This window comes from Mesorhizobium sp. WSM4809 (assembly GCF_055811655.1).
This window is the reverse complement of sequence record NZ_JBVVQW010000024.1, coordinates 1-55,316: the sequence shown is the minus strand read 5'-3', so window position 1 is coordinate 55,316 and position 55,316 is coordinate 1. Positions and strand designations below refer to the sequence as shown.

Sequence of the window (55,316 nt, the reverse complement as noted above, 5' to 3'; positions counted from 1 at the left end):
GCCGATGACGGCAAGCGGATCGGTGGCATGGCTTTCGCCGCCGCCACCGCCGATGCGAAAATCATCCTGCTGAACCAGCTCTACGTCCATCCGGACTGCCAAAGGCGCGGGATCGGGCAAGCACTGCTCGACGAGGTCGAGGCCAGTTTCCCGGAAGCGCGAACGCTGCGCGTCGAGGTCGAGGTCGAGGAGGCCAATGGCGGCGCCATCGCCTTCTATCGGTCGAAAGGGTTCTTGCCTGTCAGTGCCGCGGAGGAGTCCCGTGATACCTCAAGGCCGACGACGCTGAGTTTCGAGAAGTCGCTCGGATAGATTGACACCGGATGAATAGAGCGATCCGGCCATGCGTCATCGCGGCGTTTGCTGTGCCGGCTCACGACGGATATGCAAGGGCATGACCAAACTGTCCCGCATTACAGCGCTGGCGCTGCTCGCCATCATCATTTTCGCGACCTTGTCGCCGATCCAGATGCGGCCGCACCTCGCTGAAGCGAATGTCGAGCGTGCCTTGGCTTATGTCCTGCTGGGCTTCGCCCTGGCGATCGGCTTCCCCAACCGACTGTATCAGGTCGTCATCTTCGTGGCTGTGACCGCCGGCATGCTGGAACTGCTTCAGCTCATTGATCCCGGTCGCCATGCACGCCTCATCGATGCATTGGTGAAAGCCCTTGCCGGGGTGGTTGGGATCGTCGCGGGACACCTGATCGTCAGGGCCGGCCGACAAAAGAGCGAGAGCTAGGCGCGGCAGCAATCCGCCGCGGAGGATCGAGCCTTCGCGCTAGGCAGCGGGAACCCCCACATTGTCGATCAGCCTGGTCTTGCCGAGCCATGCTGCCGCGAGAAGACGCCCTTCGCGGTTTCGGCGCCATGGCGCAAGCGTCAGGCTTTGGCGTACCTCGACATAGTCGACCTTCTGAAAGCCGGCGGCGATGAGGGCGCGGCTGGCCTCTTCGGTTGCGTCGCTCTGCCCGGCGCCTGCCGCCAGCGCCGCAGCCGTATTGCGCAATGTGACGTTGAGTTGGCGGGCGATCTTCAGTTCGGCCTCATCGAGATAGGCGTTGCGTGACGACATGGCGAGACCATGCGCGTCGCGGATCGTCGGTGCGCCGATGATCTCGACAGGCAGGTCCAGGTCGCGGCAGAGCTGCCTCACCACGCAAAGCTGCTGGTAGTCCTTCTCGCCGAAGACCGCACAGTCGGGCGTTGCCTGCAGGAGGAGCTTTGCCACCACGGTGGCGACGCCGTCGAAAAAGGTCGGCCGAAAGTCCGATTCGAGCCCGGCTGAGGGGCCGCCGACCGAGATTTTCGTGGCGAAGCCGGCGGGATACATCTCGCCAACCGTCGGTGTGAAGGCAAGGTCGGCGTTTGCCGCGCCCAGTTGGTCGAGGTCGCGGGCGAGTTGGCGCGGGTACTTGTCGAGGTCTTCGCTCGGCGCGAACTGCGTCGGATTGACGAAGATCGACACGACGCAGCGCTCGGCTTTTTGGAGCGCGATCCTGACCAGCGAGATGTGTCCGTCATGCAAAGCACCCATGGTCGGCACCATGGCGACACGAAGGCCGTCGCGCCGCCAGTCCCGGATTTGCGCGCGCAGTGCGGCTACGCTGTCGACGACGACGGGTTGGCTCATGTGTCGTCCCTGCTGTTTGTCGCCGAAAAGACATGGCCGGGGCCGGGGAATGTCCGGCCCCGCACCTCGGCTGCATAGGATTCCGCTGCATGCGAGATCACGCTGCGCAGGTCGGCGTATTCCTTGACGAATTTCGGCACGCGATCGACGGTCAGCCCGACCATGTCGTCGATGACCAGGATCTGGCCGTCGCATTCACCGCTGGCACCGATGCCGATGGTCGGAATGGCGAGACGGCGGCTGATATCGGCGGCGACCCTCTCGACCGTGCCTTCGATGACCACCGAGAAAGCGCCGGCATTCTCGACGGCGAGCGCATCGCGAAGCAATGCCGCAACAGCCTCCTCGGTGCGGCCCTTGATCTTGTAGCCGACGTCCTTCTCGACCGATTGCGGCTGCAGGCCGATATGTCCCATCACCGGAATGCCGGCGGCGACGATGGCCTCGATCTGGCTGATCATGTCGACGCCGCCTTCGAGCTTCACCGCCTGGCAGCCGGTTTCGTCGACGACCCGCCGCGCCGAGGCGACGGCTTGCGCTGCCGTTGCCTCATAGGTGCCGGCCGGCAGGTCGACGACGACGCAGGCCCTGGCCGAGCCGCGCATCACGGCCTGCCCATGTGCGATCATCATCTCCAGCGAGGCGCCCAGAGTCGTCTTGTGGCCATGCAGGACCATGGCGACACTGTCGCCGACCAGAAGCAGGTCAACATGGTGATCGAGCAGACGGGCGATGGGATAGGTATAGGCGGTCAGGCAAACGATCGGCGTGCCGCCCTTGCGGTGGCGAATCGCCTCGGCGCTGATGCGAATGTCGGTGGTCGGCAATTCCGTGGCCAATCGTCACCTCCTTGGCCTCAAGCCGGGCTGGATGCAGGCATGGGCGCGCAGAGCTTTAGAAATACCGCAAAGGCTTGGCAAGCGTGCATGCAGCGACCGGCAGGATCACAGGCTTGTGTCGGGCTTTAGGCAAGCCATTTGCGCGCACGCCGTGGCAAAAGCCTTGCCTTCGGCAAGGCCTGACGCCATAAGCAGGAAAACGGGCGCTGCCGGCGCGAGGGTTTTGAAATGAAGACTTTCCTTACGCAGTTTTTCACCTGGTGGAACAGCCAGACGATAGGAACCCGCCTGCATACCTGGCGGTACGGCAAGAAGGTCGGCCAGGACGAGACCGGCAATTTCTATTACGAAGGCGGCATCGATTCGGAAGGCCGCACGCGCCGCTGGGTCATCTACCGCAATTATTCGGAAGCTTCGGCGATACCGCCCGGCTGGCACGGCTGGATGCACCACCGTGTCGACGTCGCGCCGTCCAGCGAGGACTACAAGCCGCGCGACTGGCAAAAGCCGCATCAGCCCAATCTGACCGGCAGCCCGGCGGCCTATCGCCCGAAGGGCTCGGTGCTGACCAATCAGCACCGCCCGCAGGTCACCGGCGACTACGATGCCTGGACACCCGGGTCGTAGCGACAGGGTGCAAGCCGGTCCTTTATCGCCACAATTGGTGTTTAGCTGCTTGCTGATCAGAAAACGGCGACTAGCCTTGGCGATCGACAGAATCACCCGGGCGCGAACCACCGGTATCTTTGCATGAGCTTTTCTTACTCAATATCGGCTAGTCTGGCGTTAGCCGCCGGTCTTGCCGTCAGCACCGTGGCCTTCGCCGCTTCGCCTGAGCCCGCGGCACCCGCGCCGGCGCCGCCCGCGGGAGCGGACCGGGTCACCAATGCCGTTGCCGAGTTTGCCGGGATCGACAAGATCACCGGCCGCATCATCACCTTCGATGTCTATATCGACGAGACGGTGCAGTTCGGTGCTTTGCAGGTGACGCCGCGCGTCTGCTATTCGCGGCCACAGACCGAAGAGCCGAAGACAGATTCCTTCGTCGAGGTCGACGAGATCACGCTGGACCGCAAGATCCGCCGCATCTTCACCGGCTGGATGTTTGCCGAAAGCCCCGGCCTCAATGCCGTCGAGCATGCCGTCTATGACGTCTGGCTGAAGGCTTGCAAGCAGAAGTCGGATGTGCCGGCGCCCGATGGCGCCAAGGCAGACTCGACCAAAGCCGAGGCGCCCAAGCCCGCCGCGGCCAAACCGAAAGCCGCGATTGCTCCGGACGTGACAGAGCCTGGCGTGACGGAGCCGGACGCTTCGGACCCCGATACGACCGACACCAACTGATCCTCCGGAACCGTCCCTGCCACCATACGTTGGGGCACGGATGAGCGCGCATTTATGCGCAGGGAGGATTTTCCGATGTCAGACAGCAAGCGGATCACGGCCGGCAAGGCAGAGTTGCTGGAACTTGAAAAGGGATTCTGGACGGGCGACGCGGCCTACTATGCGGCCAATGTCGACACCGAATGCCTGGTGGCGTTTCCGCAGATGGCACAGGCGATGGACAATGCGGATCTCGCCAAGACCGCAACCAAGCCCAACCGCTGGCGCGACCTGAAAATCGACCTCAAGGGTATTATCGAGCCGGGCAGCGACATCATCATGCTGACCTACGAGGCACATGCGACACGCGAGAACGGCGAACCTTACGCCGCGCTGGTCAGCACCGGCTATGTCCATCGCGTCAATGGCTGGAAGATGATGTTCCATTCGCAGACGCCATTGGAAGCCGCCACTGGGAAGTAGGCTCAATCTTCAGGGATAGAATACGGCCTCGCCCTTCAGCGCGTCGGCCAGCAACTTTTCATATTTGCCGCGCGGCACGTCGACGGCGCCGAAGCGCTTGAGGTGCTCGGTGGTGAACTGCGTATCGAGCAGCGCGAAGCCGCGTGCCTTCAAGCGCTCGACGAGATAGAAAAGGCAGGTCTTGGAAGCGTCCGTCTCCCTGGCGAACATGCTCTCGCCAAAAAACACCCGGCCGAGCGACACGCCATAGAGGCCACCGACCAGTCGGTCCTCGCGCCACGCCTCGACCGAATGACAATGGCCTATCCGATGCAACTCGACATAGGCTTCGCGGATCGGCGCATTGATCCAGGTCGAGCGCCGTTCCACGCGCTTTTCGGCGCAGCCGTCGATGGTCGCTTCGAAATCGAAATCGAAACGGATGTCGAAGGGGTTCTTCTTGATCGTTTTCCTGAGGCTTTTCGGCGCGTGAAAACCATCGAGCGGAATGATGCCGCGCGTCTCCGGCCGCACCCAGAACACCTCCGGGTCGCCGGCACTTTCGGCCATCGGGAAGACGCCCGAGGCGTAGGCCTTGAGCAGAAGGTCGGTGGGGATGCGATAGCCGGGCGCGTAGGGGCGGGTCATCGCGTCTCCGCGCTACTCTTCCTTGGCCAGGTATTTTTCCAGCCAGTGGATGTCATAATCGCCATTGGCGATGTCGGCATTGCCGACGAGATCGCGAAACAGCGGCAACGTCGTCTTGATGCCGTCGACGACGAACTCGTCCAGGGCGCGGCGCAAGCGCATCATGCACTCGACGCGATTACGCCCATGCACGATCAGCTTGCCGATCAGGCTGTCGTAATAGGGCGGGATCTTGTAGCCGGAATAGACGCCGGAATCGACGCGGATGCCGAGACCACCCGGTGTGTGGAAATGGGTGATCGTACCGGGCGAGGGGGTGAAGGTGCGCGGGTCCTCGGCGTTGATGCGGCATTCGATGGCGTGGCCGTTGAACTTGATGTCCTCCTGCTTCACCGAGAGGCCGCCACCGGAGGCGACGCGGATCTGCTCGTGGACGAGATCGATGCCGGTGATCGCTTCCGTCACCGGATGCTCGACCTGCAGGCGCGTGTTCATCTCGATGAAGTAGAACTCGCCATTCTCGTAGAGGAACTCGATCGTGCCGGCGCCGGAATAGCCGAGGTCGGCGATCGCCTTGGCGCAGATGCCGCCGATGCGGGCGCGCTCTTCGGCATTGAGGGCGGGCGAGGGCGCCTCTTCCCAGACCTTCTGGTGGCGGCGCTGCAAGGAACAGTCGCGCTCGCCGAAATGCACGCCGCGGCCAAAGCCGTCACCAAACACCTGGACTTCGATATGGCGCGGCTTTTCCAGGTATTTTTCGATATAAACGGCATCGTCGCCGAACGCCGCACCGGCTTCCGTGCTCGCCGTCTGCAGGGCGACCTCCAGGTCAGCCTCGGTGAGGGCGACCTTCATGCCGCGTCCGCCACCGCCGGCCGATGCCTTGATGATCACGGGATAGCCGATCTCGGCGGCAATGCGCCTGGCTTCCTTCTGATCGGTGACAGCGCCGTCCGAACCGGGCACAACCGGAATGCCGAGGCGCTTGGCGGTTCGCTTGGCCTCGATCTTGTCGCCCATGATGCGGATATGGTCGCCGGACGGACCGATGAAGGTGATGTTGTGCGCGGCCAGTATGTCGGCGAACTTGGCGTTCTCCGACAGGAAGCCGTAACCCGGATGCACGGCGTCGGCGCCGGTGATTTCGCAGGCCGCAACGATCTGATGGATGTTGAGATAGCTGTCGCGCGATGGCGGCGGACCGATGCAGACGCTCTCGTCCGCGAGCCGCACATGCATGGCGTCGGCATCGGCGGTCGAATGCACCACCACCGTCTGGATGCCGAGTTCCTTGCAGGCGCGCAGCACCCGGAGGGCGATTTCGCCGCGATTGGCGATGAGGATCTTCTGAAACATCAGGCCCGCTCTATTCGATCACGACGAGCGGCATGCCATATTCGACCGGCTGCGAATCCTCGAAAAGGATCGCGGTCACCGTGCCGGCGCGTGGCGAGGGGATCTGGTTCATCGTCTTCATTGCTTCGATGATCAGCAAAGTCTGGCCTTCCTTGACCTTCTGGCCGACTTCGATGAATGCCTTGGCGTCCGGCGACGGCGCCAGGTAGGCGGTGCCGACCATCGGCGAGGTGACTGCGTTCTTGGAAATATCTGCCACAACGGGCAGAGCTACGGAGGCAGCTTGCGCTGCTGCCGGCGCATAGGCTTGCTGCGGCGCCGCGATTGCATGAACAGCCGGCGCCTGCCGCGAGACGCGCACCTTCAGGTCGCCCAGTTCAACCTCGATCTCGGTGAGGTTGGTGTCGTTCAGTATGCCCGCCAGATCGCGGATCAGTTGCTGGTCAACACCGGTCTTCTTTATCGACATTTTCGAGCCTTCTGTTTGTTGGCCGGTCATAGGCGTGCGGCCAGCGCCTGTAGCGCCAGCGTATAGCCGAGCGGCCCAAAGCCACAGATCATGCCGACGGCGACCGGCGCGACCATGGAGACGTGGCGGAATGGTTCCCGCGCATGGATGTTGGAAAGATGAACTTCGGCCACCGGCAACGGTGCGACGGCGCGAATGGCGTCGTGGATGGCAATCGAGGTGTGGCTGTAGGCGCCCGGATTGATGACGATGCCGACAGCCTTGTCGCCAGCTTCCTGAATCCAGTCGACAAGGTCGCCCTCATGGTTCGACTGGCGGAAATCGATCTCGAACCCCAGCGCCGTGCCTGCCTGCTTGCAGTCGTCGGCGATCGCGGCAAGCGTCTTGCCGCCATAGATGCCCGGCTCGCGCTTGCCGAGCGCGTTTAGATTGGGACCGTTCAGGACGAAAACCGTTTTCAAAAAGCCGACCTTTCCCGGCGCCGTCATCAAGCCGGCGCGCTGGGCCCTCTATAATGGGCATAGCCGCCCGCGGAAAGAGCGCAAGTGCGTTCTTTCACTGTCCACAACAGGCGGAAATGTGCCCGTGAGAAATAGCTGGCGAGCAAGATCAGAGCGCGGCTTTCGCCGCCTCGATCTTTTCTGCCAGCACTTCCTGCCCGAGTGCTCCGAACACCACCTCGTTGCCGACGACATAGGACGGCGTTCCGGTGATCGCCAGCTTGTTGGCAAGATCGTAGGTCTTGGCGAGGGCCTCGTTGATTGTCGGGTCCTTCATCTTCTCGCGCAGCGCCGCTTCGTCGGCGCCGAGCGACAGCGCGACCTTGATGGCCGCCGCCTCGGTGGCGCGTCCCTGGCCGCCGAGCAACGCATTGTGGAACTCGCCGTACTTTTCCGGGTGCATCAGGTGGAACGCCATCGAGACCACGCTCGCCTTCTGCGAATCCGGTCCGAGGATGGGGAATTCCTTGAGCACGAAACGCAGGTCCGGATCGGTCTTGGTCAACGCCTGCATGTCGTCGATGGCGCGTTTGCAGAAGCCGCAATTATAGTCGTAGAACTCGACGATGGTGACCTTGCCGTTCGGATTGCCGACGACGCCGTCAAAGGCGGAGTTGAAGATCTGGTCCTTGGCATTCTTGATCACGCCGAGATGAGCGATGCGCTGCTCTTCCTTCTGCTTGGCCTCAAGCGCATCCTGGACCTCCAGGAGGACTTCCGGGTTTTTCAACAAATAGTCGCGGATGATGCCTTCGACCTCGGTGCGGTCGATCTTGGTATCGGCCGCCGTGGTCTCGACCGGCTGTGCGGTGCCGGCCTTGGCGATCTGCGGGTTTCCGGCAACGAATCCGAAAGCCAGCATGGCCAGTGCGACCGCAACCCCCGTGGTGCCCAGCAGCAGTGCCTTTTTCATCGTTCCTGTTCCTTCTACCTGTTTTCCGGTCTGGCTATGTCGTGGCGCGCGGCCGGAAGGTTCACTTGATCTTGGTTGACGGCTTGTAGTTTATGATATCCTGGGCGCGAAGCCAGCGAGGCTCGCCGCGTTTCATCTGCTGCTGCGCCCGCATGGCGAAAATCTTCGCATCCTTGTAGTTGCCGGAATAGAAATGGCTTTCGGCGGTGGCAAGTTCAGCGCCCGGTATGTCACCTAACTCACCGTAGGCCTGTGCCAGATAGCGATACCCGGCTGGATTTTCCTTGTCGCGCCCGAGGCCGTTGTTGATCTGCACGACGGCTTTTTTGAGGGAGTCGGGCTTGCCGACGGCCATCAGCGCCTGGCCCATGGACACCGGCAGCAGACCGGACCGCGCCGAATCGAGGCTGACCGCCTTGGCGTAGGCGTCCGCGGCTTCCTTGGGTTTGTTTGCCTTCATCAGGATGTCGCCGCGCAGTTCCTGGAAGTAAGCGTTCTTGGGCTGCGCCTTGATCAGTGCATTGGTCTTGGCGAGCGCGGCGGCGATGTTGCCGAACAGGTAGGTCGACTGGGCGTCGCCATATAGCGCGGCGAGGGTCCCTTGCATCTTTCGCATCAGCCGCGACGCAGCCGCCTGGCCTTCCATGTAGACGGCGATCTTCACCCGCACCATGTCATGGCGCTGCTGCAGCGCGGGCGGGTCCGGCCTGTCGACATTGGGGCTCTGTTTCACCAGCACTTCGAGATTGGAGATACGATCCCGCGGCATCGGATGGCTGATCCGGTAGGGATCGACTTGCGCGCCCGAGAGCGACAGCGCAGTCTGGAAGCGGTGAAACGTCTTCAGCATGCCCATGCCGGACTGGCCGGTGGCGTTGAGATAGGTGATCGCCGAGCGGTCGGCCGTCATCTCCTCGGTGCGCTGGTAGGCGAGGATGCTGCGCTGTGCCATCTCGCCGCCGCCGGCGGCCACCCCCACGCCCGCACCGGCAAGGCCGCGGCTATTGGTTGTCGCGCCGGCGACCATGGCACCGGCACCCAGCAGCGTCGCGATGATGGCCATCGTCTTGGCTCGTTCGAGCTGGTCGCGCAGCTTCTGCTGGTGGCCGCCGGCGATATGACCGGCTTCGTGCGCGATGACGCCGATGATCTCGTTGGGCGTTTCAGCCGTCATCAGCGCGCCGGTGTTGATGAACAGCCGGCGCCCGGTCACGAAGGCGTTGAAACTCTGGTCATTGACCAGAACGATGTCGATGCCGTCATTCGCCAGGCCAGCCGCCCTGAAGATCGGCCGCGCGTAATCGCGAACCAGCGCCTCGATCTCGGCGTCGCGCACCACCGGCACGTTCTGGGCAAAGGCGCTGACCGAACTCGCCATTGCAACGGCAACGCCAAGCGAAAGCGTCGCGAAGACGCGCGCTGCCTGGGCAATCGTCGATCTGGGTCGGCTCAACATGATGGCTCCACTGGTAGACGAGCGGGCGAAAGATGAAAAGTCGGCGCCGGAAACTTCCTCAACTTGTGATCCTCACATCAATCGGGCATTTGTGCGGCACATGCGCCAGTGCCTGGCGCCGTCAGTCATCGGGAATACTGGTTAAATGGTCGTTTCGCTCTCACGTCGTGGCAATGTCGAGCCCTTCCATGCGATGGACATTCTGGCAGAGGCAAACCGGCTGAAGTCCCAGGGCGTGCCGGTTGTTTCGATGGCCGTCGGCCAGCCCTCCGATCCCGCACCGGTTCTGGTTCGCGCCGCAGCCGCCAAGGCGCTGCAGGACGGACGCATCGGCTACACCGACGCGCTGGGACTGGCAGGTTTGCGCAAGGCGATCGCCGGACACTACGCCGATCACTACGGGCTTGATATCGAGCCCGGCCGGATCGCGGTGACCACTGGATCGTCGGCCGCCTTCAACCTCGCCTTCCTGGCGATGTTCGACCCGGGTGACCGCGTCGCCATCGCGGCACCCGGCTATCCCGCCTATCGCAACATCATGGCCGCGCTCGGCATCGAGGTGGTCGAGATCGAGCTGGGCGACGCCGCCTACGTGCATGCCGGCCATCTCGAGACCGCGCATCGTGAAAAGCCGCTGAAAGGCGTTCTCTTCGCCAGTCCCGCCAATCCAACCGGCGCGGTCATACCGGCCGATGAACTGGCGGCCCTGGTGAGGACGGCACAAGACCTCGGCATCGCCGTCATCTCCGACGAAATCTATCACCGGCTCGCCTATGCCGCCCCCGACACCACGGCGCTTGCCTATGGAGGCGACGTGACCGTGATCAACTCCTTCTCCAAATATTACTGCATGACCGGCTGGCGCATCGGCTGGATGGTGCTGCCGCAAGAACTGGTGCGGCCGGTCGAGCGCGTCGCCCAGAGCCTCTACATCTCGCCGCCGGAACTGTCGCAGATCGCGGCGATCGAAGCGTTCAGGGCGACCGAGGAACTGGAAGCGGTCAAGGGTCGCTATGCCTGGAATCGCGAACTCTTGATGAAACGCCTCCCGGAACTCGGCTTTCCGCTGGCGGCGCCCATGGACGGCGCCTTTTATGCCTTTTGTGACGTCACCAGGCATAGCAATGACAGCATGGCCTTCGCGCGAAAGATGCTGGCCGAGGCGCATGTCGCGGCAACACCCGGCCAAGACTTCGACACTCAGGCCGGGCACCGGACGATGCGTTTCTCCTACGCCGGCAGCCACGACGACATGGTTGAGGCAATGGCGCGCATCGAACGCTGGTTGAGGTAGCACCATGCCGGAACTCGAACAGGCCCCCAAACTTGATCAGGCCCACAAACTTGATCAGGCCTCCAAACTTGATCAGGCATTGGCCGAAGTCGCTGCCGAAATGGCCGATCGCACCGATCGCGGTGACGTCGCTTCCTACATTCCGCAGTTGGGTAAGGTCAATCCGAAGAAATTCGGCATCGCAGCGGTTACCAATGACGGGCGCGTGCTGACGGCGGGGGACGCCGACCAGGCCTTTTCCATCCAGAGCATCTCGAAAGTGTTCACCCTGACACTGGCGCTCGGCAATGTCGGCGACGCGCTGTGGCAGCGGGTCGGCCGCGAACCGTCAGGCAATCCGTTCAACTCGATCGTGCAGCTCGAGCATGAGAACGGCATTCCGCGCAACCCGTTCATCAATGCCGGCGCCATCGTCATTTCCGACATCCTGCTTGCCGGCCACCAGCCACGCGAGGCGATCGGCGAGATCCTGCGCTTCATCCAGTTCCTCGCCGACGACGAGACGATCATCATCGATCGCGAGGTGGCGGCGTCCGAGCGCGCCACCGGCTACCGCAACTTCGCGCTTGCCAACTACATGAAATCCTTCGGCAATCTCCACCATGCGCCGGAACTGGCGCTGGGCGTCTACTTCCACCATTGCGCCATCGCCATGAGTTGCCGGCAACTGGCGCTCGCCGGCCGCTTCCTCGCCAATGGCGGCAAGAACCCGGCGACCGGGCATTCCGTGGTGTCGGCCGAACGGGCACGCCGCATCGGCGCCATGATGCTGACCTGCGGCCATTATGACGGCTCCGGCGATTTCGCCTTCCGCGTCGGCATCCCCGGCAAGAGCGGCGTCGGCGGCGGAATATTGGGCATCGTGCCGGGCGTGGCGTCGCTTGCCGTCTGGTCGCCAGGTCTCAATGCCAACGGCAACTCCAAGCTGGGGTCGATCGCGCTGGAAAAGCTTGCCAGGATGATGAACTGGTCGATCTTCGCGCCGTAGCCTTCGCGATCCGCCATAGCGCCAGATAAGAAAATCCCGCGCCGGCGTGGAGCCGGCGCGGGATTTTTTTGTCAAAGAACTAGCTCATGCGATTGAAAGGCTTAGAAAAAGCCCTTCCGCTGCCACCAGCCGCCGCGCTTCGGCTTGTCCTCGGTCTTGTCCTCGGCCTTGGCCGCGGGCTCTTCCGCGACGATCGAAGACACGACCGGCTCGACCGGCGCATTCGCCGCCGCCGGCTTGCGCCGCGACGAGCGGGCCTTCGGTGCCTCCTCGACAGAAGCGATGGCTGCCTCGTCGGATGCGGTGACCGGCGTGTCGACCGGTGCTTCCACCTCCGCAGCCGGCTCATCGGCGACAATTTCGGCCGCGGCCTTCTTTGGCTTGGCGGCACGGCGTGGCTTCTTCGGCTTCTCCGTGCTCGGCGCGTCGTCATTGGCCGGGGCAAGCGCCACCGGCTCTTCGGCTGGTGCAGCAACGACCGGCTCGCCGGCGATCACCTCGGTTGCCCGGACTTCGCCTTCAGGCGCGTCTGCTGTTTCGCCAGCACTTGCCTCAGCCTCGCCTTCACCGTCTTCGCGACGGTTGCGCTTGCCGCCGCGCTTGCCGCGCCGGCGCTTTTTGCCCTGGCCTTCGTCCGAAGCTTCAGCTGTCTCAGACGTTTCGGCAACACCGACAGGAGCATTGTCGTCCGTTTCCGTGTCGCCATCGCTGGCGGCCGAGTCCGGGTCCGAAAACTCACCGGCCGGAGCCGAGACGGAAGCACCGTCCGCAGGGGCGCCATGTTCGCGATCGCGATCCTTGCCGCCGCGCCGGCGCCGACGCTTGCGGCGCTTGCGGTCGCGGCCGTCGCCTTCCTCGCCACCGGCAGCGGGCCGGGGCTGTTGTTGCTGCGGCTGCTGGCGTGGCTGTTCGGCCTGCACCGGCGCCTCGTCATCTTCCTCGACGACGACAATCTCGTCCTCGGGCTCTTCCGGCTCGACATAGGCCGGGAAGCTGCGCGCCTCGACGAAGCCTTCCGGCTTTTCAGCCAGCGCGCCGCGGAAGATCGCATAGTGCTGCGAACCCACCGAATCGTCGGCCTCGACGGTGATCGTCAGCCCGAAGCGGCTTTCGAGTTCGACCAGCGTGCCGCGCTTGTGATTGAGCACGTAGAGTGCGGTCGCCGCCGGCGTCCGCACCGTGATGTGGCTGCGGGAATCCTTGAGCAGGAATTCCTCAATCGCCCGCACCACCATCAGCGCGACCGACGAATCGGAGCGCACATGGCCGGTGCCGCCGCAATGCGGGCAAGGCTTCATTGTCGATTCCAGCACGCTGGCGCGGATGCGCTGGCGGGACATCTCCATCAGGCCGAAATGCGAGATACGGCCGACCTGGATGCGCGCACGATCGTTCTTGAGGTGATCCTTCAACCGCTTCTCGACGGAGCGGTTGTTGCGGTTCTCCTCCATGTCGATGAAGTCGATGACGATCAAGCCGGCGAGATCGCGCAGCCTGAGCTGACGCGCGACTTCCTCGGCCGCTTCCAGATTGGTGTGGAGTGCGGTGTCCTCGATCGAGTGCTCCTTGGTGGAGCGGCCCGAATTCACATCGATGGCAACCAGCGCCTCGGTCTGGTTGATGATGATGTAGCCGCCGCTCTTCAGCGTCACCTGCGGCTGCAGCATGCGGTCGAGCTGTGCCTCGATGCCGTTGCGCACGAAGATCGGCGTCGTGTCGCGGAACGGCTGAACCACCTTGGCGTGGCTCGGCATCAGCATGCGCATGAAGTCCTTGGCCTCGCGATAGCCTTCCTCGCCGGAGACAAGAATCTCGTCGATATCCTTGTTATAGAGGTCGCGCACCGAGCGCTTGATCAGGCTGCCTTCCTCGTAGACCAGGGCAGGGGCCGTGGACTGCAAGGTGAGATTGCGGACATTTTCCCAAAGCCGCATCAGATATTCGTAATCGCGCTTGATCTCGGCCTTGGTGCGGCTCTCGCCGGCGGTGCGCAGGATCACGCCCATGCCCTGCGGCACTTCGAGATCGGCAACGACCTCCTTCAGGCGCTTGCGGTCGACCGCGCTGGTGATCTTGCGCGAAATGCCGCCGCCACGCGCCGTGTTCGGCATCAGCACCGAATAGCGGCCGGCAAGCGACAGATAGGTGGTCAGTGCCGCACCCTTGTTGCCGCGCTCTTCCTTGACGACCTGCACCAAGAGGATCTGCCGGCGCTTGATCACTTCCTGGATCTTGTACTGGCGGCGCACCGGCTTGCGGCGGTTGCGCACTTCTTCCAGCGCGTCCTCGGCGCCGACCGATTCGACCTCGTGATCGTCCGGATGCGAGGACTGCACTTCTTCCAGCATGCCGCGATCATTGTCGCCGGAGGTCGCCTCGCTGCCTTGTTCGGCCTGCGGAACGGCTTCGGAAATCACATCGGCCTCGACCGAGGCGGCGATCGACGTCGGACCGCCTTCGCGGGTTTCGCCTTCGTCCTGCTCGGCGGAATCCTGGCCATGTTCGGACGCATCGGCATGTTCGGACGCATCGGCCGCATGTTCGATGATCTCGGACGTGTGCGAGATCTCCTCGAAACCAGCGTCGGCGCCCTCTTCCGCCTCGTCGGCAGTGTCGCTTGCCTCGCTGGAATCGGCTGCATCGCGCTTGTGCTCACCCCGGTCGCGGGGCTTGCCGCCGCGCCGGCGGCCGCGCCGTCCGCGATCGCGGCTCTGGCGATCATCGCCGTCGCCGTCCTCGTTCTCTTCGTCCTCAGCCTCCTGCGCTTCCGCGCGCAGCAGTGCCTGACGATCGGCGACCGGAATCTGGTAGTAGTCGGGGTGAATTTCACTGAAGGCGAGAAAACCGTGACGGTTGCCGCCATATTCGACAAAGGCTGCCTGAAGGGAGGGCTCTACGCGCGTTACGCGGGCTAGGTAGATGTTTCCTTTGAGCTGCTTCTTGTCCTGGGATTCAAAGTCGAATTCTTCAATACGGTTACCGCGTACGACGACGACGCGTGTTTCCTCCGGGTGGGAGGCGTCTATCAGCATTTTGTTGGGCATTATTTCGTTTCCCCCCGGCAGCCGTCAGCCGCAGCTTGCGAGGCAAAGCCTGCTGCTGCGTGCCTGGGATGTGGGTGCCGGATATTTGATCGTCCGTCGGCCGCCGCTTGAGCGCCATGGCGGTGCCGCCCGCAGCCATAATGGCGCGGTTTGATGCGGACCTTTCCATGATTGCGCTTGAAGCCATCGTCACCAACAGAACCTTTTGAACCAAAGCCCGGATGAACCGGACCAGCTTGTTTGCTCCTACAGAGCCGGCGCGGGAACAAACCCGGCCGTTTTCCTCACGCAGGCGATTCCCCCGCCACGGGAGCACGCCTGCGAAATTCGTCGCGATCACCTGAACCCTTTTCGCCTAAAGCGAAAGGAGCCGCCTTTACGTCTGACCCTGTAGCAAGAAGCTGCGGAGGAGGGCGGTTCCAGGATTGCAGTGATCCACCATCGCTTTTATGATTTGGCGGGGTGGAAGGCAACCCCGATTTCCGATGCCGGCAAAAAGCCGTTCCGTAGCGTAAGCCAGCTTGCCGCCCTTGCATGAAAAGGCTTGGTTAACCTTCTCTGGATACCAATCGTTAATCGAGTTCGCGGCCTAACCGGCATTTCGACGAAACGACCCGGCGCCGGGCGCCAAACCGGGAGCGACTGGAAGAGAGATGGGATTGGCGGACTTCACAGACAAGGGATGTCGTGTCGGCGGCCGGATCCTGGCCGCTTTCTGCCTCTTGCTGCTGCTGGCGGTCTCATCTGCCTTGTCCTCAAAAGCCAATGCCGCCGACGCTCCGCTCGTGGCAAAAGGTTACAAGATGGCTGGCGATGCCACCAAGATGCGCATCGTCATGGACTTCGATCGCGAACCCGATATCAAATGGTTCCTGCTGCGCGGTCCCAACCGCCTTGTCATCGATCTCGCGAATACGAGATTCGCCGTTGATGCCAAGGACTTGAAGGCGCGGGGCCTGGTCAAGGGCGTGCGCCTGGGCGCGCTCGGCGAGGGCGTTTCGCGGCTGATCCTCACCGGCAAGGGACCGTTCGCCGTCGACAAGCTCGACGTGCTCAAGAACGAGGACGGAACCGGCTACCGCATTGCCATCGACATGTCGGCGGCATCCGAGCGCGAGTTCGACGTGGCGCTGGCCAACCAGGCGCTGACCACCGGATCGACCGTTTCGACCGACAAGGGAGGGCGGGTCGGCACCGGACCGGTTTCCAATCCGGGTCATCGGTTCACCGTCGTCATCGATCCCGGCCATGGCGGCATCGACGGCGGTGCCGAGGGCCTGAACGGCACCATCGAGAAGAATGTCACGCTGGCCTTCGCCACGGAGCTGCGCGACAAACTCGCAGCCGTTGGCAATTATGATGTGTTCATGACGCGCGACACAGACGAATTCCTGCGTCTTGATGACCGCGTGCGCATCGCCCGTCAGCATGAGGCCGACCTGCTTATTTCGATCCATGCCGACACGATCAGCGTCAAGGGCATTCGCGGCGCCACCGTCTACACCGTCTCCGACAAGGCTTCGGACCCCGAGGCGCAGGCGCTTGCCGACCGAGAAAACCTCTCCGATCAGTTCGCCGGCATGGAAATCAAGAACGACAACAAGGAAGTCACCGACATCCTGATCGACCTGATCCGCCGCGAAACGCACAATTTCTCGATGAGTTTCGCCCACACGCTGGTTGGCCAGTTGTCGACCAGCGTCGGCCTCATCAACAATCCGCAGCGTTCGGCGGGCTTCAAGGTGCTCAAGGCACCCGACGTGCCGTCGGTGCTGGTCGAACTCGGTTATCTCTCGAACGCCAAGGACGAGGCGCAGTTGCTCAACGCCGACTGGCGCGGCAAGGCGGCCCAGAGTATAACCAACGCCGTCGCGCTGTTCGCGTCGGCCAAGGCCGGACCGGGAACCGGAGGTTGACATGACCGGCGGCGCCTGCAACCAGAGGCGGCGTTGCGCGACGACAACACCCAATGCTTTTTATTTCCGGCTCGCGACCGCGAAATCAGGCATTGCCGTATTTTGTCCACATGGCGGCGACAAGGGTTTTCGATTACGGATTGGGACCGGCTCGAAAGCTTGCGCGAAAGGCGGCTTCGTTTAGGAAATTCCCGAACCAAGGACTGGAGCGGGTATGATTCGTCTCATTGGCTATTTTTTCGGCATCGGCACGACGCTGGCCCTTTTGGTCGCGGCGGGCGTTGCGATCTACATCGGCCATTTGTCGAAAGATCTGCCCGACTACGAGGTGCTGGCCAAATACGAGCCGCCGGTGACCACCCGCATCCATGCGTCGGACGGCGCGCTGATGGCCGAATACGCGCGCGAACGGCGCCTGTATTTGCCGATCCAGGCCATACCGGACCGCGTCAAGGCGGCCTTCCTGTCGGCCGAAGACAAGAATTTCTACAATCACCCAGGCATCGATGTGACCGGCCTCGGCCGCGCCATCATCGTCAACCTGCAGAATCTCGGCTCGGGCCGGCGTCAGGTCGGCGCCTCGACGATCACCCAGCAGGTGGCGAAGAACTTCCTGTTGTCCTCGGACCAGACCTACGAGCGCAAGATCAAGGAGATGATCCTCGCCTTCCGCATCGAGCAGGCCTATCCCAAGGATCGCATTCTCGAGCTCTACCTCAACGAAATCTTCTTCGGCTTCGGCGCCTATGGCGTCGCCGGTGCGGCGCTGACCTATTTCGACAAGTCGGTCAACGAACTGTCCGTGGCCGAGGCCGCCTACCTGGCCTCGCTGCCCAAGGGGCCGAACAACTACCACCCTTTCAAGCATGCCGATCGCGCGATCGAGCGCCGCAACTGGGTCATCGACCAGATGGTCGAGAACGGCTACGTCACGCGTGAGGAAGGCAACAAGGCCAAGGCCGAGCCGTTGGGCGTGACGCCGCGCCGCAGCGGCACCTATCTGTTCGCCGGCGAGTACTTCACCGAAGAGGTGCGCCGCCAGATCATCGCCCGCTACGGCGAGAACGCGCTTTACGAAGGCGGCCTCTCCGTCCGCACCACGCTCGATCCGAAGATCCAGCTCATTGCCCGCAAATCGATGCAGAACGGGTTGATGAAATACGACACGTTGCGCGGTTATCGCGGGCCGGTAACATCGATCGACGTGTCGGGCGACTGGGGCGTGCCGCTTGGCGCCGTCAAGGGGCTGGAGGATGTTCCCGAATGGTCGCTCGCCGTCGTGCTCGACAGTTCGGCGACCGGGCTGACGATCGGCCTGCAGCCCGCACGGCAGGCGTCGGGCGAGATCGTCAAGGAGCGCGTCGAAGGCACCATCAGCAAGGAGGACATGGGTTTTGCCATGCGCCATGTGGTTGCCGGCAAGACCGTCAAGGCCAAGTCGCCGGCGGAGGTGCTGAAGCCGGGCGACGTCGTCTTCGTGCAGAAAAACGATGGTGCCGATGGCGCCTACAGCCTGCGCCAGGTGCCCGAAGTGGAAGGCGGCCTGATCGCCATGGACCCGCACACCGGCCGGGTGCTGGCCATGGTCGGCGGCTTCTCCTATGCGCAGTCCGAATTCAACCGTGCCACGCAAGCCATGCGCCAGCCGGGCTCCTCGTTCAAGCCGATCGTCTATTCGGCCGCACTCGACAATGGCTATACGCCGGCCTCGGTGATCATGGACGGGCCGATCACGATCCAGAGCGGCAACACGAGCTGGACGCCCAAGAACTATGACGGCACCGTCGCCGGTCCGGCGACCCTGCGCTCCGGCATCGAGAAGTCGCGCAACCTGATGACGGTGCGGCTTGCCAATGACATGGGGATGAAGTTGGTCGTCGAATATGCCGAGCGCTTCGGTGTCTACGACCATCTGGCACCCTATCTACCGATGGCGCTGGGTTCCGGCGAAACCACCGTGATGCGCATGGTGTCGGCCTATTCGATCATGGCCAATGGCGGCAAGTCGATCAAACCGTCGCTCATCGACCGCATCCAGGACCGCTACGGCAAGACGGTGTTCAAGCAGGACGAACGTGGCTGCCAGGGCTGCAATGCGCCCGAATGGCAGAACCAGCCGGAGCCGGAACTCGTCGACAATTCCGAGCAGGTGCTCGATCCGATGACGGCCTACCAGATCACCTCGATGATGGAAGGTGTCGTGCAGCGCGGCACCGGCGCCACCATCAGTGAACTCGGCCGTCACATCGCCGGCAAGACCGGAACGACCAACGACGAAAAGGACGCCTGGTTCATCGGTTACACGCCCAACCTCGTCGTCGGCCTCTACATGGGCTACGACACGCCGCGCGGCCTCGGCCATGGCGCCACCGGTGGTGGCCTCGCGGCCCCGATCTTCAAGGACTTCATGCGGGTGGCGCTGGACGGCACGCCCAATGTCGACTTCAAGGTGCCCGAAGGCATGAACCTTGTCGCCATCAACCGCAAGACCGGCATGCGTGCCGCATCGGGCGATCCGGGCACCATCATCGAAGCCTTCAAGCCGGGTACCGGTCCCGCCGACAGCTATTGGGTCATCGGCATGGGCGCCGACGGCTCCAATGCCACCGGTGGCGCGTTGTCACCGCAGGCCAACCAGGCCATCCAGTCCGGCGGCGGCGGCCTCTACTGACGATTTTCATGAGCGGATGGGCTGGCCTTGGCGCCAGCCCATTTTGCTTTACAGCCGGCGGCGGCCTGCCTATGTATCGCGCCGACCGACTTCAGCAAACAGGACAGAACAGCCAGCCATGCGCGCGGAAACGCAGAATATTGTCGACGAGATCAGGCAGGCGATAACCCTGCTGAGGAGGCATCTTTGACTGGGATCAGGCCATAAAGCGGCTTGAATACCTCAATGTGCGCGCCGAGGACGCCAGCCTCTGGAACGAGCCGCTGGAAGCGCAGAAGCTGATGCGCGAGCGCCAGGGCCTCGAAGAGGGCATCGCCTCGGTGAAAGGTCTGACGCAGGCGCTGGAAGACAATATCGGCCTGATCGAGCTCGGCGAGGAAGAGCGCGACGAGGGGGTCATTGCCGAGGCCGAAGCCGCGATCCGCTCGATGCAAGGCGAAGCGAAGGCCCGCCAGGTCGAGACGTTGCTGTCGGGTGAAGCAGATTCCAACGACACCTATCTCGAAATCCATGCCGGTGCCGGCGGCACCGAAAGCCAGGACTGGGCCTCGATGCTGCTGCGCATGTACACGCGCTGGGCCGAGCGTCGTCGCTTCAAGGTCGAAGTGCTGGAAATGCATGACGGCGAAGAGGCCGGCATCAAGTCGGCCACGTTGATGATCAAAGGCCACAATGCCTATGGCTGGATGAAGACGGAATCGGGCGTTCATCGCCTGGTGCGTATTTCGCCCTATGACAGCAATGCGCGCCGGCATACGTCCTTCGCCAGCGTCTGGGTCTATCCGGTCATCGACGACACGATCGAGATCGACGTCTCCGAATCCGATGTCCGCATCGATACTTATCGCTCGTCCGGCTCGGGCGGCCAGCACGTCAACACCACCGATTCGGCCGTGCGCATCACGCATCTGGCCACCGGCATTGCGGTTGCCTGCCAGGCCGAACGTTCGCAGCACAAGAACAAGGCCAAGGCCTGGGAGATGCTGCGCTCGCGCCTTTATGAGGAAGAGCTGAAGAAGCGCGAGGCGGTTGCAAACGCCACCGAAGCGTCGAAGAGCGATATAGGCTGGGGTCACCAGATACGCTCCTATGTGCTGCAGCCCTACCAGCTGGTGAAGGATCTCCGCACCGGCGTCGAGAGCACCAGCCCGTCGAGCGTGCTCGATGGCGACCTCGACGATTTTATGGAAGCCTCGTTGTCGCAGCGCATCGAAGGCGGTGCGGGCGAAGCCGTAGCAGACCTGGATTAGGATACGTCCATGTTCAGGTGAGGCTAGCCTGACCTCAATCTGAACATACCCCTGCGCACCACAGCGACGGAGGAGAGGATTGGCGAGCAAGCTCACCGGAAAGTGCTTTTGCGGCGCGGTTCACTACGAGGTCGCCGACGAATTCCTCTATGCCGCGAATTGCCATTGTTCGGACTGCCGGCGCACCACCGGTTCGGCCTTCAAGTCTTTCGCCGGTATCGAGCGTGAAAAGCTTGTCCTCACCGAAGGCGAGGACAAGCTTCTGATCTTCGGCGACGAAAGCGGCCATAACGCGCATTGCGGCCGGTGCGGCTCCTTGCTTTATTCGCTGGTGCGCGACGGCGCCTACGTCCATGTCGCCATGGGAACGCTCGTCGACGACCCGTCCATCCGTCCAACGGAGCACATCTTCGTCGGTTCGAAGGCGGGCTGGTTCACCATCACCGATAACCTGCCGCAGTATCAAGAGCACGTGATTGCCGGCTCTGACCAGCAATAGGCTGGAACCACAGCGGGCCAATTCCGTTTATTCGACGCCCGTTTGCCGGGAATTGACCTTGGCCTCATCTCGTCGGCGGTAGCGGATACCTGACGTCCATAGAACGATGTCGGGAATGCATCTTCTTGCGCCGACCAAGGAATCAGCCCAGCATCCAAACGCTGGGAGAGAAAAAGCATTTATGGCCGGACGCGGCATATCTGCGACCCGACGATCCGGCCACTGGGAAGATACGTTCCGGGAACGGGCAAGCGAAACGCTTGAGCTCGTTTGAAAGGAACGCGTCATGTCTGCTGCCACACTCAGATCGGCCAATGCCGTTCAACCGGCTGGCCGACTTTTGTTTTCCCTGTTCGCGATCGGCGCTATGGCAATGCTGACGGCACCTGCCTTCGCGCATGACGCCACACCCACGGCGGCAAAGCCACAGGGCTGGAGTTATCCGTTCGCATGCTGCGCCAACTATGATTGTCGCACGACCCATACAGGCGAAGTGCTGGAGAAACCCGAGGGCTATGTCATCGCCGGAACGGGTGAGATCGTTCCAATGACCGACAAGCGTGTCAAGGACAGCCCGGACGGCGAGTTCCATTGGTGTGCGCACCAAGCGGGCCTCGACGCCGGCAAGACAATCTGCCTGTTCGTGCCGCCGCGCTCTTATTGACGACAGGACGGCGGTCGGACGTCCGCGGTCGCGTGTGACCGGGGCCGCAGGCCGGGTTTGCGCGGTTCGGGTGATGCCTGCTGACAGACAGTTGTCAGGAGCACCTCTTTATGCTGCCTTTGCCGCACAGGGTGGCGGGCGACAGGACGAGTTCGTTGATGACCATCAAGGCAAGCTGTCATTGCAAGGCGACGACATTCGAGGTTTCGCAGGCACCGCAGACGGTGACGCAATGCACCTGTTCTTTCTGCTCGAAACGCGGCTCGCTCGGGGCCTACTACGTGCCTTCGCAATTCAAGCTCACCAGCCCCGATGGAGAGCGTCTCTTTCTACCGCTGGGGATCGAAAACCGTAAAGCACGGTTTTTGCGCCGCCTGCGGCTGCGGCACCTTTACCGAAACGCCGGACTGGTCGACCGGCGAGCCGGATTTCGACAATCCCAAGATCAGCGTCAACTCGCGACTGTTCGACGATTTCGATCTCGACAAGGTCGAAGTGGTGGTCATAGACGGCAAGAACCTCTGGTAGCCTGATCCGAACGATTGCGGCCCGGCGATGCGGCGCTATCACCGTGTATCGGTCCCTCGGGAAAAGCCGTGAGCGGCGCTTTTGCCGTTCCGCTTTTCGCCGCAATTCGTGGTACAAGTCGCGGGAAGGGCTGATTTGGCGCCACCGCAAGGCGTGACTTGGAGAGGGACGATCCTATGAAAAAGACTGTGCTCGTCGTCGTGGCGACGGCTGTGCTCGTGAGCGCCTGCACCACCACCGATCCGTATACGGGCGACCAGAAGATTTCCAACACGGCGGCCGGCGCCGGCCTTGGTGCTCTGGCGGGTGCAAGCCTTGGCCTGCTTGCCGGCGGCAATGACCGCCGCAACGCACTGATCGGCGCCGGCATCGGCGCGCTGGCCGGCGGCGCCATCGGCGCCACCATGGACCAGAACGAGGCCGAACTGCGCCGGCAACTCGAGGGCACCGGTGTCAGTGTCACCCGCAGCGGCGACCAGATCATCCTCAACATGCCGTCCGACATCACCTTCAACTCGGATCAGGATGCGGTGAAGCCCGGCTTCTACCAGGTCCTGAACTCTGTCGCGCTGGTGCTGAAGAAGTTCAAGCAGACCACGGTCGACGTGTTCGGCCACACCGATTCGACCGGTGGCGACCAGCACAATTTCGATCTGTCGCAGCGCCGTGCTTTGGCGGTGGCGAACTATCTGTCCGGTCAGGGCGTGGATCAGCGGCGCTTCGCAGTCACCGGCTTCGGCAAGACACGCCCGGTCGCATCCAATGCCACGGCCGAAGGTCGCGCCCAGAACCGCCGCGTCGAGATCCAGCTTTCGCCGCTCACCTGATTTGTACGGCAAACCAATGCGAAACGGCTCCCATGGGGGGCCGTTTTTGTTTGAGCGGATATTGGTGTTATTCAATTAGTTATTGCTAAAATACATCTTTCCCGCAGCTATGGAAAGGAATAGCATCATCGCTGTTCCTGAGGGGATGAGGCGGTGTCACTGGCCGCGCAATCAGCATTTTTCCGCCTCGGTCTTGCACGGCCAGATCAGAAATCTGGGAGGAATGCATGACAAGAACAGCCAGCCTTGGGCGCTGCGGCGTCCTCGTTTTGACAGGTTTGGTAGGCGCGTGGCTGAACGTTGCTTCGGCTCGCGCCGAGGACGCCAACAAGGCCGACATCGAAGCCTTGAAGAAGTCGCTCGCCAAATATGAGGATTACACCGCTGCCGTCCGCGACCTCTATCTGTCGACGGTCGGCTGCGTCCACTACAGCGGAGAAAAGATACCGGGCGCGATGGACTACCCGAAGGGCGCCATGGGCATCCACTTCGTCAATGTCCTGAGTGTCGGCCAGAAGCTCGATCCGATGAGGCCGAACGTGCTGATCTACGAGCCGACCAGGAAAGGCCTGAAGTTGGTCGGAGTGGAATGGCTGGTGCCGCTGACGCCGGACACCAAGGAGCCGCCCAAGCTGTTTGGCCAAACCTTCATGGGGCCTATGGAGGGGCACTACCCTCTCATCCCGAAGGAGTTCGTCCACTATGATCTTCACGCCTGGCTCGGGGACAACCCGAACGGCATGTTCAGTCCGACGAACCCGAACGTGAAATGCAGCAAGGCCGAGTTTCCGATGCTGGAGAAACCGACCAAGATGATGCCCGGGCCGATGTAACGGGCGAGCCAGGCTGAAAGAGCGTTGCCGAGAAGGCAAGCCCGATGGCTTGCTTGCTTTCGAAGCGGTCGGGATCAGACCTTGGCGATGATCCGCATGAAGGCCGGCATGTCGTCGCCGAAGCCAACGGTGGAATCATTGTCTTCCTGGTGGCGTTGGCGGGCAGGGCGGCTGTTGTCGCGCTGCGGCCGGGTGTCGCCGCGTTCGGGTGCGCGCTGTTCATTGCGATCGGATGGTTTGCGCTCGGTGTTTTCCGAACGGATCGCTTCCTTGCGCGAACGCCGTTCGCCGATGTCGGCGGCTGCGGCCTCGGCCACCGGCTGATCCTCGCGGACTGTTTCCGGTGCGGCATCTTCGCTGCGCTTGGCGTGGCGTTCGCGCGGTTTGCGCTCGCCGCTCTTTTCCCTGCCGCGGTCGTCGTCCTTGCGTCCGGCACGGCGCGGCGCGCCCTTGCCACGGCGCGGAGCATCGTCCTCGCCTTCGCTGGCAACCACCGTCGACAAGTCGCCGTCATGCCACTCGATCTTGTTGCCGATCAGACGTTCGATGGCATCGATGTATTTGGTGTCAGATTTGGTCGCGATGGTGAAGGATTTTCCGGAGCGTCCGGCGCGCCCGGTGCGGCCGATACGGTGGACATAGTCCTCGGCGTGGATCGGCACGTCATAGTTGAAGACATGGCTGACATCGGGGATGTCGAGGCCGCGCGCGGCAACGTCGGAAGCGACGAGGTAGCGCAGCTTGCCGTCGCGGAAATTGGCCAGCATCTGCATGCGCGCGCGCTGGTCCATGTCGCCATGCAGCGCACCGGCGTCGAAATCATGCTTCAGCAGCGAGCGGAACAGCTCCGACACTTCGACCTTGCGGTTGCAGAAGATGATGGCGTTCTTCAGTTCTGCGTCTTCGGCCTTGATCAAATTGCGCAGCGTCTCGCGCTTGTCCCACGGCTTGGAGCCTGATTTGACCAGCCGCTGGATGATGTTGGTGGCGGCGGATGCTGCCTTCGAAACCTCGACGCGGACCGGCGCGTGCAGGAACTTTTCGGTGAGCTTGGTGATTTCGGGCGGCATCGTCGCCGAAAAGAACAGCGTCTGCCTGGTGAACGGGATCATTTCGCAGATGCGCTCGATGTCGGGAATGAAGCCCATGTCGAGCATGCGGTCCGCTTCGTCGATGACGAGGATCTCGACGCCGTTGAGCAACAGCTTGCCGCGCTCGCGGTGATCGAGCAGACGGCCGGGCGTCGCGATCAGCACGTCGGCGCCACGCTCCAGCTTCTTGTCCTGTTCGTCGAACGACACGCCGCCGATCAGAAGCGCGATGTTGAGCTTATGGTTCTTGCCGTATTTGACGAAGTTTTCCTCGACCTGAGCGGCGAGCTCGCGCGTCGGCTCCAGAATGAGCGTGCGCGGCATGCGAGCGCGGGCGCGGCCCTTTTCCAGCCTTGTGAGCATCGGCAACACGAAGGAGGCCGTCTTGCCGGTGCCGGTCTGGGCAATGCCCAGCACGTCCTTGCCCAGCAGGGCATGCGGAATGGCGCCCGCCTGGATCGGCGTCGGCTCGGTGTAGCCGGCGTCGGTGACTGCGGAAAGGACCTTCGGCGACAGGCCGAGGTCTGAAAAGGTCAACGCTTCTGGAGCGGTCGTGGTGTCTGAGGACAAGTGTTGTTGTCTTTGGCTGGTTCGGGGAAGCGCAACGGCGTCTAATGGCGTCTGTCGCGGCAAGCGCCACGCGCCTGCAAGATTGGTATTGCAATTAGGAGCAAGCCCTCGATTTGTCAACAGAAACGGGCAGCAATGGCACGATTGTGAAGTTGTAACCTTAATCGGGATGCTTAATCGACCTGTCGGTCGCAGCGCCGGCTCAATAGCGGAACTGTTCGGCGAGAATACGCTCGTTCCAGGAATGATTGGGATCGAACAGCAACGTTGCTGTCGCCGTTGGTGATTCTCGCACCGTCACCGAGGTCACGGCCTTGACCTCGGTATGGTCGGCGGCGGCGTTTACCGGCCGCTTTTCCGGCTCGCGGATGTCGAAGCGGACGGTCGCCTTGTTGGAGAGCAGCGCGCCGCGCCAGCGGCGCGGGCGAAACGGGCTGACCGGGGTCAGCGCCAGCAGCGGCGCGTCGAGCGGCAGGATCGGTCCATGCGCCGAAAGATTGTAGGCGGTGGACCCGGCCGGGGTTGCGATCATGACGCCGTCGCAGTTCAGTTCCTCAAGCCGGACCTGTTCGTCGACGGTGATGCGGATCTTGGCCGTCTGGTACGACTGGCGCCATAGCGCCACCTCGTTGATCGCCAGTGCTGAAATCGTTTCGCCTTCCGAGGTCACGGCCAGCATCTCCAGCGGGCGGATCGTTTCGGCGACGGCGGCCTCGAGACGCTCGGTGAGGCCACCGGAACGATACTCGTTCATCAGGAAGCCGATGGTGCCACGGTTCATGCCGTAGACCTTCTTGCCGGTCCCCATCGTGTCGCGCAGGGTCTGCAGCAGGAAGCCGTCACCCCCAAGCGCAACGACGATCCCGGCCTCCTCGACGGAAGACTGGCCATAGCGCGCCGACAGGCTTTCCAGCGCCGTCTTGGCGTCGGCGGTGTCGGACGAGACGAAGGCGATGCGGCTGGCGGCTTTGCTCATGGCTCCCCGATGACGACCGATTGGCAGCGGCCGGTTGCTGGGCCGCGCCAGCGCCGGGGTAGCATGGGCGGGGTACGTCTGCAAAGGGAGGTGCCATCCCGGATGGCAACGCCATCCCGGATGGTACGGCCATGCCGATCGGCGGATGCGGGCATGCCGTTCGCGGATCATGTCAAAGGCTACGCGAATGTGATGGTTAAGACGGGCCTTAAAGTCTCGTAAAGCCGGATCGGTCATGTTAGCCGGCAGTGGATGGGTGGCGTGGGGGCTAGCCAGTCGAGGCCGACATATTGCCGGTAACACGCCTGATCATCGTCTTCCTGATGCTGGGAAGCTTCGCGCTGCTCTTTGCCGAACTGGTGCGCCAGTCCGAAGAGACGAGCTTCCGGCCGCAGCCCACGGCGTCGCGCTGTGGTGATGCAGCCGGGGCGCCATGCCCGCAAAGGGCGCTGTAGCCCTGAAATGTCCTGATCATCCTCGCGATGACGGGCAGCATCGGCGGTCGCTTCGATGCGCGACATCGCGCGGCAGTTTCTCTGCTTAACAGCAGAGGCCGGTCGGCCGCCGCACGTTCCACTTGTGAAGGCTTGCTGTTTGCACTCGCGGCGCTTGGCGGTGTAGATGGGTGCATCGATTGGCGGAAAGGCTTTTGGGTAGCTCGCATCCGCTGTTGTTGGGAAACAAGCCCTGGGCTCGTTGACTGGCCGGTGTCTGGAGCGGGGGTTTTCCATGTCACGCAGCGTGTTGATCTCTGGCGGCTGCGGTTTCCTGGGCTCGCATCTGGTCGACCGTCTGTTGCGGCGAAGCGATGTGGAAAAGCTGGTCGTCGTCGACAATCTTTGGACCGGGACGCGAGACAACATCGCGCATGTCGCCGATCCGCGTTTCGATCTGCAGATTGCCGACGCCGAAAGCTTTTCATCCCTTCAGCGCTTCGATGAGATCATCCATCTCGCCTCGCCGGCGTCGCCGCTTTGGTACATGCGCGAGCCGGTACGCACGATCAAGGCCAATATCGGCGGCGCGCTCAATCTCCTGACGCTGCTCAAGTCCGGCGGTCGCTTCTGCTTCGCCTCGACCTCGGAAGTCTACGGCGACCCCCTGGTTTCACCGCAACCCGAGAGTTACAGGGGATCGGTGGACTGCACCGGTCCCAGGGCTTCCTATGATGAAAGCAAGCGCTGCACAGAGGCATTGCTGTTCGAGCAGCAGCGGGTCGGCGGGCTCGACATTCGCGTCGTCAGGATATTCAACACATATGGGCCACGAACCCGCATCGACGACGGACGCGCCGTCTCGAATTTTGCCATCCAGGCACTGACAACCGGGGTTCTGACGGTTTATGGCGACGGCTCTCAATCGCGCAGTTGGGGTTATGTCGACGACACCGTCGAGGGGCTGGAACGTTACTTCTGGCGCGACGGCGTCTCGCATCGCGGTCCTCTGAACATTGGCAACGACCACGAGGTTTCGGTCCTGCGCATCGCGGAATTCGTAAGATCGCTTGTCCCCGGCAGCCGCATCGAGCACCACCCTCCAGCTCCCCAGGATCCGACAAATCGGTGTCCGGACCTGACTTTGGCGAGGCATGTCCTTCCTGGCTGGGAAGCGAGGACGAGCTATCAGGAAGGCATCGGGCGCACCTTCGATTGGTTCCGCCAGCGAATTGCGGCCGCGAGCATTTCGGCCTCCACGGCCTGACGCGTCCGGTATCGCGGCTAAACCTCTTTCTGCCTGCTCACTCAGTCACCATCTCATCGGGCGCATCGTCAATCGCCGAGCAATGGCCGTACCCGCGGAAAGATATTGACTGTATGTTTAGTCATAGTTACTCCTGAGGTCGCGAATTGAGTTGGACAGCCGGCGCCAGCCGGTGAATGGCCACAATGAAGAGGGAAATATCTCGACCACGATGCGGCTTGCCGTTGCCGGCGCGCCGCATGCCGCAACTGCGATGTCGACGGCCGGGCTCGAGCCGGTCGGCATTGCCGCGGCCATCTTTTCGTCAGCAGGAAACGGACCTGGGGCCGTAGTGCCGCCGGTCCCAACAATGGGAGCAAGCAGCATGAACTGGAAACTGACCGCGACGGCCATCGGCCTGTCGCTGCTGACTGTCACGGGCGTGGCCCGTGCCGACGGCGAGCTCAACATCTACAATTGGGGCAACTACACCAGCCCCGACCTGATCAAGAAGTTCGAGGAGACCTACAAGGTCAAGGTCACCGTCACCGACTATGACTCCAACGATACCGCCTTGGCCAAGGTCCGGCAGGGCGCCTCCGGCTATGACATCGTCGTGCCTTCGGCGAGCGTCGTGCCGGTCTGGATCAGCGAAGGTCTGCTCTTGGAGACCGATCCCAACAAGATGGAAAACTTCAAGAACGTCGATCCCAGGTGGGTCGATGTTCCATTCGATCCAGGCCGTAAATACACCGTTCCATGGCAGTGGGGCACGACCGGCATTTCGGTGAACAAGTCGGTCTATGCCGGCGATCCGAACACATCGGCGATCTTCCTCGACCCACCTCCCGAACTCGTCGGCAAGATCAATGTCGTACCCGAAATGGGTGACATCATGTTCCTCGCCATCGCCTACGAGGGTGGCAAATATTGCAGCAGCGACATGCAGATGCTGAAGAAGGTGCATGACAGGCTGGTGGAGGCGAAGGCGAAATGGCTTTCGCTCGACTATGCGGCCGTCGATGGCTTGGGCAGGGGCGACATCGCCGCGGGCGTCAACTGGAACGGCATATCGCTGCGCGAACGGCTTGAGAACGACAAGATCGTCTATGGCTATCCCAAGGAAGGCTATCCGATCTGGATGGACAATGTCGCTGTCCTCAAGGACGCCAAGAATGTCGACAACGCCAAGCTGTTCCAGAACTTCATCATGAATCCGCAGAATGCGGCACTGATCTCAGCCTTTGCGCGTTATTCGAACGGCATCAAGGGCTCGGAAGCCTTCATGCCCGACGACATGAAGACCGCGCCGGAAGTCAACATTCCCGCCGAGTTCGCCGCCAAGGGCCAGTTCATGCTGGCCTGCCCGCCCGATGTGCAGGCGCTCTACACGAAGATCTGGACCGACCTGCAGAAATGACCTGACCAGGCTTTCCCGCGCCGCCGCACGCGGCGCGGTCATCTTCCGTCCATGCCAAACGCGATGCGCAGATCGCAGGAGACTTCCCATGACCGATCTCGACCTTTGCTACATGCCGGCCAGCGAGGCGCTGCGGCTGTTCAAGGCGAAGAAGCTTTCGCCCGTCGAACTGATGCAGGCCACCATCCGCCGCGCCGAAGCCACCAAGGCGACGATCAACTGCCTCACCTTCACGCATTTCGACGAGGCGATGGACCTGGCCAGGAAAGCCGAGGCGAAATACGCCAGCGGTGCCAAGACCGGGGCGCTCGAGGGCCTGCCGATCGGCATCAAGGACGAGAGCTACATCAAGGGCAAGCCGACCTCGCACGGCTCGCTGCTGTCCGGGGATGCTATCGGTGGCCATACCTCGACGATGAACGAGCGCATCATCAAGGCCGGAGGCATTGTCCATGCCCGCACGGCGACGCCTGAATTCAGCTGCGCCGGCTACACCTGGTCGAAACGCTGGGGCGTGACGCGCAATCCGTGGAACCCGGATTTCACGCCCGGCGGTTCGTCGGGAGGCTCCGCGGCGACGCTGGCATCCGGCACGTCGTCGATCGCCACCGGTTCGGACATTGCCGGATCGATCCGCATTCCCGCGTCGGCCTGCGGTCTTGTCGGCTTCAAGCCGCCTTACGGGCGCAATCCGGACGAGCCGCCATTCAACCTCGACTTCTACTGCCACACCGGACCGCTGGCGCGAAACGTCGGGGATGCGATCCTGCTGCAGAATGTGATGGCCGGACCAAGCCCGCTCGACATCGCCACGCTGCGCCCGAAACTGCGCCTGCCGCTCGACTACAAGCCGATCAAGGGCTGGAAGATTACTTTCTCGATGGACCTTGGTTCTTTCGAAGTCGACCCGGACGTGCGCAAGAACACGCTTGCCGCCTGCGATGTGTTCCGTTCGCTCGGCGCCACGGTCGAGCAAGTCGATCTGGGCTGGGGCGACGAAGTGCTCAGGGCGGGCATGGCCTATCTCGAGCATCTGTTCGGCGCATCGCTGTCGCAGTTGCTCAAGAAGCACGGCAAGGACATGACGAGCTATGCCAGGCAGTTCGCCGAGGACGGGCAAAAGTCGAAGGCGACGGACTTTGTCGGAACACTCGACGTGGCGGCCAGGATGTACCAGACGCTGGGGCCGCTGCTGGAGACCTACGATGTGCTGATCTGCCCGACCAACGCGCTTCCTTCCGTGCCGGCGGAGTTCGATCAGACCACGGGTACGGTCGAGATCAACGGTAAGCAGGTGAACCCGTCGTTGGGATGGGTGATGACGACGCCGTTCAACATGATGAGCCGTTGTCCGGTTCTGTCCATCCCTTCGGGTCGGGCGGCAAGCGGCGTGCCGACAGGCATCCAGATCGTCGGCCGCACCTATTGCGATGCCGATGTTTTCCGAGCGGCCATGGCCTATGAGACGGCCAACGGGCAGTGGTACACAAACGCCGAAACGCGTCCGTCGCTATAACAGGGCGATGCGGCTCTTGCCGCGGTTGGAGAGCCGACGCCGGACACCTCGAATAGACGAATCTGTGGTGGCGCCGGTGATCGCGCCAGAAGGTCCGAAAGGAGCTGGACGAAGATGGCGCAACAAAAGGCTGCGGCGGCAAAACGCAAAGGCGCAACGGCGAAGAATGGGCGTGCGGCAAACGATGCCGCGCCGCCCAAGGACCGTCGGCGCGAGCGCGGCGAAGCCAGCGTACAGCGGATCATCGACGCCACCATCGAGCTGATCGCGGAGGAGGGGCTGGCAAGCGTCACCATGCAGCGCATCGCCGAACATGTCGGCTCGTCCAATGCCCTGGTCGTCTTCCATTTCCGCAGCAAGGAGAACCTGTTTCGCGCCGTCCTGCAGTATCTCAGCGATCGATACGATGAGCTGTGGGTGACGTTGGTGCGGGCGCCCGGCCTGTCGCCGGTTGAGCGGGCTCTGGGCGCGGTCGATTGCGCGCAACGTTTCGCCCGCCAGCACCCGAAATGGGTTTCAGTTTTTGTCGTGTTCTCCAGCGACCGCAAGAGCATGCAGATCTACAACGAAATCGGCCTGCCGAGCGACCTTGCCTACACCGCCGAGGCGCGCGAGCTGCTGATCGAGATTTCGCGCAGTGGCGGTTATACCGGCGTCGACATCGATACGCTGTCGGAGAGCCTGAATTATCTGGTTCATGGCGCCTGGTATTGGGATCATCTCAATCCGTCCAGCCGTGACACCAATGTGCTGCGCAAGACCATGCTGCTCCTGCTCCACCAAGCGTTCCCCCGGCATTTCGAACTGATGCGCTAACTGCTTCAGGGCTGCCGCAGATGGCAGCCGGCCTGCCGCTTCTGCGCCAGATACTCGTCGACAAGCTGGCGGTAGCGCACCTTGCCGAAGCTGGGAAAATGGCCGCCATGCACGACCGAGACATCGAGGTCGCGCAGGCGCATCAGCGTCGCCATGTAGTCGGGAATGTCTGAGTGGTAGACATCGTCGATCAGCGGGCCGTCATAGATGATATCGCCGGATAACAGGATGCCCGTCCTGTTTTCGTAGAGCGCGATGCCGCCGGGCGAATGGCCGGGCGTGTGGATCACCTCGAAGGCACGGTCGCCGAGATCGACGACATCGCCCTGGTCGAGCAAACGGCCGGCGGGCGCAGGCAAAATGCCGTAGCGCGCCGTGTCCCAGCCTTGCGGCATGCGATCGAACATCTCGTCGGTCGCATAGGTGCCGGCTGCCGTCCATTCATTGCGCGGATCGGCGAGGATGCCGGCCTCGGCGGCGTGCACGCATCGCTCGGGAAATTCGTGGTGGCAACCGATATGGTCGAAATGCGTGTGGCTGGCGACGCAAATCAGCTTGCGCTCGCTCACCAGCGGCACGTGACGCCGGAGGCTGAAATGGCCGAGGCCGGTGTCGAAGAGGAGATCGCGATCGCGACCGCGCACATGCCACATATTGCAGCGGAAGAACGGTTTTATCCACGGCTCGTGGATCAAGGTCACGCCATCGCTCATGCGGATGGTGTCGTACCAGTCGGGTGCCTCGATGAGCGGAAGTGTTGCCATGTTCAATCCGTCAGAAAAGCTCAGTCCGTCAGCAGAATAATCTGGTCGGTATTGCAGGAAATCGCGACCGTGTCGTCCGGCTGGACGGCCGCCGTCGCGGGCAATTTGGCGATGAAGTGAAGCGAGGGGTCCTCGATGGAAACCGCAAGCACGCGCTTGAAGCTGCCCTGGAAGACGACATCGCTCACCTCAGCCGTGCCGAGCCTGACACCGCCGCTGGCCTCGCCGAGGACAAGATGCTCCGGCCGTATGGCCAGCGCAACGGCGGAGCCCACCGGCAGCGCGCCGGGCAGCGAGACCGGCCCGACGGGCGTGGCGACGGTGCTTGTCCTCTCCTTCGCCTCTGTGACTGTGCCGGCAAGGATCGAGCTTTCGCCCATGAAGGTGGCGGAAAAGCGCGTCGCCGGCCTGTGATAGACGCGCTCGGGCGGGCCTTCGTCCTCGATGCGCCCGTCATTCATCACCACACAATGGTTGGCCAGCGCCATCGCTTCTTCCTGGTCGTGGGTGACGTGGATGAAGGCGGTGCCGACGCGCTTCTGGATCGCTTTCAACTCGTCCTGCATCTGCCTGCGTAATTTGAGATCGAGCGCGCCGAGCGGCTCGTCGAGCAGAAGCACCGCCGGCTCGATCACCAGCGCCCGCGCCAGCGCCACGCGCTGCCGCTGGCCGCCGGAGAGCTGGTGCGGCTTCTTGTCGAAGGCGACAGCCAATCCGACCAGCGCCAACGCCTCACGCGCCTTTGCAGCGCGCGTCGTACCGTCGACGCCCTGCATGCGCAGGCCGAAGCCGACATTGCTGCCGACGCTCATATGCGGGAACAGCGCATAGTCCTGGAACACCGTCGTCGTCGGCCGCTTGGCCGGCGGCACCGAGGTGCAGTCCTCGCCACGGATGAACACCTTGCCTTCGCTGGGGGTGACGAAGCCGCCCAGAATGGAGAGCAGCGTCGTCTTGCCGGAGCCGGACGGCCCGAGCAGGATCGTGTAGCTGCCGGGCTCGATCTGCAGCGAAACGTCTTTCAGCACGGTGTGCTGGCCGAAGCGATGCGAGACGGAGCGAATATCGACCAAAGGCGCAGTCATGCCTTTCTCCTGCGCAGCAATGTCAATTCGAACAGCACGACTAGCACGATGGAAACCGCGAAGACCAGCGAGCCGACGGCGTTGGTCTTGGGGTTGAGGCCGGAGCGCAGGAGGTTCCAGATTTCGACCGGCAGCGTGGTGTCGAAGCGGGTGAGCAGGAAGGAGATCACGAACTCGTCCCAGGAGAAGGTCATCGACAGGAAGAAGCCGGCGAAGATGGCGGGCGCCATGACCGGCACGGTTATCAGCAGCAGCACCTTCCATTCCGGCGCGCCGAGGTCGCGCGCGGCACGCTCGATGTTGATCTGGTGGTCGCCCATCTGGCTGTAGATGATGGCAAAGCACAGCGGCAGGTTGATCACGACATGGCCGATGCCGGCGGCAAGCAGCGATTTCGGCACGCCGGCCCAGTTGAACAGCACCAGCAGCCCCATCCCGATGATGAGATAGCTGACCGTCAGCGGCAGGGTGATCAGCCCGCGCAGCAGGCCGGAGCCAGGCAGGACGAAGCGGGCAAAGCCCCAGGCGGAGAGAAAGCCGAGCGTGACGGCTGCGAGCGAGGAGATGGATGCCACCAGCAGCGAGTTGACCAGCGCCGAAGTCAGCCGCGTGTCCGAAAGAACCGCATCGTACCAGCGCAGCGACGGGCCGGTGAAGGGCGGGATCGGGAACGACGTCGCCTGCAGCGAAAACAGCACCAGCACGACGACCGGCAGGAAGATGAAGCCGTAGACGGCGAGCGCGTAGAGCCAGGAGGCGATGCGGACAATCCGGCGCATCTCAGGCCCGCTCGATCTTCAGCCAGCGCGCGCAGGCGAGATAGGCTGATGTGACCACCGCCATCAGGATGATGGACAGTGCGGAGGCCAGCGGAAAATCGCCGCGCCTGCCGATCTGCATCATCACCAGCTGCGGCATCAGCAGCTCGTTGTTGCCGCCCAAGATCTGCGGCGTGATGTAATCGCCGATGCACAGCACGAAGGTCAGGAAGGCTCCGACCATGATGCCAGGCAAGGTCAGCGGCAGCACGACATGCAGGAAGGTGCGCACCGGCCCGGCGCCGAGATCGGCGGCCGCCTTGCGGTAGCTCGGGCTCAACTGCTTGAGGTTGGCAAAGATGGTCAGCGTCAACAGCATGACGAAGAAGTGCACGAAGCCGGTGACGGTGGCGAACCGCGTGTTGGCGAGCTGCAGCGGCTCACTGATGAGGCCGGAGCCGGTCAGCGCCCGGTTGACGACGCCGTTCTGCGCCAGCACCAGCAGCCAGGAGTAGGAGCGCACGACATAGGAGGTCCAGAACGGCAGCACGGCCAGCATCAGTGCCAGCCGCTGCCAGCGTTCCGGAACCTGTTCGGCGAGGATCCAGGCAAAGGGATAGGCGAGCAGCACCGAAATTACGGTGACGATCGCGGTCACCTGCAGCGAGTTCACCATCGCCTGCCAGTAGGACGGGTTGTTGAAGAACTGGCTGTAGTTGGACGCCGTGAAGCCGCCGCCCTCATGCGCCGTCAGGCTGGAAAACCCCATGGCGATGAAGGGCAGCACGAAGAACAGCAGCGTCCAGCCGAGCGCCGGCGTGACCAGCGCCCAGGGCAGGGCAGAGCCCGCCCGGGGCAGGGCCGCCCGGGGCAGAGCAGAGCCCGCCCGGGGCAGGGCACGTCCGTTGTTTGCCGAGCTGCTCATGAGCGCTATCGGCTCATTTCGCCTGCAGCATTTCGGTCCACATATCCTGCATCTTCTTGTCGAGATCGGCGTTCGGCGCCGGATAGGCCTGGGCGCGCGCCAGGAAGCCCGGCTGCTCGTCGAAGCGCAGGGCCTTCTTCTGGTCGTCGGTGAGTGCGGCCTTGGTGTTGGCCGGCATGCCCCAATAGCAGGAGGAGGTGGCAAGGCGCGCCTGGCCTTCCGGGCTCATAATGTACTGGATGAACTTCAGCGCCATGTCCTTGTTCTTGGAATCCTTGAACATGGCCAGCGACTGCGACCAGAGAATCGCACCCTCCTTGGGGACCGAGAAGTCCAGCGCCGGGTTTTCCTTGGCCAGGCCCGCCGTCACCCATTCGCCGCCGCCGACCAATATGTCGACCTCGCCGGTCGCAAGCGCCGTCTGGCTGGCGGTCACTTCGCCGACCAGCTTGGCATTGGCCTTCATCTTCAAGAGCTCGTCCTTGAGGGCGGGCAGGTCGGCTTCGGTGAGATCGGCCGTCTTCTTGCCGATCGCCAGTGCGGCCATGCCGATGACCGGCAGGTAGTAGTCGTAAATGGCGACCTTGCCCTTGTACTTGTCGCCGGTGAGTGCCGCCATCGACTGCATGTCGGCCGGATCGACCTTGGTCTTGTTGTAGCCGATCGTGTTGTAGCCGAACTTTTCGGTGATGCCGTAGCGCTTGCCGCCGGCCACGGTGGAGCTGTCCATCTTCACCTGCGGAAACAGATCGGCCAGCGGTAGTTTGTCTTCCGGCAATGGCTCGAACAGTCCCTTCTCGACGCCGCGCGGCACGTCGATGCTGTCGATCACCATCACGTCCCAGTCGCCCGGCTGCGACTGCTCCACGATGGCGAGGCCGGCGCCGGTGCCCTCGAATTCCTTGACGTTGACCTTGACGCCATTGGCCTCCTCGAAAGGCTGCAGCAAGGCCGGATCGGCATGATCGCACCAGATCAGCGCGTTGAGATCGGCGGCCTGCGCGCTCGTCGAAAGCAGCAGCGCCGCGGCTGCGGCAGCTGTGCGCAAACGGGTCTTCAGGATGGAAAGCGGATTGCTGGCTGTGTGTGACATCGAGTGTTCTCCCTTGCCTTTGTGGCTTCTTGCAAAAAATTGAACCAATTCTAAAATTGAGTCAATTCTGTTTTGTGGCAAGAGGCTGGGAATGAGCGGATTGCGGGCTAGGCAAAAGGCGGACCGGCACCGGCGTATCATCGAGGCGGCGGCCGAACTGTTTCGCGAGGCCGGCTACGAAGGCGCCAAGATCGAGGCGATCGCCGCGCAGGCCGAGGTCTCTGTCGGGACGATCTACAACTACTACGAGAACAAGGGCGACATCCTCGGCGCCATCGTCTCGCTGGAGGTCAACGAGGTGCTGAATGCCGGGCAAGGCGTCGTCGCCAAGCCGCCGGCCAATGTCGGCGACGCGCTGGACACGCTGGTCGGCATCTATATCGAGCACTCGCTGCACTATCTCAGCAAGGAGATGTGGCGGCAGGCGATGGCGATCTCGACGCAACTGCCCGACAGCCCGTTCGGCCAGGCCTACACCGCGCTCGACCGCGCCCTGACCGAACAGATCCGCGCCCTGATCGCCCGGCTGCAGGAGATTGGCCTGGTGCGCCAGGACATCGACGGTGCAGCGCTCGGCGAACTGATCTTCAACAACATGAACATGATGTTCATCGAATTCGTGAAGCGTGACGCGGCGAAGATACCGGAACTGCGCGCGGCGATACGGAGGCAGAATAGGATATTGGTGGCGGCGATTGGGGTGTGACACGTCAGGAGCAGGCAGGAGAAAGCGTCGCTTCCGCACAAGACCTGGTTTCAGACGCGGGTCGCCTCTTGAGTTGAGTTTGAAATCTGGTACAACCTAGGAGGGCATAATAGGGGGAGGGGTAAATGGGGACGTTTTCAGTCTGGCATTGGGCGATCTTGCTGCTGTTGATCGGCGTGCCTGTTTTCCTTGCCGTTCGATCAGCCGCGAAGCCGTCACAGAATCCTGAGGCTCTTGTGGGCTTCGGCGGCTGGCTGATGCTGCTGGCTATCGGTCAGGCAGTGTCACCATTGCGGACGCTTGCCGACTTCGCCAATTCGACCGACGGCTACCAGCAACTCATGACCCTCTCGAATGGGCCGCTGGCGGTGTATGGCGAGGTTGCCCTCAATCTGGCATTTCTGGCGCTTCAGCTGATTGTGCTCGTTTCGATGCTGCGGCGTAGCCGCCGCTTTCCGCAATTGTTTCTGCTCCAGTGGCTGGCGATTCCCGTCGTGTTTATCCTGGACACGATCTGGGTTGCGTCAGTTCTGGGCGTTCCGGTGAGCCTGGTGCTCGCAGGCGATGCGCTGGTGGCCCCCATAGTCTCGTTTGTGGTGACAGGGCTCTGGGTCGCCTACGTCAACAAGTCTGTCAGGGTGCGGAACACGTTCACCAGGATTGGGGCATCCGCCCAGGTTGCGAGCGCGTCATAGAAGGCAGCCAAATTGGGATATTTTGGAGCATAGATACCCGGAGCTGCGCGCGGCGATCCGCAGGCAGAACCGGATTTTGGCGGCGGCGATCAGGGTGTGACCTCGTGCACCACTATGTCGTCATCGAACCTGGAACGGCCAAATCCCGAGCCGAATGACCGCAACTGTTGTCCGTGACGGCTGCGAGCTTTTGGAAGGTCTTTATTTCGGCTTCGTTTATAGGTGCTGCCCGCGCTTTCGCCTGGAGATCAGCCAGGCGCGCCACGAGCGCTTGCGACGTCTCGACTTCAGGGCTCATCATTTTCATTTGTCCGATTTCAGCGGCGGTTTGACGAGCACACCCCGCCGCCATCCCTGCCGGCGGGCGTGGCCGGTTCGAAGTTTCAGTCGTAGACTTTCACAATCTTGCGTGTGCTCGGGTCCACCAGAACCGTTCGGTTGTCGACCAGCGGTATTTGACGTTGGGGACCTCGTGGAGCTCGACCGTGTCTGGTAGAGCCGTGCCGACGTTCAACTCCATCCCCGGAAGCTTCACAGAAGCCAAGGGTTGCTTCTTCACGTATTCGCGCACGACGGTGTCCTGTTCCTGTGTGACAACCACATCCTGTGCCGCAACTGCGCCGACGCTGGCCAACAGCAAGAGCGCCGCAGCGGCGCTGCTTAGGTGCATCCTCATAGTTTTTCTCCTCTGGTAACTGGCGGCAGCACGATCGGCTGGCCACCCGAACACGTCGCCAGGCCAAACGTTCCTCATACGGGCTTCTGGCTGAACCTGGCGCAGGACCAAAGTCTGATTGGCAAACGCAATGGTCTTACCCGTTGGGAGTAGGCGGAACGGCTTAGGCCTGAAGGTTGTTGTCTCTGCAAACGCGGAGAGAAACAGTGGAAAAAAGTGTCGGCCAGGCGCGATGGTTGCTCGCACCGATTTTGGCAACAGCCATCACCTTCCTGGTGATGGGGATAGTCCTTGGCTGACATGACGTGGATCGGCGCGGTACGTCCCTTCCTGCGCTGATAGGACCCGTGAGCCGCTTCGGCGGCTGGCGGGTCCTGTATTTCACCGTGCGCTGGGCTGCTCATTCGGCAGCGCGCTCTTTTTAGCTCAGGTACCTTGGGAGGTTTATTATGGATCGGCGATCCTTCTTGACTGCAATGTTTGGTGTTGCCGGGGCAGCGGCCCTTGCAAGCGCTGTCCGCCCAATCGACGCAGTGGCGGGTGTTCCAGGAGCCGGACGCGGCATCCTCGATGAACTTGAGACGCCACAAACAGCGACCTTTGACGAAGATGCACAGGCAGAAGTGCAGCAAGTCTACCATCGGGACTGGCACCACCGTCCCCACCGCCGCCGCCGGCGAGGCTGGAGACGGGTTTGCCGCAGTTACTGGCGGCATGGCCGCCGTCGCGTCCGGTGCTACCGCCGACGGGGACCTTCGGTCGTCCTTCGATTTTAACTAGTTTTCCGCCTTGGCCCGTTCCGGCTCGCGCGCCGAGAACGGGCCGGTTGGGATTTTTTTTGGTGAACGATAACAATGACATTGGTCCAAAGATTGAATGCGAGTGGCAGCGCAAACCAACCGGGAAATGACGACGACCATGCCGCGGGGTTTGCGGACGCCGTCTCGTTGCCGGACGAGGAAAACATTGCCGACCTTGTCAGGCGAACAGAGCGCATGGCCATTTTGGTGTTTCTAGGAATGGGCGGCTGGTTGATGTTAGTGCCCGCTATTTACCTTGTACTGACCCACGGGATATGAACGACTTTCGGTGTCGCGGTAGCTGACTGCAGCATGTCAGCGGAAGCTAACGCAACATCCATGCGCGTCCAAAGTTGAATTGCGGGAGCATCGCATCGCGGCTTCCGCACCCCGTTTCCTGTATCGGCAATATGGGGACGGGCTGTTTTGCTGGCGCGAGGCACAAGTGTCTGGAACCACCTATTATAGTGGTCCACGTCCGGCATGCTGGGAAGGCGCTCTCATCCAACCAGCCGCGCATACTCGGCCTCCGGTTTGCCGTAGGTGCCGTTTGCGCAAGCCGCAAGGCCGCTGCGGTCCCTGATATGCACTTCGCCTCGTCGAGAATAGATGAAACCGCGCCCTTCCAGCACTTGCAGTCCAACGGTAACCCCTGGGCGTCTTGCTCCAAGCATGATGGCGAGAAACTCGTGGGTGATCGCAAGGCGTTCGCCGTGGACCCGATCGTCACACATTAGAAGCCAGCGCGCCAACCGCTCTTCAAGGTTTGATTTTGCGTTGATCAGGGCCGTATAGCTGGTCTGGATGTGGAAGTAGTGGACATAGCGCAACAGGAACAGGCGCAACGTTGGGCTGTTCGCAAGAGCCTCCTTGAAGGGCTCGGCTCCGATCCTGAAAGCGCTGCCGGGCGACTGAATGTAACATTGATGCGCCGCATAGTCAGCGCCCATCACGAGCGCGGCACCGGTCATTCCCTCAAAGCCGACAAGACCTACCTCGGCCTCCTTACCTGAAGCCGCCGCGACCACAGAGGCAATGCCGTCTTCCAGGAAGTAAACCGTTTCGATCTCCGAATCGGCTTTCTCCAAGGTCATTTTCAGCTCGAGGTCACACAGTTCAAGGTGTGGCTGCAAAAGCCCCAGGTCACCAGGGTTAAGCCGACGCAACAATTGGTTTTTATAGGAATCGTTCTCTTGATTGGTCATAGCTCAATCCCGCTTGGGGCAAGAGCTTTCCAATCTCCCTGCCGTCTGCGCCCGTAAACACGTGCAGCCGATCTAGAGAAGATACGCTCTCTGGCGCGCGATTGACAGTGAAATGCGACCTGATGCACGGCGTCCCCTCAGCCGCCGAATTACAAAACAGGGGTGTACAAAGTTAAAGGGTTGGAATCGTACAGAACTCTGCTTCGTACGAATCCGACAATTTGTGATCGCGGCCAACGCCGGCATGATGTGCATGGTTATCGATGTCGAGGTAGAGCGACGAGAAGGCGACTGGCAGGACCGACAGGCAAGGCGAAGGCTGTGCTCCATAACGGGTCAAACAATTTGGCATCTAAATTGCTTTGACAGGTATGGGGTGGGCGAGAGCCCGTCGCTTCGCAAATGGAGCGGCGGGTCTACTCTACCTGCGACTGTCGAATGGCCACAGCAGCAGGATGTACCCGCTTTTCAGCAGAAGCTAACGGAACATCCGTGCGCGTCCAAAGTTGGATTGCAGGAAGCACCGCATGCCGGCTTCCGCAGCCCGTTTCGTGTCACCGGCAATGTGGGCGGAACGGGCTGTTTTGCGTCGGTACGCGATTTATCCAAGCGGTGACCACTTGTGGGTAATCCAGTCCAACAAGCCTGCGTCAACCTGCTCGCACCCGACATATTCGCGGACCAAGCTTTCAGCCAGGTGGCGCCATTCACACTCGGGAACGCCTGTTTCCCGGACCAGGTTTCGAAATGCAGAGCGGAGAATGTCGGCATCGAAGGCCGAGACGGCAACAGGATCTGGGTCCGGATCTTCCCAACCTCGGGCCAGGTCATCGCAGTGACGTTGGCGAAGGCGCTTGAGCAGTTCGCGCGAGGCCTCGATTGCCAGTCGGGAGTGGTCCATGCCGTGGCGGAATGAGGCGGTTCCGGCCAGGGAATGGTGCCGCAACCGAAAGCTGGTTTCTATAGCCGCGCGTGCGACGTCTATATGCGTTTCAACCATCGCGGCCTCCCTTCCTGCGAAGGGATTTATTTACTCTCTTTTCGCGCGCGACCCAAGAAGGATTCAACGTACGGTTTGATACGCAAGGGCGGCGTGCAGAGGGCTGCGGATCGTGGACGTCTCTAACGAGCATTCGGGCGTGAGCAAGCTGTTCGAGCAAGACCAGCATTTGCTGCTCGCTCATAGGCAAGGTCGGCACGCAAGATTCTCGCCAATACAATCTCGTCAAGCGCGCTGACCCCAGTTTTGGATCAGGGTCTAATGTGGCGGAAATACAACGGCACATATCGGCGCGCTCTGCTACGAGAGGGTGGGTTACAGGGGATCACCTATGAAGAAGCTGCTTCTTGGTTTGTCGTTGTCTCTGCTGGCTTCGTCGGCGTTCGCTGCCGATGCCATGGTCGAAGAAGTCGCCCCGGTTTTCAGCTGGACAGGTGGGTATATCGGTCTTCAGGCAGGCTACGCTCGGGGTGATGGAAATATACGGCAGGCCAACGGCCCGGGCTTCATTGAGACAGATCCTGACGGGTTCCTTGGAGGTGTCTACGCCGGTTACAACTACCAGATGCCGAACAATATCGTCATTGGTGCGGAACTGGACGTCGTATATGCGAATGTTGATGGCAGCGGCCAAATATTCGCCGCTCCCGGTCTCCCATTTCCGGGCGGCATCGGGATCGAGGAACTTAAGTGGAGTGGGGCGGCAAGACTTCGACTGGGATATGCCGTTGATCGCTTGCTTCCCTATGTCGCGGGTGGCGTTGCATTTGGCGACATCGACACAAGCAGTAATACCGTCTCAGGTTCTTTCGGAGACACATTTACTGGATGGACGATAGGCGCGGGCTTGGACTACGCCATGACCGACAATCTTCTGCTGCGCGCCGAGTATCGCTATACTGATTTCGGCACTGAATCATTGCCGACTGGTAATGTCGATCTGAAGATCAATGAGGTTCGCTTCGGCATCGCCTACAAATTCTAGTCCACTGAAGCCCATAGAGAGAGCCTGCCGCCAAACCGCGACGGGCTTTTTTCTTTGCGCGACAACAGAGAAATATCTCGGCAATGCGTCGTCGCATCCCTGGGACGGCGTCTCCCGCCTGGTTCCTGTCTTAGTGGTGGCTTTGGGCGTGACCGCTTTACATGCCTTGAGGAAAGTAGGAATATTATCCTCGGGTGGGGCGACTCTTAAAAGGTGTCGCAATGGCTCGGTCAAAACCTTCAAAGCGATTATCGCTGGCTGAAACCGAGCGCTTTCTCGTGGCGGCGGAAGCGCTGCACCTGAGCATCATCAAGCCGTTCATATCGCCGCATTGCGACCACTACAGACAGACGCGCGTCTTGCATGAGGTGCTGTTAAGGGCGGTGCGGGAAGTCACCGGGAAGGATGCTACGTTCATCCGGTGGAATTTGACCGGGCCAGCACAACAAGGGCCGGAGCGCCCGGCAGAAGAGCCCCCATAGCATTGTCCGGGACGGACGAGGGGCCTGAGCCGCGAACTATTTGCGATCCAGGCCCCTGGCCGTCGGGTTCGTGGCGACATTGCGCCCGCGGAATGCCATTCACAAGCTGGACCTTGGTCTTGCTATTCCTGCGGAGCGCGTCAACGTCGGAGACGCGCTGAACAGTTAGAATTTCATCGCGATGCCGACGCGGAAATCGTGCGTCTGAAGCGTGTGTTCCAGCGTGCATCCGCCGCCGCAATATTCAAGCGACTTCTTGCCGAAGAAGGAGAAGTCGTATTCGCCTCGCAAGAACACGTTGTGTGTGAGAGCGACGTCGATGCCTGCTCCAACAATACCACCGACCAAAGTTGCATCCCGCTCGGCGTTTCCACCTGGATAGAACGTCTTCAGCTTTGCGGCGGTTACACCAGCCGTGACAAACGGCATGTAGGCTCCGATGTCCATGCCAACGCGACCCTTTACGGATCCGAACAAACCTGTGGAGGCGTCGAGAACGCCTGGGCCTGGAATATCGTCGAAGGTGTTCTTCTTAAAGCGGTAGCCAAGCTCGCCTTCAACGCCATAGACAATCTTGCCGGATTGGAAGTTATAGCCTGCAAAGCCGCCGACCGCGGCCGAGCCGACGTTGTGCGTTGCGCCAGCCTGGGCGCCCGGCTCATAGATCTTGTAATGTTCCAACGTTCCGGCGCCGAACACGCCGGCGTATGGCCCTTGCCAAGTCCATTCAGGGGTGTCGACAGGAGCGGTCATCATATCGGCAGCGATGGCCGGAGCCGCCGAAAGCGCAACGAATGAAGCGAGCAAAAAAGCTTTCATGAAATCCCCATCAAATCGCCAAGCGCTTTATATCGATGAGCCTGCAACTTTGTATGTAGCTAGGAAGTCACACCTGTAGACTAAGTTGCTGCGCCTGAATTCGGCGACTAGGTATCAGGAAGGCCGGTGCAAACAGGCATCCCGCGAGGAGCTCCGGACTTCCGCGGCCGAACACCGGCGCCGCCACAACCTCTGGAATGAAACTCAACGCCGGCGAGGAATGGCAGTCAGGTTTCGACGCGGGCATTATCCAGAAATTCGAGAGCGGAGCGTGGAAGGTGCCGTTCTAATCTTCAATAAATCCCGCCGCCGCACGGTGGCGGGCTTTCCACATGGTGATGCTCCGGGGCGGATATTCTCGCGGGTAAGTGCATGATTTCCAACGTGGATCAGGCGGCGGATCGAACTCGATGACAATAGATTAACTGTCTGAATTTACTCAATTGCCGCACTTTTGCTGGTGCCCCCGGACGGAATCGAACCGCCGACCTTCGGTTTACAAAACCGCTGCTCTACCAGCTGAGCTACAAGGGCACGGCGCTCCGGTTAGCATATTTGTTGCGCCAGTAAAGACAAAACTCCGTTTTTTCCCGGCATGCCGCGTGGCCCGTCGACGAGGGCATCCTGAAAACCGCTAGATTGCTTCCTACATCTAGGGGAGGTGCAATCGCTTTGCGCAGGGGTGTGGCATGATCAGATTAGTCATCATTCTCCCGATCATCTTCGTGGCCTGGATGCTGCTGGTGAAAATCATCAGCGATGTGAAGAAGGCCAATGTCGACTGGACCGGCGTCACCACCATCATCGGCTTCATCGCGCTGGCGTTCTGGCTGCGCCATGTCACGGGGATGGGGTGAGAGAGAGCGAATAGTGAGTAGCGAATAGCGAATAGCGAATGGGAACGGCAACGTAGCGATTGGTAAGTGGCGTTCCTGCCTTTTCCTACTCGCTATTCGCTATTCACTATTCGCTTGGGCCAAAGGCCCCACAAAAAATCTCCTCGACCTATCGAACCTTTTGCCGCGCCGCGCCGACTGATGGTTAGAGGCGAATGGGTCGCCTCGATCAAGGATCCAGGAGATCATCATGTTCAAGCGCACTCTTACCTCAGGCCTCGTCGCCATTTTCGTCGCCACCGGCGCGCTCGCCGGCACTGTCGGCACGTCGTCCGCCCACGGCATGCACGGCCATCATCACAACCACCATCACAAGAAGCACTTCAAGAAGTTCTGGTGGAAGCACTACAACCACCACCACAACCATCACCACAGGCACGGCAGGGTGATCATTTTCCTTTGATGGAGGGACCCAGTTCTCCCAAGAGGGCGGCTTCGGCCGCCCTTTTTGCGTTGGCGTTGCGAAGTAGGGCGGGCAAAGCTAGCGATCTCGCCCGCAAGCTACGGCATGCACATTTCCAAACAACTGGTCTTTGGCGATAGGGTGCATGGCAGCTTGGCGCATGCATTGCCTTTTGCGGCGCTGGTCGACCCCCACTCCGTCTCGGCTTCGCCGAGCCACCTCTCCCCCGATCGACGGGGTAGAGGAAAGGCGCCAAGCTTTTGCCGTTAACGCTCGTCCAGCAACGCTCCTTTCCTTTCCCTCCGGAGGGGGGAAAGGTGGCGCTGCGAAGCAGCGACGGATTGGGGGAACCACGTGGTAATCAGGCATCGGGCAGATCAGAAGGTATGTGCATAGCGTAGACGTCCATCGGGGAGATCTGCATCGTCAATGTTCTCGCCAACCTCTTCCCGTCGCCGTCACAAAGACCTTCGGTCCCAGAAGATCGACAAAAGATTCGAACCTTTTTCCTGGCTGCGACGACAGATGATCAAGAGGCGGATGGATCGCCTCGGTCAATGAAGCAAGGAGATCGTCATGTTCAAGAACACACTCGTTTCCGGCCTTATCGCCACCGCCGTCGCCGCAGCCACGCTGGCCGGCACCGTGCAGCCTTCGGCCGCTCACAGCCATCACCACAATCACGGCCTCGGCATCGGCATTGCGGCCGGCGTCGGCGGCTTTGTCCTCGGCAGCCTGCTCGCCCAGCCGCGCACCGTCTATGTCGACGAAGGCGGCGGCTCGTGGCATGTCCGCCGCTGCTACGATCGTTACGCCAGCTACGACGCGGACTCCGATACCTATCTCGGCCGCGACGGATACCGCCACTATTGCCGTCTTTAGAGGGGAGGACCGTTTCAGCAACAGAGGGGCCCATGCGAGCCCCTCTTCTGCTGTCTGGATGGTAGCGGTGCGTGCTCCACCGGCCGATACAGCGCAGAAAGGATTGGCCTGAGCGGCAGACCGGGCGGTGTACAGAGATTTGCCGAGCGTCTATTCTGACCGCGAAACGCGGGGAGAGACCTTTGGACGAGCAGGACCCCAGAGAAGACCTGGTCGAAACGGTTTTCCGCAACGGCACCGTCACCGCCGTCGGCATCCTGCTGGCGTTTTCGCTGGGCTTCATCACGCATTGGGCCGCCAACCCGATCCCGTGGCAGACCTACCATCTTGTCGCCGTCCTGCCGATCCTGGCCGGCATTGCCTTGCAGATGCGGGCGCTCTCGCTGCTGCTCGACACGAAATGCCTGCAGCGGCGCATCTATGAACGTGCCAACCGCATCTTCATGGCCGGCCTGATATTCACCGCCTGCGGCGTCGGCATGGCCATCCTTCTCGATTTCTTTGATATCGCCACCAGGAGCGCGCTGCCCGGGACGGGCTGATCAGCCGGCTCGCACGCCGCCGATCATCCTGGTCACCTCGGCGGCGGCATCGCGCACCAGCGGGCCGATCTCGGCCAACCGCTCCGGCGTCACCCGCACCGTTGGTCCCGACACCGAAACGCCGCCGATCGGCTCGCCGAATTCATTGAAGATGGCGGCTGCCACGCAACGCATGCCGGGGTGCCGCTCCTCGTCGTCGACCGACCAGCCGCGCAGCTTGATCCGCGCCAGATCGTGGGCAAGCGCCGAAATGTCTGAAAGTGTCCTGTCCGTGAAGCGCTGCAGGCCTGCCTTGCGCAGGATGGTTCCGACGCGCTCCGGCTCGAGATGCGCCAGCACCGCCTTGCCGATGCCGGACGCATGGAAGGGACTGCGTGTGCCCGGACGGAAGAAGGCGCGGATCGCCTGGTGCGTCTCGACCTGGCTGACGAAGACCACGCAATCGTCCTCGGCGACGCCGAGATTGGCGGTCTCGCCGGTTCTTTCCATCAGCTCTTGCATGGCGACACGCGCGCGGTCGACCAGCTTGCGGCGGCGCAGGAAGGCCGCGCCCATGCGGTAGGTCTCGACGCCGATCGACCACAGTTGGTCTGATGTGTCGAATTCGACCATGCCGTGGTTTTGCAGCGTCGTCAGCATGCGATAGGCGGTGGAGGCGGCAAGGCCGCTCTGCGCCGAGATCTCGCTCAGCGACAGGCCGCTGCCTTCCGCGACAATGGCCAGGATGCGCAGTGCCCGGTCGAGCGACTGCACCGAACTGACCTCCGATGGCCCGTTGAAAGCGCGCGGCCGGCCGCGCTGGCGTTTTTCGGTCGTTTCCATGCCGCCATTCTCGGTCGTTTCTCAAAATGCGCAATGAAAAAGTTTTTCACTATGATCGCTACCCGAGTTCTTGGAAAACGGAAAACCAAATAAAATCAGAAGTTTGGTGCTGTTTTCTAAAAATGAAAAAATATTCTGAAAAAATTGAAAAATATCCGGCGTGCTGACATCCTTGGCCAATCCAACAATGACAAACCCCGTGGAGGGCTGGAAATGGCCAGGATGCGCGCTGTCGATGCCGCGGTTCTCGTTCTCGAAAAGGAAGGCATTTCCTGCGCTTTCGGCGTGCCGGGCGCGGCGATCAATCCATTCTATTCGGCGCTGAAGGCCAAGGGAACGGTCCGCCACGTGCTAGCCCGTCACGTCGAGGGCGCCTCGCACATGGCGGAAGGTTTTACCCGCGCCAAGGCAGGCAATATCGGCCTGTGCATCGGCACTTCGGGTCCGGCCGGCACCGACATGATCACCGGGCTCTATTCGGCCGCCGCGGATTCCATCCCGATCCTGTGCATCACCGGGCAGGCGCCACGGGCGCGGCTGAACAAGGAGGATTTCCAGGCCGTCGACATATCAGCCATTGCGGCACCCGTCGCCAAATGGGCGGTCACCGTCATGGAGCCCTATCTCGTCCCCATGGCGCTGCAGAAGGCATTTCATCTGATGCGCTCGTCACGTCCCGGCCCGGTGCTGATCGACCTGCCGGTCGACGTGCAACTCGCCGAAATCGAATTCGACATCGATGCCTATGAACCGCTGACGCCGTTCAAGCCGGCCATGACGCGCGCCCAGGCCGAAAAGGCGTTGACGATGCTCAATTCGGCCGAAAAGCCGCTGATCGTCGCCGGCGGCGGCATCATCAACGCCGATGCGTCCGATCTGCTGATCGAATTCGCCGAGATTTCAGGCGTGCCGGTCATCCCGACCTTGATGGGCTGGGGCGCCATCCCCGACGACCACCGGCTGATGGCCGGCATGTGCGGGCTGCAGACCTCGCACCGCTATGGCAATGCGACGATGCTGGAAGCCGACTTCGTCTTCGGCATCGGCAACCGCTGGGCCAACCGCCACACCGGCTCCGTCGATGTCTACACCAAGGGCAAAAAGTTCATTCATGTCGACATCGAGCCGACGCAGATCGGCCGTGTCTTCGCGCCGGATCTCGGCGTCGTTTCGGATGCCGGTGCCGCACTGAAGATGCTGCTCGACGTCGCCACCGAATGGAAGACGGCAGGCAGACTGCGCGACTGGTCCGGCTGGGCGAAGGAATGCCAGGCCCGCAAGAAGACGATGAAGCGCAAGACGCATTTCGACCAGGTGCCGCTGAAGCCGCAGCGTGTCTATGAGGAGATGAACAAGGCGTTCGGTCGCGACGTCACCTATGTCACCACGATCGGCCTGTCGCAGATCGCCGGTGCGCAGTTCCTGCATGTCTACAAGCCGCGCAACTGGATCAATTGCGGCCAGGCCGGCCCGCTTGGCTGGACCTTGCCGGCTGCCCTTGGCGTTCGCGCCGCCGATCCCGACCGGACCATCGTGGCGCTGTCGGGCGACTATGATTTCCAGTTCATGATCGAGGAACTGGCGGTCGGCGCACAGCACAAATTGCCCTATCTGCATGTTGTCGTGAACAACGCCTATCTCGGCCTGATCCGCCAGGCGCAGCGTGGGTTTTCGATGGACTTCGAGGTCGACCTTGCCTTCGAGAACATCAACCGGTCAGGCGATCCCGAGGCCGGCTACGGCGTCGATCACGTTGCCGTCGCCGAGGCCATGGGCTGCAAGGCGGTCAGGGTGCGCAAGCCGGAAGAATTCGCCGGAGCTTTCAAGGAGGCGCAGCGGCTGATGAAAGAGCACCGGGTTCCGGTCGTGCTCGAATTCATCCTCGAACGCGTCACCAACATCTCGATGGGCATCGAGATCGACAAGATCACCGAATTCGAGGACCTTGCCGAGAGCCATGAGGATGCGCCGACGGCGATCGTCATGCTGGACTAAGGCTTGGCGGAGAAAAGGAGAAAAAGAATGCCGCGTTTTTCAGCCAATCTTTCGATGCTCTTTGGTGAGCATGAGTTCCTCGACCGTTTCGATGCCGCCGCCCGCGCCGGCTTCAAGGGCGTCGAATATATCGGCCCCTATGACCATGCGCCCGATGTCGTCGCCGCCCGGTTGAAGAAGAACGGTCTGACCCAGGTGCTGTTCAACCTGCCGGCGGGCGACTGGGGCAAGGGCGAACGCGGCATTGCCGTGCTGCCGGACCGCGTGCCGGAATTCCGCCAGGGCATCACCAAGGCGATCACCTACGCGCAGGCGCTCGGCTGCCAGCAGGTCAATTGCCTGGCCGGCATCGCGCCGGCCGCCGCCGACCGCAAGGTGCTGGAGGATGTCTTTGCCGAAAACCTCGCCTTCGCGGCGGAAAAGCTGGAGCAGGCCGGCATCAGGCTGCTGATCGAGCCGATCAACACGCGCGATATTCCGGGCTTCTTCCTCAACTACTCCGACCAGGCGCTGGCGCTGATGGATCGCGTCGGCTCGAAAAACCTGTTCCTGCAATACGACATCTATCACATGCAGATCATGGAGGGGGATCTCGCCCGTACCATCGAGGCTAACCTCGGCCGCATCGCGCATATCCAGCTTGCGGACAATCCCGGCCGTCACGAGCCGGGGACGGGCGAGATCAATTTTCCCTTCCTGTACGAGCACATCGACCGCATCGGTTATGCCGGATGGGTCGGGGCGGAATACAAGCCGAAGGCAGGGACGGAGGCTGGGTTAGGCTGGTTTCGGGAGTTGAGCGGGCAGGGCAGTGCTGCGGCTTAGCGGCCAAGGCCCCCTCATCCGGCCCTTCGGGCCACCTTCTCCCCGGTGGGGAGAAGAGACAGGCATCAACGTCGGCATTCTCTTCTCCCCTCGGGGAGAAGGTGGTCGCGCTAGCGGCCGGATGAGGGGGCGTTTCACACAACCTTCTGGAGAACCACAATGGAAACCATCGGCTTCATCGGCCTCGGCATCATGGGCGCGCCGATGGCGGGGCATCTGCTGGACGCGGGCTATCATGTCATCGCCAGCGACCATCGCTCCAAGCCGCCGGCCGATCTCGTCGCCAAGGGGCTGAAGACCGTCACCGGCCACGCCGGCGTGGGCAAGGCTGCCGACATCATCATCCTGATGGTGCCCGACACGCCGCAGGTGGCCGATGTGCTGTTCGGCGACAACGGCGTCGCGTCCGGCCTGGCCAGGGGCAAGCTGGTCATCGACATGAGCTCGATCTCGCCGATCGAGACCAAAATGTTCGCAAAGAAGATCAACGATCTCGGCTGCGACTATCTAGATGCACCGGTCTCGGGCGGCGAGGTCGGCGCCAAGGCGGCGTCGCTGACCATCATGGTCGGCGGCGAGGAAACCCCATTCGAGCGCGCCAAGTCCGTGTTCGAGAAGATGGGCAAGAACATCACCCTGGTCGGGCCAAACGGGGTTGGCCAGACCACCAAGGTGGCCAACCAGATCGTCGTCGCGCTGACCATTGAAGCCATCGCCGAAGCGCTTGTTTTTGCTTCGAAAGCCGGCGCCGATCCGGCCAAGGTCAGGCAGGCGCTGATGGGCGGGCTGGCGGCTTCGCGCATTCTGGAAGTGCATGGCGAGCGCATGGTCAAGCGCACCTTCGCGCCTGGTTTCCGCGTCGAACTGCACCAGAAGGATCTGAACCTCGCGCTGGAGGGCGCGAAGGCGCTCGGCGTTTCCTTGCCCAACACCTCGACGACTCAACAGCTGTTCAATTCCTGCGCGGCCAATGGCGGCGCCAAGGAAGATCATTCGGCGCTGGTCAGGGCGCTGGAGCGGATGGCGGGGCATGAGGTGGGGTAGGAGGAGCGAGTAGCGAGTAGCGAATAGCGAATAGGGATTGCAGCCACGGATAGTCGGGATTCGACTTTCGCTACTCGCTACTCGCTACTCGCTACTCGCTACTCGCTACTCGCTACTCGCTACTCGCTAAAAACTTCCGCGCCACGTAAAGGCTGATCGCCGCGGCATTCGACACGTTGAGCGAATGGATGGCGCCGGGCATGTCGAGCCGCGCCAGCGTCGTCACCGTCTCGCGGGTCTTCTGGCGCAGGCCCTTGCCTTCGGCGCCCAGCACCAGGGCGATCTTTTCTCCGGCAAAGCTCTTTTCGAGTTCGGCCGGCGCGTCCGAATCAAGCCCGATGGTGCGAAAGCCGGCCTCGTGCAGCTGGCCGAGCGCGTCGGCGAGGTTCTTCACCTCGATCTGGTCGATGTGCTCCAGCGCGCCGGAGGCGGATTTCGCCAGCACGCCCGATTCCTGCGGGCTGTGGCGGGCTGTGGTGATCAGCGCGCCAGCGCCGAAGGCCACCGCCGAGCGCAGGATGGCGCCGACATTGTGCGGGTCGGTGATCTGGTCGAGCACCAGCACCAGCTTCGCGTCACCAAGCGCATCGAGCCGCTTGGCTTTAAGCGGCTCGGCCTCGATCAGCACACCCTGATGCACGGCATCCGACCCGGTGATCTTGTCGATGTCCCTGGGTTCGACCAGTTCGGTCTTGAAGGGCAGGGCGGCGAGATCGGCGATTTCGAGGCGCTCGGCCGCATTGCGCGTCACCAGCATCTTCCTGATCTTGCGGCGCGGATTGTCGAGTGCGGCACGCACCGTGTGCAGGCCGTAGAGCCGCACCAGGCCATCCGCGGCATTTTCGCCCGGCGGAACCGGCTGTCGAGCCCGGAATGCCGGCGCGCCGCCGCTTTTCTCGTCGCGATAGGCGCGGCGCAGCTTGGCGTAATGGGTGTCTTTGGGGGTGTTGGTTTTGTCGCTCATGGCTGGCTTCTATAGCGGTGTCCTCCGGCCAAGGATATGGCCTGTCACTACAGCCGGCGAACAGAAACGAAAAACCATGGTTGCGCGGTTGACACCCAATGGGCTTGCCGCCATAAGGCGCTGCGCTGGTTTCGGAGAACACATAACTCGGGTCCGGATCGGCGTGAATGCCTCGTTGCATGGCTCCGGCGGCAGACTGGAGAGGTGCCCGAGTGGTTAAAGGGGACGGACTGTAAATCCGTTAGCTTAGCTTACGTTGGTTCGAATCCAACCCTCTCCACCACTGCCGGCCCGGAAGCCCTGAAACGTAACAAGAATCGGACCGAAAAGTGCATGGCGCTTTTCGGATGAATCCGGTACTTCAGGAACGGCGCGGGTATAGCTCAGTGGTAGAGCAGCAGCCTTCCAAGCTGAATATGCGGGTTCGATTCCCGCTACCCGCTCCAGACACTCATCCCATCCGGCAAATCGAAACACTGCGCACGAGGCGCAGCGCTCCAATTGTGGTGGCTGCGCCGCGTCAGCTGTTGAACGCGGTGGCGACCTGGTGCTGCTGCGGCACCTGGCCGTTCGGCGTCAGTCTGTCGACGATGCCGGGCAAGGCGGTGGACAGTTGTTTGAGCAGTTCCTGCTCGTCCAGCCCGGTCCGTTGCGCGATCTCGCGAATGATCTGCGGTCCGATCGCGGCGCCAAGATCGTTGGCGTTGATCGGCTGGTTCTGCCCGGTGCCGACCCAGGAGTCGGCGGCATTGCCGTGGCCGGCATTTCTGAGCTTGTCGAGCAGGCCGCCCAATCCGCCAGCCAGGCCACCATCGGCGGATGTGGTTTCCGTCGGGACGGGGGCGGTCGGAGCGGGCGCGGGAGACTGCTCTGGCTCTTCGGCATTTCTGCCGCTCAGCATCTTGCCGACCAGCAATGCGCCGAGCGCGATCATCAGGGGTTTGGTGATGTTGCCGCCGGGAACGGCATTGTCAAAAAGTCCCATCGTGGATCCTCCATAGCGAACAAGGCCCGACCCCTCCTCGACAATGAAGCATTCGGGCGGAATTTCAAGCTGGCTTGAGGTTTTGACAATCCTATGAAAATGTTCGGCTGGCGAGGGGATGGAGAGGAAAAAATGGGTATCATCAGCTGGATCATTCTCGGCGTGGTCGCCGGCTTCATCGGCAGCAAGATCGTCAACAAGACCGGCCAGGGTGTCGTCATGGATATCGTACTGGGCATCGTCGGCGCCATTGTCGGCGGTCTGATATTCAGTGCCTTCGGCGCGTCAGGCGTCACCGGCCTCTACATCTACAGCCTGATCGTTGCCGTCATCGGCGCGGTGGTCGTTCTGTGGGCTTACCATCAGTTCAGCGCAAGGCGGACGCTTTAGGCGCCTGCGGATCATCTGAGGTTTCGAGTTTCTGAAGGCGAGACCGGCTTGAGGCCGGTATGCTCAGAGTGGCTTGCCTATGGCATCGGGGCGGCGAAAAGCAGCAATGAAACGAGGCTAGGCGACGACGGCCAGCCGGCGCTGACGCTGATCCAGCGAGACGATGGTCAGCCCGCTGCCGACGACCAGCAGAATGCCGCAAATGGCCAGCGCGTTGGGGAACTGCCCGAACACCAGCAGGCCGGAAATGACCGCCCAGACGGTGAAGCAATAGTAGAACGGCGCCACGGCGCTGGTCGGTCCGATGCGATAGGCCATGAAGATGAAGAAATGGCCGAAGATCAGGAAAAATCCAGCACCGGCCATCAGCAGCAGGTGATGTGCCCCGGGCATGACCCAGCGCTCTGAAACCAGATGCGCGGCGCCGGCGCCGATCAGCACCACCACGACGGCGGAAATCGCCACGATCATCCCCGGCACCTCGGCCGCGACCCGCCGGCCGGCAAGGTCGCGCGCCGCCGCAAATGTGGCATTGCCGAGCGCCAGCAAGGCGTAGACCGAAATGCCTTGCATGGTCGGCTGCGCCACCATCAGCGCTCCGACGAAGCCGAGCCCGATCAGCGCCATGCGCCGGCCGCCGATCCGCTCGCCAAACAGGATCGAGGAGCCGACCAGCATCAAGAGCGGCGTGATCTGGCCGAGCGCGGTGGAATCGGCGATCTGCATGTTGGCGAGTGCGACCACATAGCAAAGGATCGCCGCCAGCTCGAGCATGTTCCGGCTCAGGACGCGCTTGTCGAAGATCCGCGGGATCTGCTTGCCGTAGCCCAGCGCGAACAACAGCGGGAAGCCCCAGAGTGCTGCCGCGGCACCCCGCAGAAACAGCACTTCGTAAGACGGCAGGCCAGCCGTCGCGAGCTTCATCATCGTGTCGTTGACGAGATACGACCCCGTCGAGACGATCATGAACAGCGGGCCGCGGATAGAGGCAGGGATGAAATGCATCCGGACACAAGATCAGAGGCGGGTGGCGGCGGCAATGGTCCATGGCCTGGCCATGATTCAGACAGGGCCGGGCAAGCACGCCAGCGCTTTCGCCGCCTCGATCGGTCGGCCCGCTACCCCTTCATTTTGCCCAGAGCCTTCCTATATCAGCGTCATATCCCGCAATCGGATCGATGGTTCGGACTGAGTGAGACGGCACCCGGCCAAAAGACGCTTGTGTTTTTTGGCCTTTGTCGCTAATCGCCCCGCATTCGACTGAACTGAAGGTCTTCGACCGAACTGAAGATCCGGGCCGTCCAAGGAAAGAGACAATGGCAAAAGGTAAATTCGAGCGTAACAAGCCTCACGTGAACATCGGCACGATTGGCCACGTCGACCATGGCAAGACGTCGCT

General features: G+C 61.9%; 56 protein-coding genes, 3 tRNA genes and 2 pseudogenes (1 of these 61 running past the window's edge). 35 read left to right on the top strand and 26 right to left on the bottom strand.

The genetic code is table 11. The features are described from left to right. Positions 1-312 carry the 3' portion of a GNAT family N-acetyltransferase gene (locus AC0L24_RS31305; RefSeq protein ID WP_127810288.1) on the top strand. 183 nt of this gene lie to the left of the window's left edge, so the window shows 312 of its 495 coding nt (coding positions 184-495); its start codon lies beyond the left edge, outside the window; its stop codon occupies positions 310-312. A gap of 82 nt (positions 313-394) precedes the next feature. After that, positions 395-739: a VanZ family protein gene (locus AC0L24_RS31300; RefSeq protein WP_027039201.1), complete on the top strand. Its 345-nt coding sequence runs from the start codon at positions 395-397 to the stop codon at positions 737-739. Between the two features lie 39 nt (positions 740-778). Here AC0L24_RS31300 and panC read toward each other — a convergent pair whose 3' ends face one another. Both panC and panB read right to left on the bottom strand, forming a co-directional pair. Next, positions 779-1,630 carry a pantoate--beta-alanine ligase gene (gene panC, locus AC0L24_RS31295; RefSeq protein WP_292634322.1) on the bottom strand — a complete coding sequence of 284 codons (852 nt, stop codon included), beginning with the start codon at positions 1,628-1,630 and terminating at the stop codon, positions 779-781. Then, positions 1,627-2,469, bottom strand: coding sequence for a 3-methyl-2-oxobutanoate hydroxymethyltransferase (panB, locus tag AC0L24_RS31290; RefSeq protein WP_292634320.1), 843 nt, complete (start codon positions 2,467-2,469; stop codon positions 1,627-1,629). Before panB ends, panC begins: the two co-directional genes overlap by 4 nt. A 228-nt stretch (positions 2,470-2,697) precedes the next feature. On the opposite strand from panB, the gene AC0L24_RS31285 reads away from it, so the two are divergent. From AC0L24_RS31285 to AC0L24_RS31275, 3 genes are all read left to right on the top strand, one after another. After that, a complete protein-coding gene (locus tag AC0L24_RS31285) occupies positions 2,698-3,096 on the top strand; it encodes an NADH:ubiquinone oxidoreductase subunit NDUFA12 (protein ID WP_013531353.1) in 399 nt (132 codons plus the stop codon). Between the two features lie 123 nt (positions 3,097-3,219). Further along, positions 3,220-3,810: a DUF2155 domain-containing protein gene (locus tag AC0L24_RS31280; RefSeq protein ID WP_127330802.1), complete on the top strand. Its 591-nt coding sequence runs from the start codon at positions 3,220-3,222 to the stop codon at positions 3,808-3,810. 75 nt (positions 3,811-3,885) lie between these two features. After that, positions 3,886-4,272 (top strand): hypothetical protein, encoded by a 387-nt coding sequence (locus tag AC0L24_RS31275; RefSeq protein WP_127330800.1) that lies wholly within the window; start codon positions 3,886-3,888, stop codon positions 4,270-4,272. A 9-nt stretch (positions 4,273-4,281) separates the two neighbouring features. On the opposite strand, the gene aat is transcribed toward AC0L24_RS31275, so the two are convergent. The 6 genes from aat to AC0L24_RS31245 form a co-directional block, all read right to left on the bottom strand. Then, positions 4,282-4,899, bottom strand: a complete 618-nt coding sequence (gene aat, locus AC0L24_RS31270) for a leucyl/phenylalanyl-tRNA--protein transferase (RefSeq protein WP_127396902.1) — start codon at positions 4,897-4,899, stop codon at positions 4,282-4,284. Between the two features lie 12 nt (positions 4,900-4,911). Next, positions 4,912-6,255 (bottom strand): acetyl-CoA carboxylase biotin carboxylase subunit, encoded by a 1,344-nt coding sequence (gene accC, locus AC0L24_RS31265; protein ID WP_013531357.1) that lies wholly within the window; start codon positions 6,253-6,255, stop codon positions 4,912-4,914. Positions 6,256-6,265: 10 nt separating this feature from the next. Next, a complete protein-coding gene (gene accB, locus AC0L24_RS31260) occupies positions 6,266-6,724 on the bottom strand; it encodes an acetyl-CoA carboxylase biotin carboxyl carrier protein (RefSeq protein WP_023812132.1) in 459 nt (152 codons plus the stop codon). A 26-nt stretch (positions 6,725-6,750) separates the two neighbouring features. Then, positions 6,751-7,185: a type II 3-dehydroquinate dehydratase gene (gene aroQ, locus AC0L24_RS31255; protein ID WP_013531359.1), complete on the bottom strand. Its 435-nt coding sequence runs from the start codon at positions 7,183-7,185 to the stop codon at positions 6,751-6,753. Positions 7,186-7,333: 148 nt separating this feature from the next. Next, positions 7,334-8,137, bottom strand: coding sequence for a DsbA family protein (locus tag AC0L24_RS31250; RefSeq protein WP_127396903.1), 804 nt, complete (start codon positions 8,135-8,137; stop codon positions 7,334-7,336). Positions 8,138-8,198: 61 nt separating this feature from the next. Continuing rightward, the gene (locus tag AC0L24_RS31245) at positions 8,199-9,593 is read right to left on the bottom strand and encodes a M48 family metalloprotease (protein WP_127810291.1); all 1,395 of its coding nucleotides are present in this window, start codon (positions 9,591-9,593) and stop codon (positions 8,199-8,201) included. Positions 9,594-9,738: 145 nt separating this feature from the next. On the opposite strand from AC0L24_RS31245, the gene AC0L24_RS31240 reads away from it, so the two are divergent. Together AC0L24_RS31240 and AC0L24_RS31235 are read left to right on the top strand one after the other, a co-directional pair. Beyond that, positions 9,739-10,887 carry a pyridoxal phosphate-dependent aminotransferase gene (locus tag AC0L24_RS31240; protein ID WP_127810292.1) on the top strand — a complete coding sequence of 383 codons (1,149 nt, stop codon included), beginning with the start codon at positions 9,739-9,741 and terminating at the stop codon, positions 10,885-10,887. Between the two features lie 4 nt (positions 10,888-10,891). Beyond that, positions 10,892-11,875, top strand: a complete 984-nt coding sequence (locus AC0L24_RS31235) for a glutaminase (protein WP_127810293.1) — start codon at positions 10,892-10,894, stop codon at positions 11,873-11,875. A gap of 101 nt (positions 11,876-11,976) precedes the next feature. On the opposite strand, the gene AC0L24_RS31230 is transcribed toward AC0L24_RS31235, so the two are convergent. Further along, entirely contained in the window at positions 11,977-14,919 is a 2,943-nt protein-coding gene (locus AC0L24_RS31230) for an Rne/Rng family ribonuclease (RefSeq protein ID WP_127810294.1), read from the bottom strand. 653 nt (positions 14,920-15,572) lie between these two features. Here AC0L24_RS31230 and AC0L24_RS31225 point away from each other — a divergent pair. The 9 genes and pseudogenes from AC0L24_RS31225 (at position 15,573) to AC0L24_RS31185 (ending at position 24,107) form a co-directional block, all read left to right on the top strand. After that, entirely contained in the window at positions 15,573-16,835 is a 1,263-nt protein-coding gene (locus AC0L24_RS31225; RefSeq protein WP_127395904.1) for an N-acetylmuramoyl-L-alanine amidase, read from the top strand. Position 16,836: 1 nt separating this feature from the next. Further along, a complete protein-coding gene (locus tag AC0L24_RS31220) occupies positions 16,837-17,019 on the top strand; it encodes a hypothetical protein (protein ID WP_127323273.1) in 183 nt (60 codons plus the stop codon). Positions 17,020-17,049: 30 nt separating this feature from the next. Then, entirely contained in the window at positions 17,050-19,506 is a 2,457-nt protein-coding gene (locus AC0L24_RS31215; protein ID WP_128363348.1) for a penicillin-binding protein 1A, read from the top strand. Positions 19,507-19,624: 118 nt separating this feature from the next. Then, positions 19,625-20,756 (top strand): peptide chain release factor 2 gene (gene prfB / locus AC0L24_RS31210; RefSeq protein ID WP_127272597.1). Its coding sequence is split into 2 segments (ribosomal slippage): positions 19,625-19,690 and positions 19,692-20,756, totalling 1,131 coding nucleotides; the frame shifts between segments, so codons are not numbered across the junction. Positions 20,757-20,835: 79 nt separating this feature from the next. Beyond that, complete coding sequence (locus tag AC0L24_RS31205; RefSeq protein ID WP_127395902.1) at positions 20,836-21,255, top strand: GFA family protein; 420 nt, start codon at positions 20,836-20,838, stop codon at positions 21,253-21,255. A gap of 286 nt (positions 21,256-21,541) precedes the next feature. Continuing rightward, positions 21,542-21,919, top strand: coding sequence for a hypothetical protein (locus AC0L24_RS31200; protein WP_023812122.1), 378 nt, complete (start codon positions 21,542-21,544; stop codon positions 21,917-21,919). A 158-nt stretch (positions 21,920-22,077) separates the two neighbouring features. Beyond that, positions 22,078-22,447: pseudogene (locus tag AC0L24_RS31195) on the top strand (GFA family protein). Between the two features lie 176 nt (positions 22,448-22,623). Further along, entirely contained in the window at positions 22,624-23,274 is a 651-nt protein-coding gene (locus AC0L24_RS31190; RefSeq protein WP_013531371.1) for a YiaD family glycine zipper/OmpA-like lipoprotein, read from the top strand. 227 nt (positions 23,275-23,501) lie between these two features. Then, positions 23,502-24,107, top strand: coding sequence for a hypothetical protein (locus AC0L24_RS31185; RefSeq protein ID WP_292634306.1), 606 nt, complete (start codon positions 23,502-23,504; stop codon positions 24,105-24,107). 74 nt (positions 24,108-24,181) lie between these two features. On the opposite strand, the gene AC0L24_RS31180 is transcribed toward AC0L24_RS31185, so the two are convergent. Together AC0L24_RS31180 and AC0L24_RS31175 are read right to left on the bottom strand one after the other, a co-directional pair. Then, on the bottom strand, positions 24,182-25,768 hold the full coding sequence (locus AC0L24_RS31180; RefSeq protein WP_473564778.1) for a DEAD/DEAH box helicase: 1,587 nt from the start codon (positions 25,766-25,768) through the stop codon (positions 24,182-24,184). Between the two features lie 202 nt (positions 25,769-25,970). Next, the gene (locus tag AC0L24_RS31175) at positions 25,971-26,744 is read right to left on the bottom strand and encodes an NAD kinase (protein ID WP_023812117.1); all 774 of its coding nucleotides are present in this window, start codon (positions 26,742-26,744) and stop codon (positions 25,971-25,973) included. Positions 26,745-27,034: 290 nt separating this feature from the next. On the opposite strand from AC0L24_RS31175, the gene AC0L24_RS31170 reads away from it, so the two are divergent. Then, on the top strand, positions 27,035-27,199 hold the full coding sequence (locus AC0L24_RS31170; protein WP_164748845.1) for a hypothetical protein: 165 nt from the start codon (positions 27,035-27,037) through the stop codon (positions 27,197-27,199). A gap of 274 nt (positions 27,200-27,473) precedes the next feature. Continuing rightward, positions 27,474-28,445 carry an NAD-dependent epimerase/dehydratase family protein gene (locus tag AC0L24_RS31165; protein WP_292703985.1) on the top strand — a complete coding sequence of 324 codons (972 nt, stop codon included), beginning with the start codon at positions 27,474-27,476 and terminating at the stop codon, positions 28,443-28,445. Positions 28,446-28,562: 117 nt separating this feature from the next. Here AC0L24_RS31165 and AC0L24_RS31160 read toward each other — a convergent pair whose 3' ends face one another. Further along, entirely contained in the window at positions 28,563-28,742 is a 180-nt protein-coding gene (locus tag AC0L24_RS31160; protein WP_127381575.1) for a hypothetical protein, read from the bottom strand. A 67-nt stretch (positions 28,743-28,809) separates the two neighbouring features. Here AC0L24_RS31160 and AC0L24_RS31155 point away from each other — a divergent pair, with 67 nt between their 5' ends. The 3 genes from AC0L24_RS31155 to AC0L24_RS31145 all read left to right on the top strand — a co-directional run bounded on the left by AC0L24_RS31155 (position 28,810) and on the right by AC0L24_RS31145 (position 32,176). Further along, positions 28,810-29,844, top strand: coding sequence for an extracellular solute-binding protein (locus AC0L24_RS31155; RefSeq protein ID WP_127810298.1), 1,035 nt, complete (start codon positions 28,810-28,812; stop codon positions 29,842-29,844). Between the two features lie 88 nt (positions 29,845-29,932). Next, positions 29,933-31,360, top strand: coding sequence for an amidase (locus AC0L24_RS31150; RefSeq protein WP_473564777.1), 1,428 nt, complete (start codon positions 29,933-29,935; stop codon positions 31,358-31,360). A 114-nt stretch (positions 31,361-31,474) separates the two neighbouring features. Next, positions 31,475-32,176: a TetR/AcrR family transcriptional regulator gene (locus tag AC0L24_RS31145; protein WP_013531378.1), complete on the top strand. Its 702-nt coding sequence runs from the start codon at positions 31,475-31,477 to the stop codon at positions 32,174-32,176. A 5-nt stretch (positions 32,177-32,181) separates the two neighbouring features. Here AC0L24_RS31145 and AC0L24_RS31140 read toward each other — a convergent pair whose 3' ends face one another. Genes AC0L24_RS31140 through AC0L24_RS31120 form a run of 5 tightly spaced genes read right to left on the bottom strand, consistent with a single transcriptional unit; the run spans position 32,182 to position 36,801 of the window. Continuing rightward, positions 32,182-32,940 (bottom strand): MBL fold metallo-hydrolase, encoded by a 759-nt coding sequence (locus AC0L24_RS31140; protein WP_127810300.1) that lies wholly within the window; start codon positions 32,938-32,940, stop codon positions 32,182-32,184. A gap of 20 nt (positions 32,941-32,960) precedes the next feature. Beyond that, on the bottom strand, positions 32,961-34,025 hold the full coding sequence (locus tag AC0L24_RS31135; protein WP_127810301.1) for an ABC transporter ATP-binding protein: 1,065 nt from the start codon (positions 34,023-34,025) through the stop codon (positions 32,961-32,963). Next, positions 34,022-34,804, bottom strand: coding sequence for an ABC transporter permease (locus AC0L24_RS31130; RefSeq protein WP_127810302.1), 783 nt, complete (start codon positions 34,802-34,804; stop codon positions 34,022-34,024). Before AC0L24_RS31130 ends, AC0L24_RS31135 begins: the two co-directional genes overlap by 4 nt. 1 nt (position 34,805) lies before the next feature. Further along, entirely contained in the window at positions 34,806-35,708 is a 903-nt protein-coding gene (locus AC0L24_RS31125) for an ABC transporter permease (RefSeq protein WP_127810303.1), read from the bottom strand. Between the two features lie 13 nt (positions 35,709-35,721). Continuing rightward, positions 35,722-36,801 carry a polyamine ABC transporter substrate-binding protein gene (locus AC0L24_RS31120; protein WP_127396425.1) on the bottom strand — a complete coding sequence of 360 codons (1,080 nt, stop codon included), beginning with the start codon at positions 36,799-36,801 and terminating at the stop codon, positions 35,722-35,724. Positions 36,802-36,892: 91 nt separating this feature from the next. Here AC0L24_RS31120 and AC0L24_RS31115 point away from each other — a divergent pair, with 91 nt between their 5' ends. Both AC0L24_RS31115 and AC0L24_RS31110 read left to right on the top strand, forming a co-directional pair. Then, positions 36,893-37,507 carry a TetR/AcrR family transcriptional regulator gene (locus AC0L24_RS31115; RefSeq protein ID WP_127396424.1) on the top strand — a complete coding sequence of 205 codons (615 nt, stop codon included), beginning with the start codon at positions 36,893-36,895 and terminating at the stop codon, positions 37,505-37,507. Between the two features lie 125 nt (positions 37,508-37,632). Then, positions 37,633-38,202: a DUF2569 family protein gene (locus tag AC0L24_RS31110; protein ID WP_292139922.1), complete on the top strand. Its 570-nt coding sequence runs from the start codon at positions 37,633-37,635 to the stop codon at positions 38,200-38,202. 383 nt (positions 38,203-38,585) lie between these two features. Here the strand turns inward: AC0L24_RS31110 and AC0L24_RS31105 are convergent. The 3 genes and pseudogenes from AC0L24_RS31105 to AC0L24_RS31095 all read right to left on the bottom strand — a co-directional run bounded on the left by AC0L24_RS31105 (position 38,586) and on the right by AC0L24_RS31095 (position 41,883). Next, positions 38,586-38,878 (bottom strand): annotated as a pseudogene (locus tag AC0L24_RS31105) (DUF1236 domain-containing protein). A gap of 1,300 nt (positions 38,879-40,178) precedes the next feature. Continuing rightward, entirely contained in the window at positions 40,179-40,883 is a 705-nt protein-coding gene (locus AC0L24_RS31100) for a Crp/Fnr family transcriptional regulator (RefSeq protein ID WP_127810305.1), read from the bottom strand. Positions 40,884-41,484: 601 nt separating this feature from the next. Next, complete coding sequence (locus AC0L24_RS31095; RefSeq protein ID WP_473564776.1) at positions 41,485-41,883, bottom strand: hypothetical protein; 399 nt, start codon at positions 41,881-41,883, stop codon at positions 41,485-41,487. A 331-nt stretch (positions 41,884-42,214) separates the two neighbouring features. Here AC0L24_RS31095 and AC0L24_RS31090 point away from each other — a divergent pair, with 331 nt between their 5' ends. After that, complete coding sequence (locus AC0L24_RS31090) at positions 42,215-42,868, top strand: outer membrane protein (RefSeq protein ID WP_127810307.1); 654 nt, start codon at positions 42,215-42,217, stop codon at positions 42,866-42,868. Between the two features lie 221 nt (positions 42,869-43,089). After that, positions 43,090-43,350, top strand: coding sequence for a hypothetical protein (locus tag AC0L24_RS31085; RefSeq protein WP_473564775.1), 261 nt, complete (start codon positions 43,090-43,092; stop codon positions 43,348-43,350). Between the two features lie 165 nt (positions 43,351-43,515). Here the strand turns inward: AC0L24_RS31085 and AC0L24_RS31080 are convergent, their stop codons facing one another. Both AC0L24_RS31080 and AC0L24_RS31075 read right to left on the bottom strand, forming a co-directional pair. Next, on the bottom strand, positions 43,516-44,169 hold the full coding sequence (locus tag AC0L24_RS31080; RefSeq protein WP_127321675.1) for an outer membrane protein: 654 nt from the start codon (positions 44,167-44,169) through the stop codon (positions 43,516-43,518). Positions 44,170-44,627: 458 nt separating this feature from the next. Beyond that, positions 44,628-44,703, bottom strand: a tRNA-Thr gene (locus AC0L24_RS31075). Between the two features lie 155 nt (positions 44,704-44,858). On the opposite strand from AC0L24_RS31075, the gene AC0L24_RS31070 reads away from it, so the two are divergent. The 4 genes from AC0L24_RS31070 (at position 44,859) to AC0L24_RS31055 (ending at position 46,892) form a co-directional block, all read left to right on the top strand. Then, positions 44,859-45,026 (top strand): hypothetical protein, encoded by a 168-nt coding sequence (locus tag AC0L24_RS31070; protein WP_127268088.1) that lies wholly within the window; start codon positions 44,859-44,861, stop codon positions 45,024-45,026. Positions 45,027-45,255: 229 nt separating this feature from the next. Then, on the top strand, positions 45,256-45,468 hold the full coding sequence (locus AC0L24_RS31065) for a hypothetical protein (protein WP_127396883.1): 213 nt from the start codon (positions 45,256-45,258) through the stop codon (positions 45,466-45,468). A gap of 576 nt (positions 45,469-46,044) precedes the next feature. Next, entirely contained in the window at positions 46,045-46,350 is a 306-nt protein-coding gene (locus AC0L24_RS31060; protein WP_127268086.1) for a BA14K family protein, read from the top strand. 182 nt (positions 46,351-46,532) lie between these two features. Continuing rightward, positions 46,533-46,892 carry a hypothetical protein gene (locus tag AC0L24_RS31055; protein ID WP_127268085.1) on the top strand — a complete coding sequence of 120 codons (360 nt, stop codon included), beginning with the start codon at positions 46,533-46,535 and terminating at the stop codon, positions 46,890-46,892. Here the strand turns inward: AC0L24_RS31055 and bhcR are convergent, their stop codons facing one another. Then, on the bottom strand, positions 46,893-47,714 hold the full coding sequence (gene bhcR / locus AC0L24_RS31050; protein ID WP_127810308.1) for an HTH-type transcriptional regulator BhcR: 822 nt from the start codon (positions 47,712-47,714) through the stop codon (positions 46,893-46,895). It lies immediately after the preceding gene. 213 nt (positions 47,715-47,927) lie between these two features. Between bhcR and gcl the strand changes: the two genes are divergently transcribed. From gcl to AC0L24_RS31035, 3 genes are all read left to right on the top strand, one after another. Then, positions 47,928-49,709, top strand: coding sequence for a glyoxylate carboligase (gene gcl, locus AC0L24_RS31045; protein WP_128364831.1), 1,782 nt, complete (start codon positions 47,928-47,930; stop codon positions 49,707-49,709). Between the two features lie 27 nt (positions 49,710-49,736). Beyond that, positions 49,737-50,534: a 2-oxo-tetronate isomerase gene (otnI, locus tag AC0L24_RS31040; RefSeq protein ID WP_127810310.1), complete on the top strand. Its 798-nt coding sequence runs from the start codon at positions 49,737-49,739 to the stop codon at positions 50,532-50,534. Between the two features lie 159 nt (positions 50,535-50,693). After that, positions 50,694-51,578: a 2-hydroxy-3-oxopropionate reductase gene (locus AC0L24_RS31035; protein WP_127810311.1), complete on the top strand. Its 885-nt coding sequence runs from the start codon at positions 50,694-50,696 to the stop codon at positions 51,576-51,578. Between the two features lie 112 nt (positions 51,579-51,690). Here the strand turns inward: AC0L24_RS31035 and rlmB are convergent, their stop codons facing one another. Continuing rightward, complete coding sequence (gene rlmB, locus AC0L24_RS31030) at positions 51,691-52,542, bottom strand: 23S rRNA (guanosine(2251)-2'-O)-methyltransferase RlmB (RefSeq protein WP_127810312.1); 852 nt, start codon at positions 52,540-52,542, stop codon at positions 51,691-51,693. Between the two features lie 198 nt (positions 52,543-52,740). Between rlmB and AC0L24_RS31025 the strand changes: the two genes are divergently transcribed. Both AC0L24_RS31025 and AC0L24_RS31020 read left to right on the top strand, forming a co-directional pair. After that, positions 52,741-52,825, top strand: a tRNA-Tyr gene (locus AC0L24_RS31025). An 89-nt stretch (positions 52,826-52,914) separates the two neighbouring features. Beyond that, positions 52,915-52,988, top strand: a tRNA-Gly gene (locus AC0L24_RS31020). 74 nt (positions 52,989-53,062) lie between these two features. On the opposite strand, the gene AC0L24_RS31015 is transcribed toward AC0L24_RS31020, so the two are convergent. After that, a complete protein-coding gene (locus tag AC0L24_RS31015) occupies positions 53,063-53,527 on the bottom strand; it encodes a YidB family protein (RefSeq protein ID WP_127322983.1) in 465 nt (154 codons plus the stop codon). A gap of 132 nt (positions 53,528-53,659) precedes the next feature. On the opposite strand from AC0L24_RS31015, the gene AC0L24_RS31010 reads away from it, so the two are divergent. Further along, a complete protein-coding gene (locus tag AC0L24_RS31010) occupies positions 53,660-53,917 on the top strand; it encodes a GlsB/YeaQ/YmgE family stress response membrane protein (RefSeq protein WP_127810313.1) in 258 nt (85 codons plus the stop codon). A gap of 117 nt (positions 53,918-54,034) precedes the next feature. On the opposite strand, the gene AC0L24_RS31005 is transcribed toward AC0L24_RS31010, so the two are convergent. Then, complete coding sequence (locus AC0L24_RS31005; RefSeq protein WP_127396092.1) at positions 54,035-54,922, bottom strand: DMT family transporter; 888 nt, start codon at positions 54,920-54,922, stop codon at positions 54,035-54,037. Positions 54,923-55,316 lie beyond the last annotated feature (394 nt).

Bases quoted from the DNA above. Each gene is read 5' to 3' on its own strand.
- AC0L24_RS31125 (WP_127810303.1), bottom strand. From the start codon at position 35,708: ATGAGCAGCTCGGCAAACAACGGACGTGCCCTGCCCCGGGCGGGCTCT.
- AC0L24_RS31120 (WP_127396425.1), bottom strand. From the start codon at position 36,801: ATGTCACACACAGCCAGCAATCCGCTTTCCATCCTGAAGACCCGTTTG.
- AC0L24_RS31250 (WP_127396903.1), bottom strand. From the start codon at position 8,137: ATGAAAAAGGCACTGCTGCTGGGCACCACGGGGGTTGCGGTCGCACTG.
- AC0L24_RS31240 (WP_127810292.1), top strand. From the start codon at position 9,739: ATGGTCGTTTCGCTCTCACGTCGTGGCAATGTCGAGCCCTTCCATGCG.
- AC0L24_RS31225 (WP_127395904.1), top strand. From the start codon at position 15,573: ATGGGATTGGCGGACTTCACAGACAAGGGATGTCGTGTCGGCGGCCGG.
- AC0L24_RS31095 (WP_473564776.1), bottom strand. From the start codon at position 41,883: ATGGTTGAAACGCATATAGACGTCGCACGCGCGGCTATAGAAACCAGC.
- aat (WP_127396902.1), bottom strand. From the start codon at position 4,899: ATGACCCGCCCCTACGCGCCCGGCTATCGCATCCCCACCGACCTTCTG.
- AC0L24_RS31110 (WP_292139922.1), top strand. From the start codon at position 37,633: ATGGGGACGTTTTCAGTCTGGCATTGGGCGATCTTGCTGCTGTTGATC.
- rlmB (WP_127810312.1), bottom strand. From the start codon at position 52,542: ATGAGCGACAAAACCAACACCCCCAAAGACACCCATTACGCCAAGCTG.
- AC0L24_RS31280 (WP_127330802.1), top strand. From the start codon at position 3,220: ATGAGCTTTTCTTACTCAATATCGGCTAGTCTGGCGTTAGCCGCCGGT.
- AC0L24_RS31140 (WP_127810300.1), bottom strand. From the start codon at position 32,940: ATGGCAACACTTCCGCTCATCGAGGCACCCGACTGGTACGACACCATC.
- AC0L24_RS31085 (WP_473564775.1), top strand. From the start codon at position 43,090: ATGGCTCGGTCAAAACCTTCAAAGCGATTATCGCTGGCTGAAACCGAG.
- AC0L24_RS31220 (WP_127323273.1), top strand. From the start codon at position 16,837: ATGACCGGCGGCGCCTGCAACCAGAGGCGGCGTTGCGCGACGACAACA.
- AC0L24_RS31185 (WP_292634306.1), top strand. From the start codon at position 23,502: ATGACAAGAACAGCCAGCCTTGGGCGCTGCGGCGTCCTCGTTTTGACA.
- AC0L24_RS31230 (WP_127810294.1), bottom strand. From the start codon at position 14,919: ATGCCCAACAAAATGCTGATAGACGCCTCCCACCCGGAGGAAACACGC.
- bhcR (WP_127810308.1), bottom strand. From the start codon at position 47,714: ATGGAAACGACCGAAAAACGCCAGCGCGGCCGGCCGCGCGCTTTCAAC.
- gcl (WP_128364831.1), top strand. From the start codon at position 47,928: ATGGCCAGGATGCGCGCTGTCGATGCCGCGGTTCTCGTTCTCGAAAAG.
- AC0L24_RS31200 (WP_023812122.1), top strand. From the start codon at position 21,542: ATGTCTGCTGCCACACTCAGATCGGCCAATGCCGTTCAACCGGCTGGC.
- AC0L24_RS31065 (WP_127396883.1), top strand. From the start codon at position 45,256: ATGTTCAAGCGCACTCTTACCTCAGGCCTCGTCGCCATTTTCGTCGCC.
- AC0L24_RS31285 (WP_013531353.1), top strand. From the start codon at position 2,698: ATGAAGACTTTCCTTACGCAGTTTTTCACCTGGTGGAACAGCCAGACG.
- AC0L24_RS31130 (WP_127810302.1), bottom strand. From the start codon at position 34,804: ATGCGCCGGATTGTCCGCATCGCCTCCTGGCTCTACGCGCTCGCCGTC.
- AC0L24_RS31015 (WP_127322983.1), bottom strand. From the start codon at position 53,527: ATGGGACTTTTTGACAATGCCGTTCCCGGCGGCAACATCACCAAACCC.
- AC0L24_RS31005 (WP_127396092.1), bottom strand. From the start codon at position 54,922: ATGCATTTCATCCCTGCCTCTATCCGCGGCCCGCTGTTCATGATCGTC.
- accB (WP_023812132.1), bottom strand. From the start codon at position 6,724: ATGTCGATAAAGAAGACCGGTGTTGACCAGCAACTGATCCGCGATCTG.
- AC0L24_RS31150 (WP_473564777.1), top strand. From the start codon at position 29,933: ATGACCGATCTCGACCTTTGCTACATGCCGGCCAGCGAGGCGCTGCGG.
- AC0L24_RS31070 (WP_127268088.1), top strand. From the start codon at position 44,859: ATGATCAGATTAGTCATCATTCTCCCGATCATCTTCGTGGCCTGGATG.
- AC0L24_RS31245 (WP_127810291.1), bottom strand. From the start codon at position 9,593: ATGTTGAGCCGACCCAGATCGACGATTGCCCAGGCAGCGCGCGTCTTC.
- AC0L24_RS31100 (WP_127810305.1), bottom strand. From the start codon at position 40,883: ATGACCAATCAAGAGAACGATTCCTATAAAAACCAATTGTTGCGTCGG.
- panC (WP_292634322.1), bottom strand. From the start codon at position 1,630: ATGAGCCAACCCGTCGTCGTCGACAGCGTAGCCGCACTGCGCGCGCAA.
- AC0L24_RS31275 (WP_127330800.1), top strand. From the start codon at position 3,886: ATGTCAGACAGCAAGCGGATCACGGCCGGCAAGGCAGAGTTGCTGGAA.
- AC0L24_RS31035 (WP_127810311.1), top strand. From the start codon at position 50,694: ATGGAAACCATCGGCTTCATCGGCCTCGGCATCATGGGCGCGCCGATG.
- AC0L24_RS31165 (WP_292703985.1), top strand. From the start codon at position 27,474: ATGTCACGCAGCGTGTTGATCTCTGGCGGCTGCGGTTTCCTGGGCTCG.
- AC0L24_RS31135 (WP_127810301.1), bottom strand. From the start codon at position 34,025: ATGACTGCGCCTTTGGTCGATATTCGCTCCGTCTCGCATCGCTTCGGC.
- AC0L24_RS31145 (WP_013531378.1), top strand. From the start codon at position 31,475: ATGGCGCAACAAAAGGCTGCGGCGGCAAAACGCAAAGGCGCAACGGCG.
- AC0L24_RS31190 (WP_013531371.1), top strand. From the start codon at position 22,624: ATGAAAAAGACTGTGCTCGTCGTCGTGGCGACGGCTGTGCTCGTGAGC.
- AC0L24_RS31300 (WP_027039201.1), top strand. From the start codon at position 395: ATGACCAAACTGTCCCGCATTACAGCGCTGGCGCTGCTCGCCATCATC.
- otnI (WP_127810310.1), top strand. From the start codon at position 49,737: ATGCCGCGTTTTTCAGCCAATCTTTCGATGCTCTTTGGTGAGCATGAG.
- accC (WP_013531357.1), bottom strand. From the start codon at position 6,255: ATGTTTCAGAAGATCCTCATCGCCAATCGCGGCGAAATCGCCCTCCGG.
- AC0L24_RS31155 (WP_127810298.1), top strand. From the start codon at position 28,810: ATGAACTGGAAACTGACCGCGACGGCCATCGGCCTGTCGCTGCTGACT.
- AC0L24_RS31115 (WP_127396424.1), top strand. From the start codon at position 36,893: ATGAGCGGATTGCGGGCTAGGCAAAAGGCGGACCGGCACCGGCGTATC.
- AC0L24_RS31215 (WP_128363348.1), top strand. From the start codon at position 17,050: ATGATTCGTCTCATTGGCTATTTTTTCGGCATCGGCACGACGCTGGCC.
- AC0L24_RS31080 (WP_127321675.1), bottom strand. From the start codon at position 44,169: ATGAAAGCTTTTTTGCTCGCTTCATTCGTTGCGCTTTCGGCGGCTCCG.
- AC0L24_RS31010 (WP_127810313.1), top strand. From the start codon at position 53,660: ATGGGTATCATCAGCTGGATCATTCTCGGCGTGGTCGCCGGCTTCATC.
- AC0L24_RS31160 (WP_127381575.1), bottom strand. From the start codon at position 28,742: ATGGCCGCGGCAATGCCGACCGGCTCGAGCCCGGCCGTCGACATCGCA.
- AC0L24_RS31090 (WP_127810307.1), top strand. From the start codon at position 42,215: ATGAAGAAGCTGCTTCTTGGTTTGTCGTTGTCTCTGCTGGCTTCGTCG.
- AC0L24_RS31175 (WP_023812117.1), bottom strand. From the start codon at position 26,744: ATGAGCAAAGCCGCCAGCCGCATCGCCTTCGTCTCGTCCGACACCGCC.
- AC0L24_RS31060 (WP_127268086.1), top strand. From the start codon at position 46,045: ATGTTCAAGAACACACTCGTTTCCGGCCTTATCGCCACCGCCGTCGCC.
- AC0L24_RS31235 (WP_127810293.1), top strand. From the start codon at position 10,892: ATGCCGGAACTCGAACAGGCCCCCAAACTTGATCAGGCCCACAAACTT.